The 57,671-nt window shown below is 47.5% G+C and carries 51 protein-coding genes; 28 read left to right on the top strand and 23 right to left on the bottom strand.

Translation table 11 applies throughout. The annotated features are described in order from the left end of the window. The first annotated feature begins 314 nt into the window (after positions 1-314). A complete protein-coding gene (locus tag SHD_RS04330) occupies positions 315-863 on the top strand; it encodes a gamma carbonic anhydrase family protein (RefSeq protein WP_023266016.1) in 549 nt (182 codons plus the stop codon). Positions 864-938: 75 nt separating this feature from the next. On the opposite strand, the gene SHD_RS04335 is transcribed toward SHD_RS04330, so the two are convergent. Next, positions 939-1,214, bottom strand: coding sequence for a DUF1488 family protein (locus SHD_RS04335; protein WP_011620874.1), 276 nt, complete (start codon positions 1,212-1,214; stop codon positions 939-941). A 20-nt stretch (positions 1,215-1,234) separates the two neighbouring features. Then, entirely contained in the window at positions 1,235-2,113 is an 879-nt protein-coding gene (gene aroE / locus SHD_RS04340; protein WP_023266017.1) for a shikimate dehydrogenase, read from the bottom strand. Between the two features lie 171 nt (positions 2,114-2,284). Here aroE and SHD_RS04345 point away from each other — a divergent pair, with 171 nt between their 5' ends. Beyond that, positions 2,285-2,722, top strand: a complete 438-nt coding sequence (locus SHD_RS04345; RefSeq protein WP_023266018.1) for a group II truncated hemoglobin — start codon at positions 2,285-2,287, stop codon at positions 2,720-2,722. A gap of 30 nt (positions 2,723-2,752) precedes the next feature. On the opposite strand, the gene hemF is transcribed toward SHD_RS04345, so the two are convergent. The 6 genes from hemF to SHD_RS04375 form a co-directional block, all read right to left on the bottom strand. Further along, on the bottom strand, positions 2,753-3,661 hold the full coding sequence (gene hemF, locus SHD_RS04350; protein WP_023266019.1) for an oxygen-dependent coproporphyrinogen oxidase: 909 nt from the start codon (positions 3,659-3,661) through the stop codon (positions 2,753-2,755). A 29-nt stretch (positions 3,662-3,690) separates the two neighbouring features. Further along, positions 3,691-4,257 (bottom strand): L-threonylcarbamoyladenylate synthase, encoded by a 567-nt coding sequence (locus tag SHD_RS04355; protein ID WP_023266020.1) that lies wholly within the window; start codon positions 4,255-4,257, stop codon positions 3,691-3,693. 138 nt (positions 4,258-4,395) lie between these two features. Continuing rightward, positions 4,396-4,959, bottom strand: coding sequence for a DNA topoisomerase family protein (locus SHD_RS04360; protein ID WP_039977552.1), 564 nt, complete (start codon positions 4,957-4,959; stop codon positions 4,396-4,398). Positions 4,960-5,081: 122 nt separating this feature from the next. Further along, the gene (locus SHD_RS04365) at positions 5,082-5,558 is read right to left on the bottom strand and encodes a DUF494 family protein (protein ID WP_011620868.1); all 477 of its coding nucleotides are present in this window, start codon (positions 5,556-5,558) and stop codon (positions 5,082-5,084) included. A gap of 2 nt (positions 5,559-5,560) precedes the next feature. Then, positions 5,561-6,649, bottom strand: coding sequence for a DNA-processing protein DprA (dprA, locus tag SHD_RS04370; RefSeq protein ID WP_084294834.1), 1,089 nt, complete (start codon positions 6,647-6,649; stop codon positions 5,561-5,563). Positions 6,650-6,660: 11 nt separating this feature from the next. Next, the gene (locus tag SHD_RS04375) at positions 6,661-7,785 is read right to left on the bottom strand and encodes a LysM peptidoglycan-binding domain-containing protein (RefSeq protein ID WP_023266023.1); all 1,125 of its coding nucleotides are present in this window, start codon (positions 7,783-7,785) and stop codon (positions 6,661-6,663) included. A 125-nt stretch (positions 7,786-7,910) separates the two neighbouring features. On the opposite strand from SHD_RS04375, the gene def reads away from it, so the two are divergent. The 5 genes from def to SHD_RS04400 are packed head-to-tail and all read left to right on the top strand — an operon-like array spanning position 7,911 to position 13,557. Further along, positions 7,911-8,417 (top strand): peptide deformylase, encoded by a 507-nt coding sequence (def, locus tag SHD_RS04380; RefSeq protein WP_023266024.1) that lies wholly within the window; start codon positions 7,911-7,913, stop codon positions 8,415-8,417. A 15-nt stretch (positions 8,418-8,432) separates the two neighbouring features. Beyond that, positions 8,433-9,389 carry a methionyl-tRNA formyltransferase gene (gene fmt / locus SHD_RS04385; RefSeq protein ID WP_023266025.1) on the top strand — a complete coding sequence of 319 codons (957 nt, stop codon included), beginning with the start codon at positions 8,433-8,435 and terminating at the stop codon, positions 9,387-9,389. Positions 9,390-9,391: 2 nt separating this feature from the next. Then, positions 9,392-10,678, top strand: coding sequence for a 16S rRNA (cytosine(967)-C(5))-methyltransferase RsmB (rsmB, locus tag SHD_RS04390; protein ID WP_039977554.1), 1,287 nt, complete (start codon positions 9,392-9,394; stop codon positions 10,676-10,678). 15 nt (positions 10,679-10,693) lie between these two features. After that, a complete protein-coding gene (gene trkA, locus SHD_RS04395; RefSeq protein ID WP_023266027.1) occupies positions 10,694-12,103 on the top strand; it encodes a Trk system potassium transporter TrkA in 1,410 nt (469 codons plus the stop codon). Positions 12,104-12,114: 11 nt separating this feature from the next. Further along, the gene (locus SHD_RS04400) at positions 12,115-13,557 is read left to right on the top strand and encodes a TrkH family potassium uptake protein (RefSeq protein ID WP_023266028.1); all 1,443 of its coding nucleotides are present in this window, start codon (positions 12,115-12,117) and stop codon (positions 13,555-13,557) included. 40 nt (positions 13,558-13,597) lie between these two features. Here the strand turns inward: SHD_RS04400 and hemG (SHD_RS04405) are convergent, their stop codons facing one another. Further along, entirely contained in the window at positions 13,598-14,152 is a 555-nt protein-coding gene (gene hemG / locus SHD_RS04405) for a menaquinone-dependent protoporphyrinogen IX dehydrogenase (RefSeq protein WP_023266029.1), read from the bottom strand. Between the two features lie 198 nt (positions 14,153-14,350). Here hemG (SHD_RS04405) and SHD_RS04410 point away from each other — a divergent pair, with 198 nt between their 5' ends. Next, positions 14,351-14,659, top strand: a complete 309-nt coding sequence (locus SHD_RS04410; protein ID WP_023266030.1) for an ArsR/SmtB family transcription factor — start codon at positions 14,351-14,353, stop codon at positions 14,657-14,659. Positions 14,660-14,713: 54 nt separating this feature from the next. Here the strand turns inward: SHD_RS04410 and hemG (SHD_RS04415) are convergent, their stop codons facing one another. The 4 genes from hemG (SHD_RS04415) to pepQ form a co-directional block, all read right to left on the bottom strand. Further along, positions 14,714-15,238 carry a menaquinone-dependent protoporphyrinogen IX dehydrogenase gene (hemG, locus tag SHD_RS04415; RefSeq protein ID WP_023266031.1) on the bottom strand — a complete coding sequence of 175 codons (525 nt, stop codon included), beginning with the start codon at positions 15,236-15,238 and terminating at the stop codon, positions 14,714-14,716. Position 15,239: 1 nt separating this feature from the next. Continuing rightward, a complete protein-coding gene (locus tag SHD_RS04420) occupies positions 15,240-16,697 on the bottom strand; it encodes a TrkH family potassium uptake protein (RefSeq protein WP_011624678.1) in 1,458 nt (485 codons plus the stop codon). Positions 16,698-16,774: 77 nt separating this feature from the next. Continuing rightward, positions 16,775-17,389 (bottom strand): YigZ family protein, encoded by a 615-nt coding sequence (locus SHD_RS04425; RefSeq protein ID WP_023266032.1) that lies wholly within the window; start codon positions 17,387-17,389, stop codon positions 16,775-16,777. 15 nt (positions 17,390-17,404) lie between these two features. After that, a complete protein-coding gene (pepQ, locus tag SHD_RS04430; RefSeq protein ID WP_023266033.1) occupies positions 17,405-18,724 on the bottom strand; it encodes a Xaa-Pro dipeptidase in 1,320 nt (439 codons plus the stop codon). A 443-nt stretch (positions 18,725-19,167) separates the two neighbouring features. Here pepQ and fadB point away from each other — a divergent pair, with 443 nt between their 5' ends. From fadB to SHD_RS04455, 5 genes are all read left to right on the top strand, one after another. Continuing rightward, on the top strand, positions 19,168-21,318 hold the full coding sequence (fadB, locus tag SHD_RS04435) for a fatty acid oxidation complex subunit alpha FadB (RefSeq protein ID WP_023266034.1): 2,151 nt from the start codon (positions 19,168-19,170) through the stop codon (positions 21,316-21,318). Between the two features lie 22 nt (positions 21,319-21,340). Next, positions 21,341-22,504, top strand: a complete 1,164-nt coding sequence (fadA, locus tag SHD_RS04440; protein WP_023266035.1) for an acetyl-CoA C-acyltransferase FadA — start codon at positions 21,341-21,343, stop codon at positions 22,502-22,504. Between the two features lie 254 nt (positions 22,505-22,758). Then, entirely contained in the window at positions 22,759-23,004 is a 246-nt protein-coding gene (tusA, locus tag SHD_RS04445) for a sulfurtransferase TusA (protein WP_023266036.1), read from the top strand. A 35-nt stretch (positions 23,005-23,039) separates the two neighbouring features. After that, on the top strand, positions 23,040-23,477 hold the full coding sequence (locus SHD_RS04450; protein WP_023266037.1) for an MOSC domain-containing protein: 438 nt from the start codon (positions 23,040-23,042) through the stop codon (positions 23,475-23,477). Between the two features lie 194 nt (positions 23,478-23,671). Continuing rightward, the gene (locus tag SHD_RS04455) at positions 23,672-26,860 is read left to right on the top strand and encodes an amidohydrolase family protein (protein ID WP_023266038.1); all 3,189 of its coding nucleotides are present in this window, start codon (positions 23,672-23,674) and stop codon (positions 26,858-26,860) included. Between the two features lie 84 nt (positions 26,861-26,944). Here the strand turns inward: SHD_RS04455 and SHD_RS04460 are convergent, their stop codons facing one another. Next, positions 26,945-27,520 (bottom strand): DNA-3-methyladenine glycosylase I, encoded by a 576-nt coding sequence (locus SHD_RS04460; protein ID WP_023266039.1) that lies wholly within the window; start codon positions 27,518-27,520, stop codon positions 26,945-26,947. Between the two features lie 118 nt (positions 27,521-27,638). Between SHD_RS04460 and glyQ the strand changes: the two genes are divergently transcribed. Both glyQ and glyS read left to right on the top strand, forming a co-directional pair. Further along, positions 27,639-28,544 (top strand): glycine--tRNA ligase subunit alpha, encoded by a 906-nt coding sequence (gene glyQ / locus SHD_RS04465; protein WP_011070431.1) that lies wholly within the window; start codon positions 27,639-27,641, stop codon positions 28,542-28,544. A 9-nt stretch (positions 28,545-28,553) separates the two neighbouring features. Next, on the top strand, positions 28,554-30,620 hold the full coding sequence (gene glyS / locus SHD_RS04470) for a glycine--tRNA ligase subunit beta (protein WP_023266040.1): 2,067 nt from the start codon (positions 28,554-28,556) through the stop codon (positions 30,618-30,620). Between the two features lie 75 nt (positions 30,621-30,695). Here glyS and SHD_RS04475 read toward each other — a convergent pair whose 3' ends face one another. Together SHD_RS04475 and SHD_RS04480 are read right to left on the bottom strand one after the other, a co-directional pair. Continuing rightward, positions 30,696-31,739, bottom strand: coding sequence for an HDOD domain-containing protein (locus SHD_RS04475; RefSeq protein ID WP_023266041.1), 1,044 nt, complete (start codon positions 31,737-31,739; stop codon positions 30,696-30,698). Between the two features lie 158 nt (positions 31,740-31,897). Then, on the bottom strand, positions 31,898-32,746 hold the full coding sequence (locus SHD_RS04480; RefSeq protein ID WP_023266042.1) for a LysR family transcriptional regulator: 849 nt from the start codon (positions 32,744-32,746) through the stop codon (positions 31,898-31,900). A gap of 125 nt (positions 32,747-32,871) precedes the next feature. Here SHD_RS04480 and SHD_RS04485 point away from each other — a divergent pair, with 125 nt between their 5' ends. Continuing rightward, entirely contained in the window at positions 32,872-33,528 is a 657-nt protein-coding gene (locus tag SHD_RS04485) for a glutathione S-transferase family protein (RefSeq protein ID WP_039977530.1), read from the top strand. 70 nt (positions 33,529-33,598) lie between these two features. On the opposite strand, the gene gyrB is transcribed toward SHD_RS04485, so the two are convergent. From gyrB to dnaA, 4 genes are all read right to left on the bottom strand, one after another. Continuing rightward, positions 33,599-36,016, bottom strand: coding sequence for a DNA topoisomerase (ATP-hydrolyzing) subunit B (gyrB, locus tag SHD_RS04490; RefSeq protein ID WP_039977532.1), 2,418 nt, complete (start codon positions 36,014-36,016; stop codon positions 33,599-33,601). Between the two features lie 16 nt (positions 36,017-36,032). Further along, positions 36,033-37,115 carry a DNA replication/repair protein RecF gene (gene recF, locus SHD_RS04495; RefSeq protein WP_023266045.1) on the bottom strand — a complete coding sequence of 361 codons (1,083 nt, stop codon included), beginning with the start codon at positions 37,113-37,115 and terminating at the stop codon, positions 36,033-36,035. Positions 37,116-37,276: 161 nt separating this feature from the next. Continuing rightward, positions 37,277-38,377 carry a DNA polymerase III subunit beta gene (dnaN, locus tag SHD_RS04500; protein WP_023266046.1) on the bottom strand — a complete coding sequence of 367 codons (1,101 nt, stop codon included), beginning with the start codon at positions 38,375-38,377 and terminating at the stop codon, positions 37,277-37,279. Between the two features lie 20 nt (positions 38,378-38,397). Further along, positions 38,398-39,780 carry a chromosomal replication initiator protein DnaA gene (dnaA, locus tag SHD_RS04505; RefSeq protein ID WP_011715304.1) on the bottom strand — a complete coding sequence of 461 codons (1,383 nt, stop codon included), beginning with the start codon at positions 39,778-39,780 and terminating at the stop codon, positions 38,398-38,400. A gap of 445 nt (positions 39,781-40,225) precedes the next feature. Here dnaA and rpmH point away from each other — a divergent pair, with 445 nt between their 5' ends. The 5 genes from rpmH (at position 40,226) to mnmE (ending at position 44,056) form a co-directional block, all read left to right on the top strand. After that, positions 40,226-40,363, top strand: a complete 138-nt coding sequence (gene rpmH, locus SHD_RS04510; protein ID WP_011070423.1) for a 50S ribosomal protein L34 — start codon at positions 40,226-40,228, stop codon at positions 40,361-40,363. A 20-nt stretch (positions 40,364-40,383) separates the two neighbouring features. Further along, positions 40,384-40,740 carry a ribonuclease P protein component gene (gene rnpA, locus SHD_RS04515; protein WP_007652336.1) on the top strand — a complete coding sequence of 119 codons (357 nt, stop codon included), beginning with the start codon at positions 40,384-40,386 and terminating at the stop codon, positions 40,738-40,740. After that, entirely contained in the window at positions 40,707-40,961 is a 255-nt protein-coding gene (yidD, locus tag SHD_RS04520; protein ID WP_011624661.1) for a membrane protein insertion efficiency factor YidD, read from the top strand. Before rnpA ends, yidD begins: the two co-directional genes overlap by 34 nt. Before the next feature lie 3 nt (positions 40,962-40,964). Further along, positions 40,965-42,590 (top strand): membrane protein insertase YidC, encoded by a 1,626-nt coding sequence (gene yidC, locus SHD_RS04525; RefSeq protein ID WP_023266048.1) that lies wholly within the window; start codon positions 40,965-40,967, stop codon positions 42,588-42,590. Between the two features lie 104 nt (positions 42,591-42,694). Continuing rightward, the gene (gene mnmE / locus SHD_RS04530; RefSeq protein WP_039977556.1) at positions 42,695-44,056 is read left to right on the top strand and encodes a tRNA uridine-5-carboxymethylaminomethyl(34) synthesis GTPase MnmE; all 1,362 of its coding nucleotides are present in this window, start codon (positions 42,695-42,697) and stop codon (positions 44,054-44,056) included. A 194-nt stretch (positions 44,057-44,250) separates the two neighbouring features. Here the strand turns inward: mnmE and SHD_RS04535 are convergent, their stop codons facing one another. Then, entirely contained in the window at positions 44,251-45,318 is a 1,068-nt protein-coding gene (locus SHD_RS04535; RefSeq protein WP_023266050.1) for an ATP-binding protein, read from the bottom strand. Then, positions 45,315-46,043, bottom strand: coding sequence for a response regulator (locus SHD_RS04540; protein ID WP_023266051.1), 729 nt, complete (start codon positions 46,041-46,043; stop codon positions 45,315-45,317). The genes SHD_RS04535 and SHD_RS04540 overlap by 4 nt, the downstream gene beginning before the upstream one ends. A 161-nt stretch (positions 46,044-46,204) precedes the next feature. Between SHD_RS04540 and SHD_RS04545 the strand changes: the two genes are divergently transcribed. Both SHD_RS04545 and SHD_RS04550 read left to right on the top strand, forming a co-directional pair. Next, positions 46,205-47,359: an efflux RND transporter periplasmic adaptor subunit gene (locus SHD_RS04545; protein ID WP_023266052.1), complete on the top strand. Its 1,155-nt coding sequence runs from the start codon at positions 46,205-46,207 to the stop codon at positions 47,357-47,359. A gap of 14 nt (positions 47,360-47,373) precedes the next feature. Beyond that, a complete protein-coding gene (locus tag SHD_RS04550) occupies positions 47,374-50,505 on the top strand; it encodes a multidrug efflux RND transporter permease subunit (RefSeq protein ID WP_023266053.1) in 3,132 nt (1,043 codons plus the stop codon). 177 nt (positions 50,506-50,682) lie between these two features. Here the strand turns inward: SHD_RS04550 and SHD_RS04555 are convergent, their stop codons facing one another. Beyond that, a complete protein-coding gene (locus tag SHD_RS04555; RefSeq protein ID WP_023266054.1) occupies positions 50,683-52,230 on the bottom strand; it encodes a POT family MFS transporter in 1,548 nt (515 codons plus the stop codon). Positions 52,231-52,407: 177 nt separating this feature from the next. On the opposite strand from SHD_RS04555, the gene mioC reads away from it, so the two are divergent. The 5 genes from mioC to SHD_RS04580 all read left to right on the top strand — a co-directional run bounded on the left by mioC (position 52,408) and on the right by SHD_RS04580 (position 57,667). Then, positions 52,408-52,848, top strand: a complete 441-nt coding sequence (gene mioC / locus SHD_RS04560; protein WP_011715300.1) for an FMN-binding protein MioC — start codon at positions 52,408-52,410, stop codon at positions 52,846-52,848. Positions 52,849-53,288: 440 nt separating this feature from the next. Beyond that, complete coding sequence (gene mnmG, locus SHD_RS04565) at positions 53,289-55,178, top strand: tRNA uridine-5-carboxymethylaminomethyl(34) synthesis enzyme MnmG (protein ID WP_023266055.1); 1,890 nt, start codon at positions 53,289-53,291, stop codon at positions 55,176-55,178. A gap of 117 nt (positions 55,179-55,295) precedes the next feature. Continuing rightward, positions 55,296-55,916 carry a 16S rRNA (guanine(527)-N(7))-methyltransferase RsmG gene (rsmG, locus tag SHD_RS04570; protein WP_023266056.1) on the top strand — a complete coding sequence of 207 codons (621 nt, stop codon included), beginning with the start codon at positions 55,296-55,298 and terminating at the stop codon, positions 55,914-55,916. Between the two features lie 74 nt (positions 55,917-55,990). Continuing rightward, positions 55,991-56,779 carry a ParA family protein gene (locus SHD_RS04575; protein ID WP_011718840.1) on the top strand — a complete coding sequence of 263 codons (789 nt, stop codon included), beginning with the start codon at positions 55,991-55,993 and terminating at the stop codon, positions 56,777-56,779. A gap of 9 nt (positions 56,780-56,788) precedes the next feature. After that, positions 56,789-57,667 (top strand): ParB/RepB/Spo0J family partition protein, encoded by an 879-nt coding sequence (locus SHD_RS04580; protein ID WP_011718839.1) that lies wholly within the window; start codon positions 56,789-56,791, stop codon positions 57,665-57,667. The last annotated feature ends 4 nt before the right edge of the window (positions 57,668-57,671 follow it).

The raw sequence follows: 57,671 nt of genomic DNA on the forward strand, positions 1-57,671 counted from the left end.
CACTCACTTCGCGTTACCGCTCAGCGGGTCAGGGCTGCGTATTCTACGCATTTCCCATTTGGCGTCAAGGCGTTTTTGCAAACTTCTTGAGGCTTTCGAATCAAGTGCACAATTTGCATTCGATTCGTACTGTAACCGCATTCGCTTTCGCTGTCTGCCGTGTCAGTGGATGCGCATTATAGGCAGCAGAACTTTTTGTGCAACCCCTAATTTAAAGATAATTAGCTTTTTTACGCTGTTCGTTGGATATTTGACCTGACCTGTCAGTTTTTAGCCTTTATAATGCGAAAAACCATTCAATTAGGGACTTTTTTATGTCAGGGCCACTCAGAACTTACCAAGGGATTCATCCACAACTCGGCGATAATGTGTATGTAGACTCTGCTTCGGTACTCGTTGGCGATATCGCTTTAGATACAGATGCCAGCATTTGGCCTATGGTGGCGGCGCGTGGTGACGTAAACTACATTCGTATTGGTAAGCGCTCCAATGTGCAGGATGGCAGTATATTGCACGTGACCCGTAAATCCGCCTCTCGTCCTGATGGTCATCCACTGATCATTGGTGATGATGTGACGATTGGGCATAAGGCGATGCTGCATGGCTGCAAGGTTGGCAATCGTGTATTAGTGGGAATGGGCGCAATTATCCTCGACGGTGCAATATTAGAAGATGATGTGATTTTAGGTGCGGGTTCGTTAGTACCGCCAGGCAAGGTGCTGCAGAGCGGCTACTTATATGTCGGCAGCCCAGCAAAACAGGCGCGACCTTTAACTGAAGCGGAATTGAAGTTTTTACCTGAATCTGCAGATAACTATGTGCGCTTGAAAAACGAATACTTGGCAGAACCTCAGCCAGAATAATGTTTCTATTAAATCGAGATGGCAGTATTTAAGCTGCCATCTCGCTTGGGTTGTGCTTAGCCTATTGCGTTGTACTTAGCCTAAGTGTACTGCGCCAAACTCATCAAACTCTTCTGCTTCAATTAAGGCTTCTGCCATTTCTTCCGCATCGAATCGCACCGCATCAAATAGTGCTAACATGGCAGCCGCTTCATCGCTATTGGGCTGAGGCGAAAAATCATTTAACTGCGCCAGCTTCTGCGCGCTGATATAACACTTAATGTTCATTCCCTGCTGCTGGGCAATAAAGCAAATGTGTTTTTGGGTTTCATCCCAATGTTGCAGATCGGGGAATAAAATACTCTGATTCATCTTCTCTTCCTCTTGAGCCTCTATTGCGCGTCGACCTGCAGTTTGTCCCTGAGCAATTTAAGCACTCCTGAGGTATCTGGCTCGACGCCACGCCAAAGTGCAAAACTCTTCGCCGCTTGACCGACAAGCATACCCAGTCCATCAATCACTTGCGCTGCACCCTGTTGCAAAGCCCATTGATTAAATGCTGTTGGTTTGGCGCCATACATCATATCGTAGCAAGCCGTTTTGTTGCCTATGATGGACTGTGACAGTGGCGGTAACTCTCCCGCTAGACTCGCTGAGGTCGAGTTAATCACTAAATCGAACACCCCCGACAACTCTGACATCGATACAGCCTGGAGTTTATCGCTGTAGCGCCCTTCTTGTACTTGGCTGAAAATATCCACTAAGGCCTGTGCCTTACTTTGGGTTCGGTTGGTGATAACCAATTGCCCGACTTCAGCCTTGAGCAATGGCAAGATACAGCCGCGCGCCGCACCGCCTGCACCAACCAAGAGTACCCGCTTATGCTGCAAACTGCCGAGATGGCGAACAAGATCGGCCACCAGCCCCAGACCATCGGTGTTATCACCATAAAGAGTGCCATCGGCCAACAAGCTTAGGGTATTGACCGCACCCGCCAGCGTCGCTTCGGCACTTAAGCTATCGCAGAGGGCAAAGGCTTGCTCTTTAAAGGGTACAGTCACATTCGCGCCCTTTCCTCCCGCCTGAAAAAATGCTCGTAAACTCGCTTCAAAACCATCAATAGGCGCCAGAATCGCTTCATAACTCAAAGACTGTTGCGTAAGGGACGCAAACTGTCCATGGATAAAGGGCGATTTACTGTGACCTATCGGATTGCCAAACACGGCATATCGATCAAGCGCTGGCGTAGTTACTGAGGGCATATCTGTCATCTGTGGGATTCTATTGGCTGTGATTGGCTTGCAGTCTAGCGTGCTTTTCGGCGGTAGCACAGCTTAATGGCGAGCCTAAGTTGTTGTACCTGACTTTGGCCTCCTGTTTCGCAGTGGCATTCAGGCTATAATGCGCGCATCAATATTGTAGATTGCAGTGCAGTTAGACCTATGAACTGGCTTAAAAAGATTTTTAGTAAACACACAAGCGTGCCGGATGACAGGGATCCGAATCAGTCTAATGCCTATGATTTAATTGGTGGCGACAAAGTGATCCGCGCGATTGCCAATAGTTTCTATCAGAAAATGGCAAGCTCAGAAGAAACACAAGCTTTATTCGCGATTCACCGAGCGCCGATTGCGGAGTCGGAACAAAAGCTCTATGAATTTTTAAGCGGCTGGCTCGGCGGTCCGCAGTTATATCAGCAAAAGTATGGTCATCCCGCATTACGCGCTCGGCATATGCCCTTCGCGGTAGATGAGACTATGCGAGATCAATGGCTATTTTGCATGAAGTTTGCCATTGAAAAACATATAAAAAAGCCAGAGCATCGCGCCGCTATCTATGAGGCGATTTCCACTCTGGCCGATCATATGCGTAATCAGTAAAGTACGATTACGCAATTCATATTAGCGTGCTTATACCCAATCTCGAGGCTTGAGGTAATTATCGTAGAGATCTGCCTCAGGGCTACCCGACTCTGGCGTATAAGCATATTGCCAGCGAACCAATGGCGGCATTGACATCAAAATAGACTCTGTGCGACCACCGGTTTGCAGGCCAAACAAGGTGCCTCTGTCGTATACCAGATTGAACTCAACATAACGACCGCGACGATACAATTGGAACTCACGCTCACGCTCGCCATAGGGCGTCTCTTTACGGCGCTCAACAATCGGCGCATAAGCGGTTAAGAAGCCATTCCCCACCGCTTGCATAAAATCGAAACTCTTATCGAAGCCAGCTTGATTCAAGTCATCGAAAAACAATCCGCCCACGCCGCGGGTTTCATTACGATGTGGCAGGAAGAAATACTCATCACACCACTTCTTATATTTAGGATATACGTCGTCGCCAAAGGGCAGACACAGATTTTTAGCGGTTTGATGCCATTCGCGTACGTCTTCCTCGAAAGGATAGTAAGGCGTTAAGTCGAAGCCACCACCAAACCACCAAACGGGATCCGCGCCGTCTTTATGGGCGATAAAGAAACGCACGTTAGCATGGGTAGTTGGAATATAAGGATTTTTAGGGTGAATCACTAAAGAAACGCCCATGGCCTCAAAACTACGACCCGCCAACTCTGGGCGATGAGCCGTTGCCGATGCGGGCATGGCCGCACCTGTTACATGGGAAAAGTTCACCCCAGCTTGCTCGAATACCGCACCTTGGGTTAATACACGACTGGTACCACCACCGCCTTCGGTGCGCGTCCATGAATCAGCCGCAAAGCTTGCTTGGCCATCCAATTGCTCAAGACCCGCACAAATTCGATTCTGTAGATCGAGTAAAAATGCTTTTACCACTGTCGCATCTGGCACGCTCATCTGCTTTTATCCTTTGCGTTATAAATCAGTTATTGTCCGTTACGTAATATCTTACCGCTGCGGGCATCAATAATGGTGGAGGGTTGACGCTGCTCGCCTAATCGCCCTAACACTAAGGCATCAATCTTACCCTCAAAGGCATTAAGAATTTCATCAGCGCAGAGTGCGGGATCTTCGCCTGCTAAATTGGCGCTAGTCGAGACCAGTGGTTTACCTAAGGCTTGGCATAAGGCGCGCACCCCTTCATGGGCGGAGACGCGCACGGCGATAGAATCAAACTCACCACATAGATAGCGCGAAACATGCGGCTTAATCGGCATTACAAAGGTAAAGGGACCAGGCCATTTAGAAAAGGCAAACTCGAGTTGCTCGGCGCTCAACTGTGACTCATCGACATAATCCACTAACTGGGAAAACTCGCTTGCCACTAAGATAAGCCCCTTCTGCCAAGGACGTTGCTTTACCGCGAGTAATTTTTGGATGGCGGTGTCGTTGTCGGGATCGCAGCCCAAACCGTAAACGGCTTCAGTGGGATAGGCGATAACACCACCGTTTAGCACTATGTCTTTAATTTCAGATGGGTGCAGCTGTAACATCTTAATATCACCTTATAAATTGAATCGATTTCTACAAACACGTTTTGGCATTTTTAGCCCTTGGCCACCCCATCCGTGGTCGATGGGGGATTATACCCAAGGATGTTTATACGACCAAATCTTTAGAGCTAGATCACACTAAAGCGCGCGTTTGTATTTACAGCTTTTTTGCGGACATTCTAAACGCATCCCCGCGGCCCCTTTGCGCTCGACTAAAATACCAAAGCCACAACTCGGGCAAGTTTCGGCAACGGGAGGATAATTCACGATGAATTTGCATTTGGGATATGCACTGCAAGCATAAAAACTCTTACCAAAACGGCTGGTACGATGCTCAAGCTTGCCAGTTTTGCATTCGGGACATGCCACCTCAGGTTTATCGTTCTCCTGATCAGGCCTTTCTATGTGGGTACAACTGGGATATTGGGTGCAACCGATAAAGATACCAAAACGCCCCGATTTGACCGCCAACTCATGGCCACACTCAGGACACTTGGAACCTTCAATCACTTGGGTTTCAATCGATTCATGCTGCACTAAAGGACGGGTATATTGGCAAGTGGGATAGTTGTTACAACCAATAAAACTCCCATGTTTGCTATGTTTTACCGACAACTCGCTGCCACACTCTGGGCATAGCTCGTATTCTTTTTCCAGTGCGTGCTCATGGGCACTAAATAGTTGTTCATCGATCTTAGACATAATCATTACCACCAGTCATTGCGTCTAATCCGCAGATAACTCATCACACAGGTATTAACAAGCTTATGGCATCAAAAAAGGAGGGCTAGCCTCCTTTCTCATTATTCATCACATCGCAACGCTTAAGAATGTAGCCGACCTTCTTCAGGCTGCTCAAAAATTAAATCTTCCATTTGCTCATAGGCGGACTCATGGCCGGGCGCATTAAAGAGCACCATCAGAATCACCCACTTAAGATCTTCGAGGATCAAGGCAGGCTCATCGAGTTCCATGACTCTGTCGATCACCATCTCACGGGTTTCGACATTCAGCACTTTCACTTGCTCTAAAAATAGCAAGAATCCACGGCATTCCACGTCCAGCTTTTCCATTTCTTCTTTGGTATAAATCCGAAATGAATGCTGATCATGATTACACAGGTAAGGCTTATCCCCTTCCTGCAACTCAGCCAGACGCTCCAACCAAGTTAAGGCTTTCAAAATCTCTGACTGGTGAAAACCAGCACGAGTGAGTTCCTTGGTTAACTCGTCTTCATCCACTAATAGTTCAACTTCACTGTGAACATAGTTTTCAAATAGATACATGAGGATATCAAACATGGCTAGCTCCTCTTTACTCTGACGTAACCACCGGGTACTGCAACAACCCAACCTTGCAACTCAAGTTCAAGCATTTGTTCTAACACCAGATCTATCGTTTTCCCACTATGTTCGACTACAGCATCAATTGTTGTAGTTTCATAACCTACACTAGCTAACAGCGATGAAAATGGCAAATCACAAATCTCACCTTGTTGTATATGGTGGCGAGTGTTGACTTCTTCAAGGTGAAAAGCCGTCAAACTTACCAGCTCTTCCACTATATCGGCCGCACTCTCCACAAGTTTTGCCCCATCCCGTAATAAATCATGGCAGCCTTGATGAAAGCCGCCGAGAATCGAGCCCGGAACCGCAAAGACCTCACGCCCCTGCTCCATCGCTAACCTTGCGGTGATGAGTGAACCACTCTTACGGCAAGCCTCAACTACCAGCGTACCTAAAGAAAGACCGCTAATAATGCGGTTTCGTTTCGGGAAATTGCCTGCAAAAGGCCCTATATCCGGCCAAAACTCGCTTATTATACAGCCTTGGTGCTGAATATCCTCATAAAGCTGCTTATGTCGACGCGGATAAATAATATCAATCCCCGTTCCGAGCACGGCAAGCGTTCTTCCACCATGGTCAACACAGGCTTTATGGGCGGCGCCATCAATCCCCATCGCCATGCCGCTACAAATACTAAATCCTAGCGCGCACATCTCTCGAGCTAACTGATAAGCAACCTGTAATCCACCGGGAGACGCATTACGACTCCCTACTATCGCGAGCGAGGGGAGCAACAGCGCCTCAACGCAGCCTTTGATAAACAAGACGCTTGGAGGATCGGGTAACTGTTTAAGTAATGGAGGATAAAGGGGATCGGTAAAACAAACGAGGTGATGCTGTTCGGACTGTTGCTGCCACTCAAGGGCGGCATCAACCCTTTGATAATCAATAACTAGGCTATGGAGTAGATTATCAGACAAAGGGAGCGAGTGTCTTTCATGCTCCAATCTTTGCCTGAGGTCGTCCACATCCATGTGCGTTAATAATTGTTGTGTCCGGGCGGGTCCTAGCCCAGATACCGCACTTACAATTAACCAGTCGACCAAATATTCAGTAATTATTGACCTCTAAAGGCTAAGGAGTCTGGCGCCATTAATTTATCGTCGACACGAACAGAACGTTCAGTCGAGACAATCAAACCTAAGCTCGCTTTATCAAACACTTTGAATACTAACAATTTACCATTATAAACATCGGGCATTTTGAGCGAGCGATCTGATGAAATCGACGCCACCACATTGTCATAGGCTGTACGTTCGATTGCAGGAACTGGTTGGCCATCGTTATTGATCACAATTTCTTCGCCATCGCGGTAAATAGAGAACACTTCACCAGGCTTAACACCATCCTGCGTGCCTTTATCAAGATAGACGACATTGAGTTTACCAGCTTCACGCATTTTTGACTCAATCGCCAGTACGGTCGCAGGTGTCTTAAGCTCTGCAGGTTTTGGCGTAAAATAAGCCGACATTAAGGCTTCATCTTCCATAGGCAACGCTCTAAAGCCCGCTTTAGTTTCACGGTAATTGCTGAGGATTTTTACCTTAGACACTTTACCAGATTCTATAACTTGGCCTGTCGATGCCAGAATCGCTTCTTGTCCTAAGGCCTCACCCGTTTCTTTATTAAAGAATTCACGGCCGCGCTCATACATACCCAGCTTTTGGTTTAAGGGCAGTTCGCTATCGATATAAATCACATCGCCAACTACATGGTGACGCGAAGGACTCTCACCTGCGAGCACCATAGGTTGTTGTGCAAACCAGTCGGTATCTACCACACGGTTTTGCACCAGATAATTTTGGATTAACGCTAAGTCAACCGCAGGAACCGCATTGCTCTTGGCTATCACGCGTCCTTCTGGAGTTTTGCGAATATGGGGTTTACCCTCGTTAGCACCATTACGCACTAATCTGGGTTGGCCATCGATAAAAACTAAAGTGAGCTGATCGCCGGGGTAAATTAAATGAGGGTTAGCAATCTGGGGGTTAACATCCCATAAACGTGGCCACTTCCAAGGATCATTTAAAAAGGTAGCCGAGATATCCCACAGGGTATCGCCCTTCTTTACCACATATGACTCGGGATGCCCTGCTTTCAGCGTGAGAGTATCAGCGGAAACCAACGTGCAATTAAATGTCATTAACGCAAGTAAAATTAGCCGTTTCATGGTGCGGTCCATGTTGTTTAGCTCTTAAATCGAGCTTTTACTGTTATTGATTGGCACTAAAGATTAAAATTAGCCCATTAGCCTCAGTCAGTATAACCAACTGATAGAGATTTGACAGACTTGTTAAGAGTTTAAGTATGGCACTATTAAAAGTTTTACGCTTTCCCGATGAAAGATTGCGAACTCAAGCGACCCCGGTCACAGAGTTTACTGCTGAGTTGCAAACACAAATCGATGATATGTTCGAGACCATGTACCAAGAAAAAGGCATTGGTCTGGCAGCAACCCAAGTCGACTATCATAAACAACTGATCGTGATGGATTTACAAGACGAGGTCGATCGTCCTAAAGTCTTTATCAATCCCGAAATTATTGCCAGTAGCGGTGATTTCTGTAACGAAGAAGGTTGTCTGTCAGTCCCAGGTATCTATGCCAAGGTCGACCGCGCCGAGTTTGTTACCGTCAAGGCACTGGATAGACACGGTAATGAATTCACCGTTGAAGCCGATGAGCTTTTTGCTATTTGTATTCAGCATGAAATGGATCACCTCAAAGGTAAGTTATTTGTCGATTACCTGTCGCCATTGAAGCGCCAACGGATCAAACAGAAACTTGAAAAAGCGGCCAGACAGGACGCCAGATAAGCATTAGGACCAGATTTGAAACCACTCAATATCATCTTCGCCGGAACACCGGATTTTGCCGCTCGCCATTTACAGGCGCTGATCAACTCACATCACAATGTGATTGCCGTCTACACTCAGCCGGACAGACCCGCAGGGCGCGGTAAAAAACTCACCGCCAGCCCAGTGAAAGAACTCGCAGTCAGCCACGACATTCCGGTTTATCAGCCAGGTTCACTGCGTAAAGAACCCGCGCAGCAAGAACTTGCCGCCCTCAATGCCGATATTATGGTGGTGGTCGCCTACGGCTTAATCCTGCCTAAAGTAGTGCTCGACACGCCGCGTTTAGGCTGTATCAATGTTCATGGTTCTATTTTGCCACGCTGGCGCGGTGCGGCGCCGATTCAACGCGCATTGTGGGCAGGCGATAAAGAAACCGGTGTGACTATCATGCAAATGGATGTCGGCCTAGATACGGGCGACATGCTACTGAAAACCTACTTGCCGATTGAAGATGATGATACTTCCGCCACCCTTTACGAGAAGTTAGCTCTGCAAGGGCCAGACGCACTGCTGCAAGCACTCGAAGGTTTAGCCAACGGCACTCTAGCGGCTGAAAAACAAGATGAAGCCTTAGCTAACTACGCCGAAAAGCTCAGTAAAGAAGAAGCGAGACTCGATTGGAGCAAATCCGCAACTCAATTGTGGCAAGAAGTCCGCGCCTTCAATCCTTGGCCAGTGAGCTATTTTGAGCACCAAGGCAATACCATCAAGGTGTGGCAGACCCAAGTCAGCACCACCAGCAGCAATGCCGCACCCGGCACTATTATTAGCGCAAGTAAAAAAGGCATTGAAGTCGCCACTGGCGATGGTGTGTTAACTCTGCTCAGCATGCAATTACCCGGTAAAAAACCACTCAGCGTGGCCGACATACTCAATGCCCGCGCCGATTGGTTTACCCCAAATACTCGTCTTAATAACGAGGCGCAATAATGATGAACTTGCGTGCACTGGCGGCCAAAGCCATCTTCGAAGTCTTAGAGAAAGGCGTGTCACTTTCAGTTGCACTGCCAGAACAGCAAAAGCATCTTGCCAGTGGTAAAGATAAAGCCCTGCTCGCAGAGCTATGCTACGGCGTGATGCGTACCTTGCCGCAGATCGAAAAACGCGTGGCGGAGTGTTTGGCTAAGCCGCTTAAAGGTAAACAAAGGATCATCCACCAGCTATTAATTGTTGGCTGTTATCAACTTTACTTTACTCGCATTCCAAGCCATGCCGCCATCTCCGAAACCGCCGAGGCCTGCCGTCAGTTAAAATTTGAGGGCATGGTTAAGGTCGTCAATGCCGTGCTGCGTAATATTCAGCGCCAATTAACACCGCTGAGCACAGAGTCAGAGACCTTAAGCTACAACACGCCGGGCTGGTTAATTAAGCGCTTAAAAGCCGCTTATCCCGATAATTGGCAAGAGATAATCCAGCAAAGCCATGAGCGTCCACCTATGTGGTTACGCAACAATCGCCTCTCCCAGAGCCGCGATGCATATCTTGCCGCCCTGAGTGAGCAAGAGATAGAAGCCAGTGTGGGCCTCAGTGACGATGCCATACTGCTGGCCCATCCTAAGGATGTGGCGACATTGCCGCGCTTCCATGAAGGTGCGGCCTCGGTGCAAGATGGTGCCGCCCAATGGGCCGCGACCTTGCTGGCTCCGCAAGCCAACGAACTGATCCTAGATGCCTGTGCGGCACCGGGCGGCAAAAGTTGCCATTTACTCGAACTTGAACCCAGCATCCAACTGGTCGCCGTCGATTTCGATGCTAAACGTCTCGAGCGCGTGCAACAGAACCTTGACCGTTTGTCATTAAAAGCGGAAGTTATTCATGGCGATGCGGCCAACATCGACTCATGGTGGCAGGGTGAACAGTTTGATCGTATCTTACTCGACGCACCTTGCTCGGCGACGGGCGTTATCCGCCGTCATCCCGATATCAAGTGGTTACGTAAAAACCATGACATCGAAGAACTGGCTGAGCTGCAAAGACAAATTCTCGATCACTGCTGGAAGTGGCTCAAGCCCGGTGGCACACTCCTGTATGCAACTTGCTCTATTTTGCCGCAGGAAAATCGAGACCAAATTAGTGCATTTTTAGCCAGAACCGCAGATGCTAAGCTAGACACTCTTGCCCAGCAGGCTTCAAGCCAAGATATTGGTTGGCAAATCACGCCGGGACAACACAACATGGACGGGTTTTATTACGCCCGTTTATTGAAAGCGACCCATTAGGAAGTAAGCAAGGCCATGAAAATTATCATATTAGGTGCGGGTCAAGTCGGGGGAACCTTGGCCGAAAATTTGGTGGGTGAAAACAACGATATCACCATAGTCGATAGCGACAAATCCAGATTACGCGCCCTGCAGGATAAATATGACCTTCGCGTCGTGGCGGGCCATGGTGCCCACCCCGATGTACTCAAAGAAGCAGGCGCCGAAGATGCCGACATGCTGATTGCTGTGACCAACAGCGATGAATGCAACATGGTTGCCTGCCAAATGGCCTACAGCCTATTTGGTACACCGACTAAAATCGCCCGTATTCGCTCCGAACCTTATTTGGCTATGCGCGATAAATTATTTATCGACAGTGAAACCAAAAATAGCGAGGGACGTCCCCGCGGCGGTTTTGTGATCGATGAACTTATCGCACCTGAACAGTTAGTGACCGCTTACATTCAACGTTTGGTTGAATATCCTGGGGCGCTGCAAGTACTCGAATTTGCCGAAGGCCGCTTGAGTTTAGTTGCGGTTCGCGCCTATTACGGCGGCCCTTTAGTCGGTAATGCCTTGGCCGCACTGCGCGAGCATATGCCAAATATTGATACCCGGGTGGCAGCGATTTTCCGCCAAGGTCGCCCTATCATGCCCCGTGGCACAACGATTATCGAAGCCGATGACGAAGTGTTTTTCGTCGCCGACAGTCGCCATATCCGCGCCGTAATGAGTGAGATGCAAAAGCTGGATAACTCCTACCGCAATATCATGATTGCCGGCGGTGGTAACATCGGCTTAGGCTTGGCTAAACGCCTCGAACGCACCCACTCAGTCAAGCTGATTGAGCATAAGTTTGAACGCGCCGAATCTTTATCCGAACAGCTTGAAAATACCACGGTATTTTGTGGTGATGCTTCAGATCAAGAGTTGCTGCTCGAAGAACATATCGACCAAACCGACGTGTTTATTGCCGTCACCAACGACGATGAAGCCAACATCATGTCCGCTCTGCTCGCTAAACGCATGGGGGCGAAAAAGGTGATGGTACTGATCCAGCGCGAAGCCTATGTGGATATTGTGCAAGAAGCCAATATCGATATCGCAATTTCACCCCAGCAGGCGACGATTTCAGCCTTACTGACCCACATCCGCCAAGGCGATATCTGTAACGTGTATTCGTTACGCCGTGGCGCCGCCGAAGCGATTGAAGCTATTGCCCATGGCGACTCCAGCACATCCAAGGTTGTTGGCAAGGCGATTGGCGATATCAAGCTGCCGCCGGGAACGACCATTGGCGCCATAGTACGGAATGAAGAAGTGCTGATGGCCCACGACAAGACAGTGATTGAGCAAGGGGATCACGTAATTCTGTTCCTCGTGAACAAAAAGTTTGTCGGCGAAGTCGAGAAACTGTTCCAACCTAGCGCTTTCTTCTTCTAAGTCATTATCTTATGCTGAACTATAGACCGCTATTGTTTATTTTGGGGCTGTTTCTGTCGATGTTAACAGCCTTTATGTTAGCGCCCCTGCTCCTTGCCGTGTTCAACGGAGAGGAAACCGTGGGATCTTTCATGCTGTCGGCTTTAGTCACAGGGATTTGCGCCAGCCTCTGTTTGCATAACGGCCAGAGCAAAACCATTAACCTCAATATTCGCGATATGTTTCTGCTCACCAGCCTCACCTGGCTGATCGTGAGCCTGTTTGCCGCCATGCCATTTACCTTGTACCACGGCATTGGCTATACGGACGCCTTCTTCGAGACCATGTCCGGTATTACCACCACAGGTTCAACCGTGCTCTCGGGCTTAGATACTATGGATCACAGTATCTTAATCTGGCGCTCGTTATTGCAATGGCTCGGCGGTATAGGCTTTATTGTGATGGCAGTAGCGATTCTGCCCTTCTTAAACGTTGGTGGTATGCGGCTGTTCCGCACCGAATCATCGGATTGGAGCGATAAAGCGGTACCACGCACCCAAAATATGGCTAAGCATCTCTTTTTTATCTATATCTTACTGACCGTGATGTGCTGTGTTGCCTATCATCTTGCTGGTATGACTTGGTTTCAAGCCATCAACCATGCGATGACCACACTGTCGACGGGAGGGTACTCTACTTCAGATAGCTCAATGGCGGCGTTTTCGAATTCTGCCCATTGGGTTGGCGTTGTGTTTATGGCGGCGGGTGGTTTACCCCTGCTGATGTTTGTACAAATGATACAACAGCGTGATGTAAAAGTGTGGAACGACGCTCAAGTCAAAGGCTTCTTATTTTTCCTCACTTTTGTGTCTTGTTTTATTGGCTTCTGGCTGTGGCAAACGAGGGATATAGCCCTTATCGATGCGCTGCGCTTATCCAGCTTTAACGTTGTATCTGTGGTCACGACAACTGGATATGGTTTAACAGACTATGGCGCTTGGGGTGCTTTTGCCAATATCGCTTTCCTGTTCTTAATGTTCGTCGGTAGCTGTTCTGGCTCGACTTCTGGCGGGATTAAAATCTTCCGCTTCCAAATTGCTGGCGCCATTATGCGCGAGCAGTTAAAGCAGCAATGTCACCCCAATGGCATCTTCCGAGAGCGCTATAACAACCGTTTGATCAGTGAAGATATTGTGCGTTCACTGATCACCTTTGTGCTGCTGTTTATGTTTGTGATTGTTGGATTATCTGTGATTCTGGTGCTGACGGGACTCGACCCCATGACCAGCTTTACCGGTGCCATTACCGCAGTCACCAACGTTGGCCCCGGGCTTGGCCCCATCATTGGCCCAGCGGGTAACTTCTCGACGCTGCCCGATTTGGCTAAATGGGCGCTTTCTTTGGGTATGTTGCTCGGCCGCTTAGAGATTTTAACCGTAGCAGTGCTGTTCCATCCCAGTTTTTGGAAGTACTAAATGTTATAAAGCAAAAATGCGCTCACAGAGCGCATTTTTATTAGGCGAGTTCAGCAACCTCGGCCAAGGTTAGCAGATGGTCGGCATAGACCTTCACATCTTCCCAGTCGGTATAATCGATCACCGCCTTAGGATCCGTTGGTCCTTTGGTGATTTTCATAATCAGCTGGATCATCAGCCTGTCGTACCAAGGCCATGAGGGGTAATCTACCTTACCGGCGATAATCTTCAAATCGGCGGGAGTCCAAGGTGATAAAGCAATGAATTTTTGCAGGTATTTGTTGTTCTCGGGGATGCGTTTCTCCGGATTACGCGCCACCACGTTGACGCAGAAGAAACTGTTTGGCAACGCACTCAAAGCTGGCGCATTCTGCTCAATAAATTGAAATACGCTCTTATCGTAGGTGCCATAGAGCACACAAGCCCCTAGTGCCACCAGTTGATAATCGGGCCAGTTAATTCTGGTGGCCGCCGCACTATTAATATCCACCAAGTCAACCTTGGCGCCACGCAGGGTTAATTGCTGCGCAATCGCATTCGCTATTTTGGCCGTATGGCCACCACGGGTAAAATAAAGCACCAGAATGCGTGTCATGGGGTATTCCCGTTCAGTAAAAGTATGTCACCATTGTGGCAATCATTGGTTAAATAAACTCCTAATAGGATCACAAATCAGCGTTGTCTCATATTCTGAAATGCAAAAATTGAGATCTGAATTGCCGAGCAGTATGATTGCGTATAGAAACATCTTCAATTAGAATTATCTAATCAAAAGCGATAAAGTGAGTACCTTATGCAAAATGATATTGATGTAAATGCAATGGTAACGAATGCGGAAAGTGCGGCTAAATGGCTCAAAGCCATAGCGAATCCTTATCGCTTAATGATTTTGTGCCTATTGCTGGATAAAGAGCTGAGCGTAACCGAGCTGAATGAGACTGTGCCCTTGAGCCAATCGGCACTATCACAGCATTTAGCAGTGTTGCGAGCCGAAGACTTAGTCGATACCCGTAAGAGCTCGCAGATTGTGTATTACAAGCTTAAGAATGAGCAAGTCACCCAAGTGATTTCGATTCTCCACAGCCGTTACTGCGCCGTATAAATCCAGTCATGCAGTAACAATAAAGCCCTAGCTGAGACTAGGGCTTTATCATTTTTACAGCTTGCTAAAGTGCGTCCCAAAGGCTTCAACTTTACCCCAGTCGGTAAACTCGAAGGTGCCCTTTAGGTCGGTCGGTCCCTTTGTCATCCACATGATGAAGCGGATCATAGTGCGGTCGAATAAGCCGTATTTAGGGTAATCAATCTTGCCCGCAAACACTGCCAATTGCTGTGGCTGCCACAGGGATAATTTGAGGAACTTTTGCATATAAGGATTGGTTTCTGGTGTGTTTTTTAATGGCTTGCGCGCCACCACATTCACAGTAAAAAAGCCGTTGATTTTACTGTCCAACACAGCATGATTGCGATTCACAAACTGGTAGAGATCGGGCCTATGTTTGCCATAACGAATACTCGCGCCAATCAACACCTTATCGAAATCGGCAAGGCTTAGGGCTTCGGCCTGTTCTAAACTCACTAAAGACACTTGCTCACCCGCTTGTTCGGCAAGCGATTTGATTTTGCGACAGATTTCCAGTGTTTGGCCATCGATTGTCGAATAGATGATTAGTGTCTGCATGTTAATCCCTCCAGAAAGTTGGCGTGAACAAAATCAGCAAGGTAAAGACTTCGAGGCGACCAAATAACATAGCCACCACCAGTACCCATTTGGCGCCATCACCAATACTAGCGTAGTTGCTTGCTACTTCCCCAAGCCCTGGGCCGAGGTTATTTAAGCAGGCCGCCGTGGCACTAAAGGCGGTAATATCGTCCAGTCCCATGGCCATCAATGCCAACATACAAAGCACGAAGACTAAGGCGTAGGCGGAGAAAAATCCCCACACGGCATCGACAACCCGATCAGGTAATGCTTTGGAGCCGATACGAATTGAGAACATCGCCTTAGGGTGAACAAGACGTTTAAGTTCGCGTGAACCTTGCAACAGCAACAGGATAACCCGGATCACCTTAATCCCGCCCGCAGTTGAGCCACCACAACCACCGATAAAGCTTGAGAAGATCAACAGAATCGGCAGGAACAGCGGCCACATATGGAAGCTTTCGGTACCAAAGCCTGCGGTCGTCGCCACCGAAACCGCTTGGAATAAAGCGTGATCTAAGGTTTCTTCTGGTGAGTCATAAATCCCTGAGTGATAAAGGGTTAAGAAGCAAATCGCCGTTAGCACCAGCTGAATCGCCACCAGCATCTTGAATTCTGTATCTCGGAAATAGACTCTAAAATTGATCCCGCGGCGCGAAAATGCCGCAAAGTGAACGCTAAAGTTCACCGCTGAGACAATCAAAAAGAACACGCAAATCAGGTTGATCACTGAGCTATCGAAGTATCCCATACTGGCATCGTGGGTCGAAAAGCCCCCGATGGCGATGGTCGAAAACGAGTGACACACTGCATCGAATACGCTCATCCCCGCCAGCCAATAAGCGCCCGCGCAGGCAATGGTTAGCAATAGATAGATGTACCATAACGCCTTGGCCGTTTCGGCAATCCTCGGCGTCATCTTACTGTCCTTCACGGGCCCTGGGATCTCGGCGCGATACAGCTGCATGCCCCCAACGCCCAACACTGGCAGAATCGCCACAGCTAGAACGATGATCCCCATACCGCCGAGCCATTGCAGCAAATGTCGATAAAACAGAATGGCCTTAGGTAAGGAGTCCAGTCCGACAATGACTGTGGCTCCCGTGGTGGTCAGTGCGGAGAAGGATTCGAAAAAACTGTCGGTCCAGCTGAGATCGGGTTGGCTTGAGAAGATAAAAGGCAAGGCACCGATGGAGCCAAGAACGGTCCAGAACAGGACCACAATCAGAAACCCCTCGCGGGTTCGCAATTCCTCTTTGCAGCGACGATTAGGATACCAGAGCCAAAAACCGATAAATAAGCTGACAAAAAATGCCTGAATAAACGCAGTACCACCGCCATCGTTATACCAAATGGCGATTAAGGCTGGCGGCAGCATAGTGATGGAGAACAGGCCGATAAGCAGACCTATGATTCTTATTATGGTTTTGTATTGCATTCCGCTTGTTCAATTATTCCATTGGCTGCAAAGGTATTTTCAGCATTTTGCATATTTTGGCATAATTTACGCAGGCATCACAGCTCAAACTCTGCGCGCAGGCTGCCCTGACTCAAAGTAGCCAACGATTCATTCAATATGCCCTGCTGTTGTTTGCCTATTTCAAAATGGATATCAATGGCTTCGGCAAATTGCTTATCGATGATCACCGCGTCTAACTGCTGCAGTAGATGCTCAACATCCCTTAATTGGGTGTAATCACAATGCAGTTTTACTGGATAACGTAATTGCTTCACTCGCGTCGGCAATTGCCCTAAACCTTGGCGTAATCCCGAGGTATAGGCACGCACTAAACCGCCCACGCCTAACTTAGTACCACCATAGAAACGCACAACCACGGCACCGACTTCACCAATATTCGCACCTTGCAATACTGCGAGCATTGGACGACCTGCACTGCCCGCAGGCTCTCCATCGTCACTCGAACCGATGGCAATGCTGTCGTTGGGTGCTCCTGCAATAAAGGCATAGCAATAATGACTGGCGCCAGGATAATCTCGCTTTATGTCAGTAAGTACTAACTTCAATTGTTCTAAACTCGTGCAATGAAATAGAAAAGAGATAAAGCGGCTATGCTTTATCTCTTCTTCTATCTGCACATTTTCACTCGGTATCAGATAACTTTCGAGCACTCGCTCTCCCTAAACTCACGCTAAGCCCAGTTCGCGGGTCATATTTTCGTTTCGATCTTGATGCACAATCACATTATCCTCGATACGAATACCACCGAAAGGTCGCAGCTCATCAACGGTGCGCCAATTGATCTGCTGGCCACGGCTATCTTGTTTTAGCTCATTGAGTAACGTGTCGATAATGTACAAACCTGGCTCCATGGTAAGCACTTGGTTTGGAGCCAAAATGCGGGTGCAACGCAGGAACGGATGTGCCTCAGGGGCCGGAATATGGGTACCACGCTCATCGAAGGCAAAACCTCCCACATCATGCACTTGCAAACCTAACATATGACCGAGTCCGTGGGGGAAGAAGGCGCTGGTAATACCTTGGTCGACTAAACCTTGGGCATCGCCCGTGGCTAACTCAAAATCCAACAGCATTTGCGCGACTTTGCCATGGGTCGCCAAATGTAAATCGGGATAACGCACACCCGGACGCATCATATCAATCAGTTCGAGCTGCGCCTTATTCATGGCAGTGATTAATTCGTCGAAACGATTCTTCTCAAACGCATAGGTACGAGTGATATCCGACGCATAGCCAAAGTAACTGGCACCCGCATCGATTAAAAAAGATAAGCGGCGCGCCGGATTTTGATGTTCAAGCGCGGTGTAATGCAAAATCGCCGCATTTTGGTTTAAGGCAATGATATTACCGTAGGGCACTTCGTTCTCGCCCTGTCCCACGGCAGATAAATACTGCTGCTGAATTTCAAACTCGCTCGCACCGTTATAGAAAGCATTTTTAGCAGCTAAATGCCCTTGCACCGCAATCTGGTTGGCACGGCGCATACATTCGAGCTCATATTCGGTTTTAGTAGTGCGGTGGAAATGCAGATAGCTCATCACAGAGTCAGGATTGCGACTGGTGAAACCCAGCACCTCAGCCACATCTAAATGCTCACCCAAATACGCCCAGTTGGCGATATCGCTAGGCAATAGCTCGGCAACCTTATCGGCCTTAGTGAGTAACTTGATCTCAAAATGCTCGGTCCAGAACATCTCCGGCACGTCAGATACCTTATGCCAAAAGTCCACAGGGCGATAAAAAATCAGTTGCGGCTTATCGCGCCCATTCACCACTAACCAGCAGTTAGGGTTATCCAGCACAGGTAGCCAGGCCTTGAAATGGGGATTGGCTTTAAAAGGATAATTAATGTCGTCCAAAAACATTCGATGTGGCTGACCCGAGTGGATCACTAAACCTGATAATGCTTCACGCGATACAATTTCAGCGACTCGACGATTAAGCTCGGCGATGTGGGCATGATAGTGATGAGCCAAGTGATCCATGTGTCATATCCTGTAATGAACGATAGTTAATAAAAAAACCGCAAATCTGACTAAGCCATACAGGCTCAGTGTTTTCCTTCGCTTATGCCCTATTACTTCGCAGGTTAGCAAATTCTCGATTTAAGCCTATGCTTTTAATTCTAAAAATAAAATTATCCATTTAGCCAGCGAGTAATACCGCTAAAGTACAAATTCCCACCACGTACTCTTTAGCGTAATCTGGCACTTCTACACTTTGTGCAGTGTATCACAAAGCTTAAAATTCACTCTAGCCGACAAGAAATTAAACAGTCGTTTAAATTGGGTGTTGTAATTTATCGAATTTCGAAGCACACTGGCACACAACTGGTCAAATGATGGCCGAAGCTGCTGTGAGATAGAGAGTCGTACTAACACCAACAAATAATGGTGGGTATCACTTTTAAGCCAAAAGGAAGCAAGCAATGATCTACCAAAGTCCTACAATTCAGGTTGAGTTACTCGAGGATAATATTGCCAAGCTGTGCTTTAACGCACCCGGTTCGGTGAACAAATTCGACAGAGAAACACTCGCCTCACTCGATGCCGCATTAGACAGCATTAAACAACAATCAAACATTCAGGCCTTAGTGCTGACCTCAGGTAAAGATACCTTTATCGTGGGTGCCGACATTACTGAATTTTTAGGCTTATTCGCACAGGATGATGCGGTACTGCTCTCTTGGGTTGAACAGGCCAACGCCGTATTCAACAAACTCGAAGATTTACCTTTCCCAACCGCTTCTGCAATTAAAGGTTTTGCCTTAGGCGGCGGTTGTGAAACTATTCTGGCAACGGATTTCCGTATCGCCGACACCACAGCCAAAATCGGTCTACCCGAAACCAAACTAGGTATTATCCCAGGCTTTGGTGGCACAGTGCGTTTACCACGTGTGATTGGTGCAGATAACGCTCTTGAGTGGATCACCACGGGTAAAGATCAACGTCCAGAAGATGCCTTAAAAGTAGGCGCGGTTGACGCCGTTGTTGCGCCAGAGGCTTTAGAAGCTGCCGCCATTCAAATGCTTAAAGACGCGGTTGCAGAAAAGCTTGATTGGCAAGCCCGTCGCCAACGTAAGATGTCACCACTGACCTTACCAAAACTCGAAGCCATGATGTCTTTCACAACCGCTAAAGGTATGGTTTTCTCTGTCGCTGGCAAACATTATCCTGCACCAATGGCGGCGGTAAATGTAGTTGAGCAAGCGGCGACCAAAGGCCGAGCCGAAGCGCTGCAAATTGAGCATCAAGCATTTATCAAGTTAGCGAAAACCGATGTAGCCAAAGCGTTGATCGGTATATTCTTGAATGACCAATTAGTAAAAGGCAAGGCTAAGAAAGCGGGCAAGCTCGCTAAAGATGTGAAAAGCGCCGCCGTATTAGGTGCTGGTATCATGGGTGGCGGTATCGCTTACCAAAGCGCCAGCAAAGGCACGCCAATTGTGATGAAGGATATCGCTCAACCTGCATTAGATCTAGGTTTAGGCGAAGCCGCAAAACTGTTATCTGCGCAAGTTGCTCGCGGCCGCTCTACCCCAGAAAAAATGGCTAAAGTGCTGAACAACATCACTCCAGCCTTAGACTATGCTCCAGTGAAACATGCTGACGTGGTTGTTGAAGCCGTTGTTGAGCATCCCAAAGTGAAGGCACAAGTACTGGCGGAAGTTGAACAATACGTGAGTGAAGATGCGATTATCGCCTCTAACACGTCAACCATTTCAATCAACCTGCTCGCCAAGAGCATGAAAAAACCTGAGCGTTTCTGCGGTATGCACTTCTTCAATCCAGTGCACAAAATGCCATTGGTTGAAGTTATTCGTGGCGAGCACAGCTCAGAAGAAACCATCGCATCTGTTGTCGCCTACGCCAGCAAAATGGGTAAAACCCCAATCGTTGTAAATGATTGCCCAGGTTTCTTCGTTAACCGTGTACTCTTCCCTTATTTTGCTGGCTTTAACGGCCTGCTCGCCGAGGGTGGCGACTTTGCCGCTATCGATAAAGTGATGGAAAAACAATTCGGCTGGCCAATGGGCCCGGCTTACCTGCTAGACGTTGTCGGCCTAGACACAGGTCACCACGCGCAAGCGGTAATGGCCGAAGGCTTCCCCGATCGTATGGGCAAAACTGGCAATGACGCGATTGACGTGATGTTCGAGAACAAACGTCTCGGTCAGAAGAATGGTAAAGGCTTCTACGCTTACTCTGTAGATAGCCGCGGTAAGCCAAAGAAAGATGTCGACCCAACCAGCTACGAGCTGCTGAAGGCCGCCTTTGGTGAGCAAAAAGCATTCGATGCGGATGAAATCATCGCCCGCACTATGATCCCAATGATTATCGAAACCGTTCGCTGTTTAGAAGAAGGCATTGTGGCATCACCTGCCGAAGCGGATATGGGCTTGGTCTATGGTTTAGGTTTCCCTCCATTCCGTGGTGGTGTATTCCGTTACTTAGATACTATGGGCGTAGCGAACTTTGTCGCCTTAGCAGACAAATACGCTCACTTAGGTGGTTTGTATCAAGTCACCGACGCCATGCGTGCCCTTGCAGCCAACAACGGTAGCTACTACCAAGCCTAATTAGCGGGAAAGGAATTTAATTATGAAACAAGCTGTTATCGTAGATTGCATTCGTACTCCTATGGGCCGTTCTAAGGCAGGGGTGTTCCGTAATGTACGTGCAGAAACACTCTCTGCCGAATTAATGAAAGGTCTATTACTGCGTAACCCGCAATTAGATCCCAATACCATTGAAGACGTCATTTGGGGCTGCGTGCAACAAACCCTAGAACAAGGCTTCAACATTGCCCGTAACGCATCATTGCTGGCCGGTATCCCGAAAACGGCTGGCGCTGTGACAGTGAACCGCCTATGTGGTTCTTCAATGGAAGCCATCCACCAAGCCGCTCGCGCAATTATGACCGGTATGGGCGACACCTTCATCATCGGTGGTGTTGAACATATGGGCCACGTGCCAATGAACCACGGTGTGGACTTCCACCCAGGTTTAGCCAATAACGTCGCCAAAGCGTCTGGCATGATGGGTTTAACCGCAGAGATGTTAGGTAAGCTTCACGGCATCACCCGTGAGCAGCAAGATGCTTTTGCTGTGCGTTCACACCAACGCGCTTACGCTGCCACAGTTGAAGGCCGCTTTGCCAAGGAAATCTATGGCATCGAAGGCCATGATGCTAACGGCGCACTGATTAAAGTGCTTCACGATGAAGTGATTCGCCCAGAAACCTCAATGGAGTCATTAGCGGCGCTGCGCCCAGTATTCGACCCTGCAAACGGTACTGTTACTGCGGGTACCTCTTCAGCATTATCTGACGGAGCTTCGGCAATGTTGGTGATGGAAGAATCTAAAGCACGTGCTTTGGGTCTACCAATCCGTGCCCGTATCCGCTCAATGGCTGTGGCAGGTTGCGACGCGGCAATTATGGGTTACGGTCCAGTACCTGCAACTCAAAAAGCTCTTGCTCGCGCTGGCATCACAATCAATGATTTAGATGTTATCGAACTGAACGAAGCGTTTGCTGCTCAGTCTCTACCCTGCGTTAAAGACCTTGGTCTGATGGACGTTGTAGATGACAAGATCAACCTGAACGGTGGCGCAATTGCGCTTGGCCATCCACTGGGCTGTTCTGGTGCACGTATTTCGACAACGCTGATCAACCTGATGGAACACAAAGATGCGACCTTAGGTTTAGCCACTATGTGTATCGGTTTAGGCCAAGGTATTGCGACCGTTTTCGAACGAGTCTAATCACATCTAAATATCACTCTAAAAAGCCGGACACACTCTCCTGTTCCGGCTTTTTTATTTTATGCAGCTTTAAAAATTATCATCGTGAAATAATTTGTTCCACGTGAAACATCTTGCCAATCCTTATTATTGGATAAATAAAACAGAATAAACCCAATTAACCGCTCCATCACAAAATCAGACCACCAACTTGGTTTATCCAAACCACTGGAGTAACATTAGCCAATTCTGTTTAACCGTTCAGTCGAGGTCATATGAACGACGTATTCTCAACCGCACAACACAAACTGGATGCTCTTGGTTTACGCTGCCCAGAACCGGTAATGATGGTGCGTAAAACGGTAAGACAAATGGCACAAGGTGAAACACTGCTAATTATCGCTGATGATCCTGCGACCACACGTGATATTCCTAGTTTTTGTGAGTTTATGGATCACACCTTAATCGCTAGTGAAACCAACCAAACACCCTATCAATATTTGATTAAAAAGGGACTCTAAGTCCCAACATCGACATTAGGATAAGGACATCAGAAATGCCGAAACTAGTTTCTATCGCCTACAAAACAGTTAAACGTGGACCAATGAACGAAGTGCTGTGTGCAAATGTTACTCAGCACCGCGGTGTCGAAAAAGATGTATTTGGTCACCCAGGTAAACGGCAAGTCACAGTACTGTCGCTGCAACAGTGGCAAATTGCGTGTCAAAGTATAGGTGCAAATTTACCTTGGACGACCCGCCGAGCAAACCTATTAATAGATGGATTAACTTTTAGCTCGGTAGACGTTGGTAAGCTGCTACGGATTGGTGATCTCTGCCTCGAAGTGACTGGTGAAACCGATCCCTGCAAGAAAATGGAACAGGCTCATGCTGGCTTGGAATCAGCGCTTACTCCTGATTGGCGAGGCGGAGTCACCTGCCGCGTGGTCAATGACGCTATGATCCACATCGGCGATCCCGTGACATTAGACTAGTCATCAACTAACGGAGAGTAAGGCGCATTACTCTCCTACAGCTTTATCCCCTCAGTATCCTCTCCGGTCATTAATTGAAACAGTATTTCCATTTTCCTTACTGGGTATTTATGCGATAACTTAGCTCAGCATTAACAAAAATTTATCTTTTCCGACAACAATAAAAACCTAGAATAACGATAACAGGACATAACATGTTGAAACCTAAGCTGACACCGCTTTATATCGCCCTGATGCTTGGCCTTAGTTCCCATACCGTACAGGCAACAGATGCCCAAAAACCCAGTTGGGACGTCAATGCGCCAGCCAATGCCCCTCTAGAGAAAGTGACCATAGACGTAACCGAAGGCACTTGGATGAACATCAGTGTCAGCCCAGATGGTAAACATTTAGTGTTTGATTTACTGGGTGATATTTATCAAATCCCCGTCACTGGTGGCGAAGCCAAACCATTAGCCCAAGGCATCGCCTGGCAAATGCAACCGGTCTATAGCCCGGATGGTAAACATATTGCCTTCACCTCAGATGCGGATGGCGGCGACAACATTTGGATTATGGATGCCGACGGCAGCAATCCACGCACAGTTACGACGGAAACCTTTCGTTTACTCAACAGTCCTGCGTGGAGCCCTGATTCGCAATATTTAGTCGGTCGCAAGCATTTTACTGCCAGTCGTAGTTTAGGTGCCGGCGAAGTCTGGCTCTACCATGTCGCAGGTGGCGAAGGTGTTAAACTCACAGAACGTCCTAACGATGAAAAGGATTTAGGTGAGCCAGCCTATTCACCCGATGGTCGTTACATTTACTTTAGCCAAGATGACACCCCAGGCAAAACCTTCCATTATTCCAAAGACTCAGTAAACGGCATCTATAAAATCAAGCGTTACGATACCAAAACGGGTGATATTGAAATCTTGATCGAAGGAACTGGTGGCGCCATTCGTCCAACACCGAGCCCTGACGGCACCAAACTGGCGTACATCAAGCGAGATGATTTCCAATCCTCCTTGTATTTGCTCGATTTGAAATCCGGCGAAACGACTAAGCTGTATGGCGATTTAGACCGCGATATGCAAGAGACTTGGGCTATCCACGGTGTCTATCCCACCATGGCGTGGACTCAAGATAACAAAGATATTTTTTTCTGGGCTAAGGGCAAAATCAATCGCCTAAATGTTGCCAATAAAACGGTCACCAACATTCCCTTCAGCGTAAAAACCCAGTTAGAGGTTCAGCCTTCAGTACGCTTTAAACAAGATATTGATAAGGATGTATTCGACGTAAAAATGCTGCGAATGGCACAAGTTTCACCGGATGGCAGCAAAGTCGCCTTCGAAGCATTGGGTAAAATCTGGTTGAAGACACTTCCCGATGGCAAGATGTCACGCTTAACCGAGTTAGGTAACGACATTGAAGAACTCTATCCTCAGTGGTCGCGTGATGGCAAAAATATTGTCTTCACAACTTGGAATGACCAAGACCAGGGTACAGTACAAGTGATCAGTGCAAAAGGTGGTAAAGCGAAACAACTTACCACAGAACCAGGCAAATACGTTGAGCCCACCTTTTCTCCTGATGGCGAACTTGTGGTGTATCGTAAAACCCAAGGTGGACATCTAACACCTCGTACTTGGTCGCAGGAACCCGGCCTGTACAAGGTTGATTTAAAAACCAAACAAAATAAGAAAATTAGCGCAGAGGGTTATCAAGCACAATTCGGCGCTTCAGCCGACCGCATTTTCTTTATGAACACTGGTGATAACGACACGCCACAGCTTGCCTCAATTAATCTAGATGGGTTTGATAAACGCGTTCACTACAGCAGTAAGCATGCGACCGAATTTAGAGTTTCACCCGATGGCGAACAACTCGCCTTTGCCGAACGTTTTAAAGTTTGGGTCACCCCCTTCGCAAAACATGGTGAAACCGTTGAAATCGGCCCTAACGCCAGCAATCTTCCAGTCACACAGTTAAGTGTGCGGGCTGGCGAAAGCATCAGTTGGAATAGCAAGAGTAACCAACTCTATTGGACTCTTGGCCCAGAACTGTACCAAGCCAATGTGGATTCCCAGTATCTTAAAAAGGACGAGCAAGCTAAGCCAAGCATTATCAACTTGGGCTTTACCGAAAAGGCAGATGTTCCACGTGGAACAGTCGCCTTTGTCGGCGGCAAAGTGATCACCATGGAAAATGACCAAGTCATAGATAAGGGTGTAGTGATCGTCAAAGACAATCATATTGTTGCCGTTGGCGATGCGAATACAGTGATTCCAAAGGATGCGCAAGTTATCGATATTAGTGGCAAATCCATTATGCCTGGCTTGTTTGATGCCCATGCCCACGGCGCACAGGCCGATGATGAAATCGTGCCACAACAAAACTGGGCACTCTACTCTAGCTTATCCCTAGGTGTGACAACCATCCATGATCCGTCGAACGATACCACGGAGATATTTGCTGCCTCTGAACAGCAAAAGGCGGGGAACATCGTTGGCCCGCGGATTTTTTCCACTGGAACGATTCTTTATGGCGCCAATGCTCCCGGCTACACATCGCATATCGACTCACTCGATGATGCAAAATTTCATTTAGAGCGACTCAAAAAAGTTGGCGCCTTTAGCGTTAAGAGCTACAACCAACCGCGTCGTAATCAAAGACAACAGGTTATCGCCGCTGCTCGCGAACTCGAAATGATGGTAGTACCTGAGGGTGGCAGCTTGCTACAACATAACCTGACCATGGTTGCCGATGGCCATACAACCGTGGAGCACTCGTTACCCGTAGCGAGTATTTATAACGATATTAAACAGTTCTGGAGCCAAACTAAGGTCGGTTACACTCCCACCTTAGTCGTCGCCTACGGCGGTATCTCAGGTGAAAACTATTGGTATGATAAGACCGATGTTTGGGCACATCCACGTTTGTCTATGTATGTGCCAAGCGATATTTTGCAAGCTCGATCAATGCGTCGCCCCCACGCCCCAGACAGTCACTACAACCACTTCAATGTTGCTAAAGTAGCTAATGAGTTTAATAAATTAGGCATTCATCCAAATATTGGCGCCCACGGTCAACGTGAGGGTTTAGCCGCACATTGGGAAATGTGGATGTTCGCCCAAGGCGGCATGAGCAATATGGATGTGCTGAAAACAGCAACCATCAACCCTGCCACCACCTTCGGTCTAGAGCATCAACTTGGTTCAATTAAAACCGGTAAGCTTGCGGACTTAATCGTTATCGATGGCGACCCATTAGTGGATATTCGAGTAACAGATAAAGTCACTTATACTATGGTCAATGGTAAGTTGTTTGATGCTGAGTCGATGAATCAACTCAATGGTAATAAGCAACAGCGTAAGCCTTTCTTCTTCGAGAAAATTTAATCTCAACAAGGTGAAATAACAAAAGGCATGTTCCACGTGGAACATGCCTTTTATTTTGGATTTTAACTCAATTAGATTAGTGACTTATTTGCCACCACAGCAAGCATCATAGGCAATGCAATCAACTAGATGATCGTTCACCATTCCCACCGCCTGCATAAAGGCGTAACAAATCGTTGGGCCAACAAAGTTAAAGCCAAGCTTTTTTAATGCCTTCGACATGGCCTCTGATTCAGGTGTTTGCGCAGGCACCTGCGACATGGAGGTAAATTGATTCACCAATGGCTTGCCACCAACGAAGCTCCATAGAAATTCAGAAAAATCTTTGCCATCCGCAGTGTATGCTAAGTATCCTTTTGCATTACGAATAATCGAATGGATCTTAAGGCGATTACGCACAATGCCTGGGTTAGCCATCAATTCCTCGACTTTAGCGTCGTCAAAAGTTGCAATCACAGCAGGCTCAAAATCCGCAAAGGCTTGTTCGTAGTTTTGCTGCTTCTTTAAGATAGTAATCCAAGACAACCCCGCTTGTTGCCCATCTAAACAGAGCTTGGCAAACAACTCCTTCGAATCATAAACTGGACGCCCCCACACCTTATCGTGGTACTCGCGATACAAGGGATCATCACTGACCCAATTACAGCGGATTTCTTCCATGGCCTATCTACCTTAACGTTTTAACGAAGAAGGTAAAAAATAACCTACATAAGCAGAGATCTACAAGGTATAATCGAAACCATTTTCTATTAAAGCTGACGGCAGTAGACAAGTAGACATGACGACGAAACACGACGTAAAAACATTTCAGGGTTTCATTCTAACCCTACAGGAATATTGGGCGCAGCAAGGCTGTGCAATCGTTCAACCTCTAGATATGGAAGTCGGTGCGGGTACATTCCACCCACAAACTTTCCTACGCTCTTTAGGGCCCGAGCCAATGAGCAGTGCCTATGTGCAGCCATCGCGCCGCCCTACCGACGGCCGTTACGGTGAAAACCCGAACCGTCTGCAGCACTACTACCAATTCCAAGTCGTGTTAAAACCGTCACCGGATAATATCCAAGAACTCTATTTAGGTTCTCTGCAAGCCCTTGGTATTGATACTCAAATCCACGACATTCGCTTTGTGGAAGACAACTGGGAATCACCAACATTAGGCGCATGGGGCCTAGGCTGGGAAGTCTGGTTAAACGGCATGGAAGTGACTCAGTTTACTTACTTCCAACAGGTCGGCGGCTTAGAGTGTAGCCCAGTCACCGGTGAAATCACCTACGGTTTAGAACGTCTCGCCATGTATATTCAAGGTGTAGATAGCGTGTATGACCTAGTATGGACCGACGGCCCTATGGGTCGCATCACCTACGGCGATGTGTTCCACCAAAACGAAGTTGAGCAATCGACCTATAACTTTGAACACGCAGACGTCGACTTTATGTTTGCCCTGTTCGATCAATGCGAAAAGATGTGTCAGCATTTATTGTCGCTTGAAAAACCATTACCTCTACCCGCCTATGAGCAAGTGATGAAAGCCTCACACGCCTTCAACCTGCTCGATGCACGCCACGCCATTTCAGTGACTGAACGTCAGCGTTATATCCTGCGCGTTCGTACCATGGCTAAAGCCGTTGCTGAATCCTATTATCAGGCACGCGAAGCGCTTGGCTTCCCAATGTGTAAGTAGAGGTAACACATGAATTTTGAAAACTTACTCATCGAGTTAGGCACAGAAGAACTGCCGCCAAAGGCGCTGCGTAAACTAGCAGAGTCTTTCCTCGCGAACTTTACCGAAGAACTAACCAAAGCAGATTTAGCTTTTAAATCAGCTGTTTGGTATGCAGCACCCCGTCGTCTCGCGATTAATGTGACAGAACTAGCGCTTGCTCAAGCGGACAAAATCGTTGAAAAACGCGGCCCCGCTGTCAGCTCAGCATTCGATGCCGAAGGTAAACCAACGAAAGCCGCAGAAGGTTGGGCACGTGGTAACGGTATTACCGTTGACCAAGCCGAGCGTTTAGTGACCGATAAAGGTGAATGGCTGGTTTATAACGCCAAAGTCGAAGGCGTTGAAACTAAGAGCTTAATCGCTGCGATGGCGCAACGTGCGCTGGATAAGTTACCCATTCCTAAGCCAATGCGCTGGGGAAGCAGCAAGACACAATTTATTCGCCCTGTTCACACAGCCACTATGCTGTTAGGCAGTGAATTAATCGAAGGTGAATTACTCGGCATTAAATCGGCACGTAATGTTCGTGGTCACCGCTTTATGGGTACAGGCTTCGAGCTTGACCATGCAGACAACTACCTGACGCTACTGAAAGAAAAAGGTAAAGTCATCGCCGATTACGAAAGCCGTAAAGCCTTAATCAAAGCCGATGCAGAAAAAGCGGCCGCTAAGATTGGTGGCACCGCCGATATCGAAGATGACCTGCTCGAAGAAGTCACCTCTTTGGTTGAATGGCCAGTCGTATTAACCGCAAGCTTTGAAGAGAAGTTCTTAAACGTACCTTCAGAAGCCTTGGTTTATACGATGAAGGGCGATCAGAAATACTTCCCAGTATTCGATGATGCCGGTAAGTTACTGCCAAACTTCATCTTTGTCGCGAACATCGAATCAAAAGATCCGGCGCAAATCATTGCGGGTAACGAGAAAGTGGTTCGTCCACGCTTGGCCGATGCTGAGTTCTTCTTCAATACCGACAAAAAGCACACGCTAGAATCACGTTTATCGAGTCTTGAGACCGTCTTGTTCCAACAACAACTCGGTACCTTAAAAGACAAAGTCACTCGTATCTCCGCCCTAGCCGCCTTTATTGCCGAGCAAACTGGTGCTAACGCCGTTGATGCAGCGCGTGCTGGTTTATTGTCTAAAACTGACTTAATGACCAATATGGTGATGGAGTTTACCGATACTCAAGGCACCATGGGCATGCATTACGCCCGCCTAGACGGTGAAACTGAAGCCGTCGCCTTAGCTATGGAAGAGCAATACAAGCCCAAATTCTCTGGCGATACGGTTCCGACTGCAGCGGTATCTTGCGCAGTAGCCTTAGCGGATAAACTCGATACCTTAGTCGGTATCTTCGGTATTGGTCAGGCACCTAAGGGCGCTGCCGACCCATTCGCACTGCGCCGTGCCGCTATCGGTGTGCTACGCATTATCGTTGAGAACAAGTTGCCACTGGACTTAGTGACCCTGATTGCTAAGGCTCAAGAACTCCATGGCACCAACTTAAGCAACGCGAATGCAAGCGATGAAGTGCTTGAGTTCCTAATGGCGCGTTTCCGTGCTTGGTACCAAGATAAAGGTATCGAGGTTGACGTGATCCTCGCAGTATTGGCACGCCGCCCAACTCGCCCTGCTGATTTTGATAGCCGTATCAATGCGGTATCACACTTCAGAAGCTTAGAAGCCTCTAGCGCTCTGGCTGCGGCGAACAAGCGTGTGTCTAACATTCTGGCGAAAGTGGAAGGCGAATTACCCACCGCGATTAACTCAGCTCTGTTAGCCGAAGCCGCAGAACAAGCATTAGCTGCTAAGCTTGCCGAACTGCAACCTCAACTCGCTCCGCTGTTCGCTAATGCTGATTACCAACAGGCATTAACACTGCTGGCGAGCTTACGTGAGAGTGTTGACCAGTTCTTCGAGGACGTGATGGTTATGGCGGATGACGAAGCATTGAAAAACAACCGTTTAGCACTGCTAAATAACCTACGTGAACAGTTCTTACATGTAGCGGATATTTCTCTGCTTCAGTAAATCGCACGTTAGACGTTAGGTTAGAGTGCCAATAAAAAACGCGCTTATAGCGCGTTTTTTATTGGCTGCAATATATTAAAACTGCTGAAGTTTCTCGTGCAACACTTCGAATTGAGCGGGCTCGAGTCCAACCAAGGCTAACAAGTTGCTCAGCATCTCAGCAGGCAATTTACCCGCTTGCTGCAACATCGAAATCTCACTGATGATATTGGCGCGCCAAACCACAGCGGCAATTCCCTCATTCGGCCGAGTATGGACATGGGCTAATTTATCCAGCTCGGTTTCAAAGGTACTTGGCAATTGCCAATGCTTTGCCAACAAAGCACTTAAGGTGAGTGATTTTGCCGTCATCACTTGTCGGAATAACCAAGAGTTTGGCTGCTCCCCAGGCTCTGCTTGCACAAAGGCATCGAGCAACATTTTAAAGATGGCGAGCTTACCCACATCATGCAGTAATCCTAATAGGAATGCCGTGTCTCTATCTTCTTCACTCAGTTCGCTGGTTAAAAAGGCCACCTGCATTGAATGACGCCAAATTTCGGCACCAAAGCGACGAAAATAAATGGGTTTAATATCGAGCATTTCACGCACTAGGCAGCTAGTAACAAAGCGGCGTAACTGCTCACGGCCGAGCTGCACTAAAGCCTGCTGCAGGCTGGTGACCTCTCTATCGCCACGCTTAAAGGCTGGTGAATTACACAGCTTAAGCACTTCGACGCTCAGTAAAGGATCTTTCTCGATTAACGCCAACAAGTCCTTAGTATCAAACTGTGGCTCAGCTAATTTACGGTCTAATTCCAAAACCTTAGAGGGAAGCTTAAGCACCTTTTCTGCTATCACTTGTGGCGATGCTAAGGCCAGCTCTATTTCAGCCATAACACGCCGTTCAAGGTTATTGGCAACGCCACCAGCATCTTTGGTTCTGGCGGGAAACAACAGGCTGTAAAACAGCGCCGCAAGGTCGATACTCACCACGGTATCAACGGGTTCTTCTTGGCGTTTAGGGGCTGAAACTTTGTCCAACGATTTACTGAGATCGGTTTGACTAAAGCTTTTAGGCCGCTCCAGTGTTGTCTCTTCGCGGATATTAAAAATTTTATTAAATATGGACTTAATCAAGACGTTCCAACCTATAAGAGCTGAGTTAACTGACCCTGCATAATTATCAGTCCATTGTAGTTCATATACTAGTGGTCACATCATGTATTACGCGCAGCTTTACTATATGTCCCTAGACTTAAGGCTGCATTATCAAATCGAATGTTTCACGTGAAACCTTATTCCAAGTAGCCTTGATAGGCCCGCGCAATTTGCTTGGCCAATTCCGCATTGATTGGTGAATAAGCTTTAGCGGAAATCACCAGTGCGACGGCGACCACAGGCAAAGGTGGAAGAGTTTCAGAATCAACAATATTCAGTGGTGCCGATACACTGCATTCGGCCATGGCACTAATAGCCAAATCCTTAGCCACTATAGCTTTAAGAGCCGCAGCACTGCTGCTACAGGCTAACAACTGATAATGTCTATCTTGTTTCATTAATCCATCTAACGCCGCGATATGGAATTTACAATCCTTTTGGAAAAGCGCTATGGGTAAGGGATCGGCATCACTCAAGTTCGAACCACTCGCGCTCACCCAAACGCCTTTTGAGGTTTGTAATAAGTAGCCTTCATCGGACTCAGGCAAACGAGTCACTATCGCTGCATCGAGCTGCCCAGAATCCAGCATGATCCGCAGCTTTTGGCTCGAGGCGCAGGTAATTTGAAGATCGAGTTGCTTAATTTGACCATGTAACAACGCCACTATCCGCGGCAACACGGATTCGGCATAGTCATCGGGACAGCCCAAATGCAATTGTGTGCCGACTTGGGTCTGCTTAATGGTAGTGACAGTCTCATCGTGCAATTGCAGTAATTGCTTAGCGTACAAACCAAAACGTTGGCCTTCGGTAGATAGAACTAAGTTTCGCCCCTCTTTTACAAAGAGCGTTTTTCCCAACTCTTGCTCTAAGCGCTTCATTTGCATACTGACGGCAGATTGAGTCTTATAGGTTTGCATTGCCGCACGGGTAAAACTCCCGGTATCGACAAATGCCACAAAGCTGCGCAGCGCTTCTATTTCCATAATATTTCCTATCTGAGGTCAGTCTATCTATTCATTTTGCTGATAGATAACATCAAATCTATTCGTTAGTCATGCAAAGTACAAGCGCCTATATTGATAAGCACAACCCCAACAGGAAGGTGAAAATGGAACTCTACATTGGCAATAAAAACTACTCTAGTTGGTCGCTCCGCGCTTGGTTAATGGCTGCAAAATCAGGTGTTCAGTTCGATGAAGTGCTATTGCAACTCGATACCGAGAGCTTTTATCAGCGGCTAAAATCTATTTCGCCTACCCTAAAAGTTCCAACACTCATCGATGGAAATATCACGGTTTGGGATTCGTTGTCGATTTGCGAATATATCAACGATACTTATCTTTCAGGCTCTGCCTTGCCGCAAGACCCGAAACAAAAAGCTAAGGCTCGTTCCTACGCCTGTGAAATGCATTCAGGCTTTCATGCCCTGCGAAATGCCCTGCCGATGAATATCCGTGCCCATCGTTATGTCGAATTAAGCCCAGCCGTGTTGCAGGATATTGCCCGCATCGACAGTATCTGGTCACAGCAAATGGCAGAGTTTGCCAGCGCCCAAGGCACTTGGTTATTTGGCAAGTGGTCGATAGCCGATATGATGTTTGCGCCGGTTGTGATGCGCTTCTTCACCTATGAGATTGAAGTCTCCCAAGCGAGTCGAGCCTATATGGAATTTATCGTCAGCCAGCCAGAAATGCAGGCCTGGATACAAGCCGCCAAAGCCGAGACTGAAATAGTGGACGCCGACGAGGCTGGTGTTGATAGATAATTTTCTACCAAACAAAAAGGGAAAGCTAAGCTTTCCCTTTTTTATCCATCGCTAACGATACATCTAGATGTTAAACGTCTAAGTTAGCCACGTTCAGCGCATTGGCTTCGATAAAGTCACGACGTGGTTCAACTTGGTCGCCCATCAAACAAGTAAACAGCTGATCCGCACCAACGGCATCATCAATCGTCACTTGCAGCATGCGGCGAGATTCAGGATCCATCGTGGTTTCCCACAATTGCTCAGGGTTCATCTCACCCAACCCTTTATAGCGTTGGATATATAGGCCACGCTTGGCTTCGCTGATGGTCCAATCTAACGCTTCAATGAAGCTACCCACTTCCTTCACACGGTCGCCACGTTGTACATAACCACCGACTTCAATCAGGCCTTCAAGTGCCGCACCTAACTTACCAATGCGTTGGTAGTCAGTTGATTGGAAGAAGTCGTAGCTGAACAGGTAGTGTGTATCGATACCGTGTTTACGGATAGTGATCTTCGGCAGATACACTTTGCGCTCAGGATCGAGCACAGGCTCACCAGAATACAACACACCGCTGTTTTCTAATTCCACCAGCTCATGGATAAAGGCGTCGATCCATTCCTTCATCTTGCCTTCATCCGCCAACATTTCGTTGTTGATCATTGGATGATAAAGCATGCGGTTGGTGATCTGCGTTGGGTAACGTTGCTCTAAACGGGCCACAATCGCTTCCACTTCACGGTATTGAGTCACTAAACGCTCTAATGGCTCACCCGACATACCAGGCGCACCTTGAGATGGATAAATGCTGGTTCCATCTAACGCCTGAGTGGTCAGATACTGCGTCAGTGCCGCTTCGTCTTTCAGATATTGTTCTTGCTTACCTTTCTTCACTTTGAATAAAGGCGGCTGAGCAATATACACATAACCACGCTCTATCAGTTCAGGCATTTGACGGAAGAAGAAGGTCAACAGCAAGGTACGAATGTGCGAGCCGTCGACGTCAGCATCCGTCATGATGATGATGTTGTGGTAACGCGTCTTATCTGGGTTGTATTCGTCACGACCAATACCACAGCCAAGCGCGGTGATTAGCGTAGCAACCTCTTGAGAGGAAAGCATTTTATCAAAACGCGCCTTCTCAACGTTTAAGATTTTACCTTTCAGTGGCAGAATCGCTTGGTTCTTACGGTTACGTCCCTGCTTAGCGCTACCGCCAGCAGAGTCCCCTTCCACTATGTAGATTTCTGAAAGACCAGGGTCTTTCTCTTGGCAATCGGCCAGCTTACCTGGCAAACCACCTAAATCGAGTGCGCCTTTACGACGGGTCATTTCACGGGCTTTACGCGCCGCTTCACGGGCACGAGCCGCATCGACAATCTTACCGACGATTAACTTAGCATCGGCTGGATTCTCCAGCAGATAGTCGTTTAGCTTCTCACCCATGGTTTGTTCAACCGCGGCTTTCACTTCGCTAGACACTAACTTGTCTTTGGTTTGCGAGCTGAACTTAGGATCAGGCACTTTAACTGAAATCACGGCCGTTAAACCTTCGCGGGCGTCATCGCCTGTCGCGTTAGTTTTGCCTTTCTTGTTATAGCCTTCGTTTTCCATGTAGTTGTTGAGGTTACGTGTCAACGCACTACGGAAACCCGCTAAGTGAGTACCACCATCACGCTGCGGAATGTTGTTGGTAAAACAGAAAATGCTTTCTTGATAACCATCGTTCCACTGCATCGCCACTTCAACGGTAATACCGTCGTCACGCTCTTGCATAAAGTGGAATACGTCTTTGTTTACTGGCGTTTTATTACGGTTCAGGTAATCAACGAATGCGCTGATACCACCTTCGTATTTAAAGAATTCATTCTTATTGTCACGCTCGTCGACTAAGCGGATACCCACGCCTGAGTTGAGGAACGACAGTTCGCGCACGCGCTTTGCCAGAATCTCGAAGTGGAACTCAACATCGCTGAAGGTTTCTTCACTTGGCCAGAAACGGATTTCGGTACCAGTTTTCGTCGCATCGCCAATCACTTTGATTGGCTCGTCAGGAACACCGTGGGTATAAAACTGCTCGTGGACTTTACCTTCGCGGCGAATGGTTAACTGCAGCTTTTTAGACAGCGCGTTAACTACCGACACACCCACGCCGTGCAGACCACCGGACACTTTATAAGAGTTATCGTCGAACTTACCGCCCGCGTGCAGTACCGTCATGATCACCTCGGCGGCAGACACGCCTTCTTCCGGGTGAATCGCCACAGGAATACCACGGCCGTCGTCGCGAACGGAGACAGAACCATCCACATGGATAGTAATAGTGATATCAGTACAATGGCCGGCTAAGGCTTCATCGATAGAGTTATCGACTACTTCGAACACCATATGATGTAGACCCGTACCGTCGTCGGTGTCACCAATATACATCCCAGGTCTCTTACGTACTGCATCAAGGCCCTTAAGGACCTTAATACTCGAAGAATCGTAACTATTCTCTGACATATTATTCTCTCAATGGTTATTCAATTACCGTTACACGTCCCTGTTCCACATGGAACATCCTACTGGGAGGCGTGTGTAACGAATCGACTATTGCTGCAGGTTCAATGGCAGTGACAAACACTTGTGCACCAGTGTCCACTAGCTGCTTAAGCAATAGCTGCCTATGCTGTGCATCCAACTCGGATGGAAGATCATCCACAAGATAAATACTGTGTTTATCTATTTGTTGTTTGAGCAACTTTCCCTGTGCAATACGCAGTGCACAGACTAATAATTTCAATTGACCACGGGACAGGGCATCCTGCGCCGGTAAACTACCTACACGAAGTCTGAGGTCAGCTTTATGGGGACCGCTGACGGTATGACCCGTAGCCAAATCTCTGGGATATTGGGATTCGAGAAGTTGTGCAAAATCCGTTTTGCTATCCCAGCCGCGAGTAAATGAAACCTTAACATCTACCTGCGGTAAAAACTCCCCGATTATACCCTTAAGTAGCTCATTTAACGAGTCTACATAACGGTTTCGTATTTCTGTGACCTGCTCGGTATAACGGACAAACTCCCTATCCCAATATTGGATTTGATCATAGGGAGAATTATTTCTAAGCAGTTGATTACGTTGCTTAAGAACCCGTCTTACGTTCACCCATGCCGCATAAAACTGCGGGTCAGAATGAAAGGCGCCCCAATCGATAAACTGCCGACGGGATTTAGGACCTTCAAATAGGAGCGAAAAGCTTTCTGGCGTGATCACTTGGATGGGTAGGGTTTCGGCTAAGGTCGATAGCCGTTTCACCTTTTCCCCGTCGATTTTGACTTCAGTTTCGCCACTACGGAAACGTCGCAAGCCGATTTTACTGTCGCCACGGGGCAAATTTAAGGTCGCAAACAGGGTTAACTTATCCTGTTCGTTATTGATCACTCGTTGAGATAAATGACTGCGAAACGAACGCCCCATACCGAGAAAGTAAATAGCCTCAAGTATGCTGGTTTTGCCACTGCCATTTTGACCGTAAATCAGATTGATCCCTTCAGTTGGGCTCAGCTGCGCCAATTGAATATTGCGAAAAGAATCAATATTAAGACGGATAAGACTCATGCGTTACTCATCAAACCGCATCGACGGCTTAGGCCAAGACTCAGAACAGTCATCATACCGCAATTCACATCCATTCGAGTAAATAAGGCAACAAGGGATAAGGCTTGAAGACATATACGCCGCTAAAAAGCGGCGTATGGCACAAAGTAGGCAATGGAATACTATAAGCGCATCGGCATAACCACATACATGGAATCTTCTTCCAAGTGGTTTTCCAATAAAGCACTCGAGTTACCATCAATTAGGGTGATACGCACATCATCGGACTTAAGGTTGTTTAGCACATCCAGTAAGTAACTGACGTTGAAACCAATTTCGAGTGGCTGATTGTTGTAATCCACATCGATGATTTCTTCCGCTTCTTCCTGCTCTGGGTTATTGGCGGTGATTTTCAGTAATCCCGCTTCTAACTGAATGCGTACACCGCGGAACTTCTCGTTCGATAGAATAGAAGCACGGTTTAAAGCTTGCTTGAAATGGTTACGGCTGGCGATAACGATTTTATCACCGCCTTTCGGTAACACACGGCGATAATCAGGGAAACGACCATCGACTAATTTACTGGTAAAAACTGTGGTGCTGGTGGTCGCACGAATCGCATTATCGCCAATGGCAATCGCGATATCTAAATCATCAGCTTCCAATAAACGCGCCATTTCCATCACGCCTTTGCGGGGCACGATCACTTGTTTTTCAGGCAATTGCGCATCTATGGTTCTGTGGCTTAAGGCTAAGCGGTGACCGTCGGTGGCAATGGCACGCAGCACATTACCTTCAGTCTCGAGCAATAAACCATTCAGATAGTAACGAACGTCTTGGTTCGCCATCGAAAACTGAGTAGCATCAATCAGTGACTTCAGCACGCCCTGCTTAAGAGAGAACTCGATTTCCGCCTGAAAGGCTTCCACATTGGGGTATTCTTCTGCGGGCAGGGTTGCCAGCGAGAAACGGCTACGGCCTGAGCGCAATAACCATTTGTTATCTTGCTGCTCGACCTTAAGCTCGCTTTGCTCGGGTAAGGATTTAACTATATCTAACAGCTTCTTAGCAGGAACTGTAGTACGACCTTCTTCGATATCACCATGAACGACCGCCTGGCCTACTAACTCAACTTCGAGGTCGGTACCTGTCATTTTGAGTGAGTGCCCACTAACTTCTACAAGGAGATTTGCCAAAATAGGCAAGTTATGGCGTCTTTCTACCGCACCACAAACCAATTGAAGCGGCTTTAATAGGGCGTCCCTATCAATTGAAAATTTCATAGTGTCCAAATTCCTTGATTTTAAGAAGATAAGGTTCTAATCAAGTTAGCATAATCTTCTTTAATGTCGTGACTCTCTTCCCGTAGCTGAGCAATCTTACGACAGGCATGTAACACTGTGGTGTGATCTCGACCACCAAAGGCATCACCAATTTCCGGCAAGCTCTGGTTAGTTAATTCTTTGGATAACGCCATGGCCACTTGTCTTGGGCGCGCAACACTGCGCGAACGACGTTTAGACAACATATCAGCCATCTTGATTTTGTAGTATTCAGCTACGGTTTTCTGAATGTTGTCTATAGTGACTAATTTTTCCTGCAGTGCCAAGAGGTCACGCAGGGCTTCACGCACAAAATCAATCGTAATTGGACGGCCAGTAAAGTTAGCGTTGGCGATAACGCGGTTTAACGCCCCTTCTAACTCGCGAACGTTCGAACGTAAGCGCTTAGCAATAAAGAAGGCAACTTCGTCGGGAAGATTAATGCCGCTCTCCTGAGCTTTACGCATCAAAATCGCCACACGGGTTTCAAGCTCTGGCGGTTCAATCGCAACCGTTAAGCCCCAACCAAAGCGAGATTTTAATCTGTCCTCGACCCCGTCGATCTCTTTTGGATAACGATCCGATGTCAGGATGATCTGATGATTACCTTCAAGCAGCGCGTTAAAGGTATGGAAAAATTCTTCCTGGGATCGGTCTTTATTGGCGAAGAATTGAATGTCGTCGATAAACAGGGCATCGACACTACGGTAGTAACGTTTGAATTCTTCGATCGCATTGTTTTGCAGCGCTTTCACCATGTCTTGCACAAAACGCTCTGAGTGCATGTACACGACTTTCGCATCGGGATTATTTTTGATGATGCCATTACCCACCGCATGTAATAAGTGGGTCTTACCTAAACCCGTACCACCATAAAGGAACAGCGGGTTATAGGCACCACCCGGATTTTCAGCAACCTGGAGTGCGGCCGCTTTACCGAGTTGGTTAGACTTACCCTCAACGAAGTTGTCGAATTGGTAAGTGGGATTGATATTGCTGCGATGATTAGCGTTAGCAACAGGCTCAGTGGTATTAAATGAAGTCCCTACCGAGGCTTTAGTTTGGGGATTGGGCACACGCACAGCCGCAACTGGGGCTGGCTCAGGCTTTTTCGCTGACGGACGGCTACCGATATCGAAACGTAACTTAGGTGCATCATTACCCATTTGCTCAGTAAAAAACTGATTAATGATATTGATGTACTTATCCCTAACCCAATCGAGCACGAAGCGGTTAGGCGCATAAAGCACCAAAGTATCTCCATCCATTTCGGCTTGTAACGGTCTGATCCACATACTGAACTGCTGAGCAGAAAGCTCGTCTTGCAGTCTTCCGATACATTGTTGCCAAAGTGAAACCGCCACTAAGTTATCCCCAAAAGATCATCAAAAAGAGGTGTATTCTATAGCGAGATCTCAATGATCGCTATCCTTAAAAAATAATTATCCCCAACAAGATCATTCTATGGAGATATCCCCGATCATCAAAGATCAAATTCGATCCTTTTATTCAACAAATAGGGCAAATCCCGCTTTATTAAGCGATCCACATTGATCTATAATGGCGCCCCTTTGATCGCTTGATAGATCCCCTTCACTACTACATGTAGTGCCAATACACAGAGTTATCCACATCTTCTGGTGTATGTGGGAAATTGATCAAAGGATACACGGGCAGAAATAAGCCACTTGCTGACTTTCGTTGTTGACGGGAACAGGTAAAGTGATTACAATTCGGCCTCTTTTTTACCCTTACCTCTGTCACCAGAGATAAGGATATGTTCACTTATAACAAAGACGGATTGCCATCATGAGTAAACGTACTTTTCAACCTAGCAACCTGAAGCGCAAGCGTTCTCACGGCTTCCGCGCTCGTATGGCTACTGCAGGCGGCCGTAAGGTGCTTGCACGTCGTCGTGCGAAAGGTCGCGCTCGTTTATCTGCTTAATAAGTTAAGTAGGTAACTAGTTGACTAGCTATACCTTTACGCGGGAGTTACGCTTGCTAACTCCCGCGCAATTTAAATCTGTATTCTCCAATCCCATCAAAGCTTCTTCTGCTGAAATCACTCTGCTTGCCATTCCTAATTCGGAACAACATCCGCGTTTGGGTCTTACTGTAGCTAAACGCTATGTAAAACGCGCCAATCAGCGTAATCGCATTAAGCGAGTTATCAGAGATAGTTTTCGCCTCAATCAACACGACATCCCTCACCTTGATATTGTTGTGCTGGTCAGAAACGGGGTGATGGAAATGGAAAATGCAGAGATCAACAAGTTGATAGAAAAGCTATGGCGCAAACTCAGTCGCCGCTACAATGGCTAGCAACCACGTTCATTCGTGGCTATCAAATCTTCATCAGCCCCCTCTTAGGGCCTCGATGTCGTTTCAATCCCACATGCTCGCATTACGCCATTGAGGCAATAAAAGTGCACGGAACCGCGAAAGGTTGTTGGTTTGCATTGAAACGCATATTAAAATGTCACCCTTTGCATCCCGGCGGTAGTGATCCCGTCCCCCCTAAAAATGACAGGTGTAATAAATAGGCTATGGAATCTCAACGCAATATATTGCTAATAGGACTACTGTTTGTCAGCTTTTTGCTGTGGCAACAGTGGCAAGCAGACAAAGCTCCAAAACCCGTTGCAACCGAATCGTCTGTAGTGGCGAATGCAACCACAAATCACAGTGCTGATGTTCCAGAAGCAGACACAGGTGTCCCAGCAGCCTTAACGGCAACGCAAAATCTGATCACCGTTAAAACCGATCAGCTCGATGTACAAATCAACCCAGTGGGTGGTGACATCGTTTTTGCGGCTCTGGTTTCACACAAACTGGAACAGGGTAAAGACCAGCCATTTGTTTTGCTTGAGCAAACCAAAGATTTCACCTATATCGCTCAGAGTGGCCTGATTGGCCGTGATGGTATCGATAGCAGTGCTAAAGGTCGCGCCGCATTTGCTGCCAGCAAAACTGAATTTACCTTAGCCGATGGCCAAGACACCTTAGAAGTACCACTGACCTATGTGGCTGATAACGGTGTGACTTACACCAAAGTGTTTGTCTTCCATCGTGGCAAGTTTAACGTTGATATCGATTACAAAATCAACAACACCTCAGCTGCTCCATTACAAGTTCAGATGTACGGTCAGATTAAACAGACCATCAAGCCATCTGAAAGCAGCATGATGATGCCAACTTACCGTGGCGCCGCGTTCTCGACTCAAGATGTACGTTACGAAAAGTACAAATTTGAAGATATGAGCAAGAGCAACCTCAATCAACCGACTCTCGGTGGTTGGGCGGCGATGCTGCAACATTACTTCGTATCAGCTTGGATCCCACCAGCAACCGATAGCAACACCATTTTCTCGAGTGTCAGTGCTGGCGGTTTAGCTAACATTGGTTTCCGTGGCGCGGTATACGATATTGCTCCAGGTGCGACTCAAGAAATTAGCTCACAGTTTTATGTTGGTCCTAAGGATCAAAAAGCGCTATCTGCGTTATCTGATACCTTAAACCTGGTTGTTGATTACGGTTTCCTTTGGTGGTTAGCCGTGCCAATCCACTGGTTATTGATGTTCTATCAATCCTTTGTGGGTAACTGGGGTGTGGCAATTATCCTGATCACCTTAACCGTTCGTGGTTTACTGTTCCCGCTGACTAAAGCGCAGTACACCTCAATGGCGAAGATGCGTAACCTACAGCCAAAACTGCAGGATCTAAAAGAACGCTTCGGCGATGACCGTCAAAAAATGGGTCAAGCCATGATGGAACTGTACAAGAAGGAAAAAGTGAACCCTATGGGTGGCTGTTTACCTATCTTGTTACAGATGCCAATCTTCATTGCCTTGTACTGGGTATTGTTAGAAAGCTTCGAGCTGCGTCACGCGCCATTTATGTTATGGATCCACGACTTATCTGTACAAGATCCATACTACATTCTGCCGTTGCTGATGGGTGCGTCTATGTTTGTGATGCAAAAAATGCAACCTATCGCACCGACCATGGACCCAATGCAAGTGAAGATGATGCAATGGATGCCAATGATCTTTACCGTATTCTTCCTGTGGTTCCCATCAGGTCTAGTACTGTACTGGTTAGTGGGTAACATTGTTGCCATCATCCAGCAGAAGATTATTTATGCAGGTCTAGAGAAAAAAGGCTTAAAATAAGCCCAAGCGCTAGATAAGAGCTAACGGCTCAGCATATGCAAAAAGGCGGCTTAATGAGCCGCCTTTTCCTTTAGATGATTTGATCGATATTAATGGGTATTTCCGTGACAACTGACACTATCGTGGCACAGGCCACCGCGCCCGGACGGGGCGGCGTGGGTATCATTCGTATCTCTGGTGATAAGGCAACCAATGTGGCCATGGCCGTATTGGGTCATGTACCTAAACCCCGTTACGCCGATTACTGCGACTTTAAAAATGCTTCAGGCCAAGTGATCGACCAAGGTATCGCACTGTTTTTTAAAGGACCTAATTCATTTACCGGTGAAGATGTATTAGAGCTGCAGGGCCACGGTGGTCAAATAGTCCTCGATATGCTGATCAAGCGCGTATTAGAAGTCGAAGGCATTCGCATCGCCAAACCAGGCGAGTTTAGCGAACAAGCCTTTATGAACGACAAGCTGGACTTAACCCAGGCCGAAGCCATTGCCGACCTTATCGATGCCACCAGTGAGCAAGCCGCCAAAAGCGCGCTGCAATCACTACAGGGTGAGTTTTCGAAGGAGGTCCATGAGCTGGTGGATCAAGTCACCCATCTGCGTTTATACGTCGAAGCCGCGATTGATTTCCCCGATGAAGAAGTCGACTTTTTAAGTGACGGCAAAATTGCCAACGCGCTCTACAAAATCATCGACAAACTCAGCGCCGTCCAAGCCAGTGCCAAGCAAGGCTCTATTATCCGCGAAGGCATGAAAGTGGTGATTGCTGGTCGCCCCAATGCCGGAAAATCTAGCCTGCTTAATGCGCTCGCCGGTAAAGAGTCAGCGATAGTGACCGAAATTGCCGGCACCACCCGTGACGTATTACGCGAGCATATCCATTTAGATGGCATGCCACTGCATATTATCGATACCGCAGGCCTGCGCGACACCACAGATACGGTTGAACAAATCGGTATCGAGCGCGCGTGGAACGAAATAAACAGCGCCGATCGGGTGTTATTTATGGTCGATGGCACCACCACGGATGCGGTCGATCCCCATGATATTTGGCCCGATTTTATCAATCGCCTGCCCGCCAATTTAGGCGTGACCGTTGTCCGCAATAAGGCCGATCTCACCGGTGAGAACCTCGCCATGACCGAAGAAAAAGGTTACAGCGTGTATCGGATCTCGGCTAAAACCGGCCTTGGCGTTGAGGAATTAAAGCAACACCTTAAATCCTTGATGGGTTATCAGAGTAATCTCGAAGGTGGCTTTATCGCCCGTCGCCGTCACCTCGAAGCATTAGATATTGCCGCAAGCCATCTGCAACTCGGTAAAGAACAATTAGAGATTTACCTCGCAGGAGAACTGTTAGCGGAAGAACTGAGAATGGCACAATTAGCCCTGTCTGAAATCACCGGCCGCTTCACCTCAGACGATCTACTGGGCAAAATTTTCAGCTCATTCTGTATCGGGAAGTAAAATAGTAAAACGTATCAAACCAAATCAAAACAACATTATGATTTTAAAATAATTTTGTTTTATTGGGTGGGAAGCAATTTGAAGGGTTTTGTCGATTCTTGCTCCGTATGTGCTCCGAAGATAAATTTTGGAGCACATTTGTAATATAAGAAAAAAACCTATTAAATAAATATATTAGTAGACAAGAATAAAGCCTAAACTTGTCTAATTGGCCAAAATAGAACGAATACTGTTCCTCCACGACCCGATGGCTGGCAGACCACATGGCCGCCGTGAGCTTCAATAATAGTCTTAACCACGGCAAGACCAAGCCCGCTACCACCACTTTTTCGTGAACGAGAAGGCTCTACTCTACGAAATGCTTCGAATACGTAACTGGCGGCAGCATCAGGGATACCTGGCCCCTCATCTTCCACACTTAGATAGCAATTATCATCCGAATGATAGAGCCGCACTGTTAACTCGCCGGGATCTGCATGCTGGCGAGCATTTTCTAGTAGTGCGATTAGCACCTGACGGATACGGATGGCATCACAGTAAACTTGAAGGCTAGAATCGAGTTCCAACTTAAGTTTGAGTCCTCTGGCATCTAAAGCCGCTGCAAAGGTCTCAATAACAGCACTAAGTTCATCCGCTAAACAAACCTCTACACGATGTAACTCTAAGTGGCCACTGTCGTTGAGGCTAAGCACTCGTAAATCTTCTATCAGGTGATTTAGGCCTTCGACCTGCCGTAACAATCCCTCGAACAACTCACTATTAGGACTAAAAACACCTTCAGCTAAGCCCTGCAATCGACCACGCAAAATAGTGACCGGAGTGCGAAGCTCATGGGCAATGGCCGCATTCCAAAACTCCCGCTCTCGGGTCATACACTCTAATCGCTCAGCCATCGCATTAAAGTCACTGACCAGTTGCGCGGTTTCTCCCATAGTATCTTGATCCATTTTTGCGCGTGCGTTGAGTTTACCTAGAGCGACTTCGCGTAGACTATATGCCACAGAATTCAACGGATTGAGGATTCGCCGAGACAGACGAACAGCAACAAAAAGCGACATCCCCAATGCGGCGGCAATAGTGCAAACAATCCAGATCATCTCCATCCGAGAAGGCATCCAAGTTTCAGATATGCTGCCAGGCAAGTAGGTCACCGCAATGGCATAGAAAACATAGGAACCAAATACCGACAGGAAAATAATCCCTAGCGTCATCACTGCTAAGGATTGAATGATTTGCCTGCGTAAACCCGGTGATTGCCTCATACTTCACCACCAAAGCGATAGCCAACTCCCCAGACGCTGAGAGGTACTCCTTGAATATTAAGTGCTTCAAGTTTTTTACGCAGCTTACTGATATGACTATCTACAGTGCGTTCCTGAGTATCCCCCTCGGGCAAGCAATTAATCAGCAGCTCCTCACGGCTAAAAACGCGTTTTGGCGCACGCATCAGACAGGCTAACAGTTTAAATTCAGTGAGAGTCAGATCGAGTATTTGCTGCTGATCGTTCAAATTCACGCTGGCCTCGTGACTGTCTAAGTCGATTTGGAACTGACCGACGCGCAATATTTGGCTATTGGTAGACGGGTTAATTCGGACACGTCGCAACACAGCCTGAACCCTCGCGACCACCTCAGCAGGATTGAAAGGTTTAACCACATAGTCATCGGCACCGAGGCGTAACCCCATTAACTTATCGATATCTTGGTCAAGCGCGGTGAGCATGATCACTGGAGTATCGCCACGGGAGCGAATTTCATTCAATACCTTCCAGCCATCGAGATTAGGCATCTGTACATCAAGCAACAACAGATCGGGCTTAAATGTATCGTGCATGGCTAATGCTTGAATACCATCCGTAGCGTGTTGAGTTCGCAGCCCACTACGCTGTAAATAGGCAATCAGGATCTCGGCAATCTCGGCTTCATCTTCGGCAATCAGTACAAGTGCCGAAGTCATCTGACTTTTTGTGGCATTGAGATTGGACATGAATAGCTCCAAGGCTGAAATTGAAGAACTTTATCACTCCCTCCACACATTCTCCACAAAGCCTCGAATAATTCGCAATAGCGACCCGTCATAATTCAGTGAGTTCTCAGGCATTGGTAGATGTCATCAGTGAGAACGTAGCACATTGAGGAGAGTTGGTTATGTTCAGCAAAAAACGGCATTTAAACTTGGTATTCCTAGTCGGAATTGCCGTAATGGGATTGATGGGTTGCGACTCAGCGGAGCAGGAGGAAAATTCCCCCTCTCTAATTCAGGTTTCTGTCATCACACTGGATAACGAATCACTATTGGTCACTGAAGATCTACCTGGTCGCGTTGTTGCTGTTCGCAGTGCTGAGATCCGCGCGCAAGTTAGCGGCATAGTTCAACATCGTCTGTTCGAACAAGGCAGCGAGGTAACATCTGGCACAGTGCTATTCCAAATTGATCCTGCACAATTTAAAGCCGATGTTGCTATTGCGGCGGCTGCCTTGCAGCGAGCCGAAGCCGTATTGGTTCGTTCTCGCCAGGAAACGGCACGCTTGGCTTCCCTGTTAAAAACCGAAGCGGTTAGCCAACAAATGTTTGATGATGCAATTTCCCTGCGCGATCAAGCCGCAGCAGATGTCGCCCAATCCCAAGCGACACTTACGCGGCGCCAGTTAGATTTAGAATTTGCCAGCGTTAAAGCCCCTATATCAGGGAAAATTGATCAAGCCTTAGTGAGTGAAGGAGCCTTAGTTTCACCGACTGATACCACCCCAATGGCGAGGATCCAACAAATTGACCAAGTGTATGTAGATGTTCGTCTGCCTGCATCAATGTTAGACAGCATGCGTCAGCAAGCAAACGAAGCTACCCCTGAGTTAAGAGTAGAGATCCTAAGCAGCAGCGGTGAGCCTCTTGGTATGAAAGGTCATATCTTATTTTCGGGCTCCGAGGTGGATATAGGTACTGGCGATGTACTGCTGCGTGTACTCGTTGATAATCCACAACATCGGCTATTGCCCGGTCTTTTTGTAAAAGCTCGGATCCCAAAGGCTTACTATCCTTCCACTCTGAGAGTGCCACAACAGACGGTCACTCGTAAGGCGGGTCAACCCCAAGTGTGGGTACTTAATGCGGAGGGCAAGGTACAGCCTATGGCAATTAATGTCGATGAGCTAGTGGCTGGCCGCTACCGCGTGATATCAGGACTATCTGCTGGCCAGCAGATAGTCGTTGAAGGCATCGAACGCCTAAGTCCTGATGCGCAGGTTCATGCTCGGCCTTGGCAACCCACCGTAGAGCAGCAACTAAGTGCCGATGTGCGCTGATTTGGAGACACACCATGCCACAGTTTTTTATTAACCGCCCAGTATTTGCATGGGTGATAGCCCTCTTTATCGTACTGATTGGTGTCATCTCGATTCCGCAATTACCTATCTCTCGCTACCCTTCGGTTGCCCCCGTGTCCGTGAGCATTTATGCCGCTTATCCAGGCGCCACGCCACAGACACTTAATGACTCTGTGATAAGCCTTGTCGAGCGTGAACTATCGGGGGTAAAAAACCTACTGTACTTTGAATCATCAGTTGACAGCTCAGGAAGTGCACAAATTACCGCCACCTTCAAACCGGGCACAGATGCGGAACTTGCCCAAGTTGATGTGCAAAATCGCATTAAGACAGTCGAACCACGCTTACCTCAAGTAGTACGGCAGAGCGGTCTGCAGGTTGAGTCGGCGGCATCGAGCTTTCTGATGATGATTGGCATGACGTCACCTAATGGTCAATTTGACGAAGTCGCGCTAAACGACTATTTGGCGCGAAATGTTGTTGAGGAACTACGTCGAATCAACGGTGTAGGACGAGTGCAATTATTTGGTGCAGAGCAAGCCATGCGTGTCTGGGTTGACCCCAATAAACTCACCGCCTATGGCCTGACAATGAACGATCTCGCTCTGGCGATTGAACAGCAGAACGCACAAATCGCCCCTGGCCGACTCGGTGATGAACCAGCCTTGTCAGGACAACGCCTAACAGTCCCATTGACCGTACAAGGACAACTGACCACACCCGAGGAGTTCGCCGCAATTGTCCTACGTTCCAGTGTCGATGGCGCCAAATTGGTGTTGGCTGATGTGGCTAGAGTTGAGCTGGGCGCTCAGTCCTATGGTTTTTCGAACCGTGAGAATGGCGTAACGGCAACCAGTGCCGCAATTCAACTATCCCCAGGCGCCAACGCCGTTCGCACCGCTTCAGCAGTGCGAGAAAGCTTAGCCGAACTAGCAACCAGCATGCCCTCAGGCATGAGCTATTCGGTGCCCTTCGACACCGCGCCCTTCGTCAAAGTGTCTATCGAAAAAGTAATCTATACCCTGTTTGAAGCTATGGTCTTAGTGTTTCTGGTCATGTTCCTGTTCTTGCAGAAGCTGCGCTACACGCTAATTCCAGCCATCGTTGCTCCCATCGCATTGCTCGGAACCTTTGCCGTAATGTTGCTGGCGGGTTTTTCAATAAATTCGCTGACTATGTTTGGCATGGTATTGGCCATTGGCATTATTGTTGACGACGCTATTGTAGTGGTTGAAAACGTGGAACGGCTGATGGCGACCCAAGGATTATCCCCCAAAGAAGCAACCTCACGGGCGATGAAGGAAATTACCGGTGCGGTAATTGGTATAACCTTAGTACTAACGGCGGTGTTTATTCCCATGGCCTTTGGTAGCGGATCGGTGGGTGTTATCTACCAACAATTTAGTTTGTCTATGGCGGTGTCAATCCTAATTTCGGCCTTCCTCGCCCTGTCTTTAACTCCAGCCCTATGTTCAACACTACTGCGTCCGGTCAGTGCAGATCACCAACACAAAAGCGGATTTTTTGGTGCTTTTAACCGCGCCTTCGAACGCTTGACGGATCGTTACAGTGCACGGTTAGTATACTTGGTAGGGCGTAGTGGGCGGATGATGGCGGCATTTGCAGTGATCTGCGCTGTACTCGTATTAGCGGTTAAGGAATTACCTTCGTCCTTCCTACCCGACGAAGATCAAGGCTACTTCATGACCTCCATCCAATTACCCACAGGCGCAACGAGCGAACGTACACTGGAAGTGGTTAAAAAATATGAAGCGCACGTTGCTACTCGCCCAGCATTGGATGCCAACATGGTAGTACAGGGCTTTAGCTTTGCAGGCTCAGGCCCAAACGCCGCCATGGCTTTCACTATGCTCAAAGATTGGGATAAACGTAATGGTGCCACTGCGGCAGAGGAAGCAGAACTTGCACAACAAGCTATGGCAGATAACGTCGAAGGCACTGTCATGAGCCTGATGCCACCTGCCATCGACGAGCTGGGGACTTCATCAGGCTTCACTCTATACCTGCAAGATAGAGCCAACCGTGGTGAAACGGCGTTACTTGCTGCACAGGCGCAACTGCTCGAGTTAGCGGCTCAAAGCAAGGTGGTTAGCAATGTCTACCCAGATGGTTTACCGCCCGGTGAAAGCATTAACCTAGATATCAATCGACTAAAAGCCGAGGCTATGGGTCTGTCTTTCGCAGCGGTAAGCAGCACGCTTTCGGCGGCAATGGGATCTATGTATGTCAATGATTTTCCAAATAATGGACGTATGCAGCAGGTCATTCTGCAAGCGGAAGCATCTGCACGTATGCAGCTAGATGACGTACTAAGCCTGCGGGTACGTAATTCTAGCGGTGGCATGGTACCACTGCGAGAAGTCGTGACACCCAAATGGAGTGAATCGCCACAACAAATGATGCGCTTTCAAGGCTTTCCGGCAGTGCGAATTTCGGGAGGTGCTGCGCCAGGCATTTCCAGCGGAGCCTCCATGGCAGAAATGGAACGCCTAGTGGCACAGTTACCACCAGGCTATGCGATAGCGTGGACAGGGGCATCATTACAGGAGCGCCAATCGGCTGCACAGGCGCCGCTGCTGATGCTGTTATCTGCGCTTGTTGTATTTTTGGTTCTTGCTGCACTGTACGAGAGCTGGTCGATTCCGCTATCGGTAATGCTGGTAGTACCGCTGGGACTCATAGGAGCCGTGGCAGCGGTTATGCTACGAGGCATGCCTAATGACGTGTTTTTCAAGGTGGGGATGATTACCATCATTGGCTTATCGGCGAAAAACGCCATACTTATCGTCGAATTTGCCCGCCAATTACACGCCGAGGGACACAGTTTGGTCGATGCAGCAGTAACCGCTGCACAGCTGCGTCTGCGTCCAATCTTGATGACTTCGCTAGCTTTCACCCTTGGCGTCGTCCCATTGATGCTTGCAAGCGGCGCGAGTGCAGAAACTCAACACGCTATCGGCACCGGCGTTTTCGGCGGTATGCTTAGCGGAACCATACTAGCAATATTCTTTGTTCCAATCTTTTTTGTCTTTGTCATCGGCGGCCAAGAACGTTTTTATATCTGGCTAAGTCGACGTAAGACGACCAAAACAGCCAAAGGGTAAACGCAATGACATTTATAAAAGTACAACTATCTAACGTCTCTTTGGTTCAGTAACAGCCTTCGCAAATAGGCTCAACTCCTGCTTCTTGAAAATTCAATAAGTATTAAAATAATCAGCCCCTTGTTTTTAAATCAAGGGGCTGATTTTTATCGCTAATTATTCAAAAGGCTTAGAGCATCATACCTGACGGTAGTGATCCTGCATTTGATAGGACCTAGCATAGAGCGCGAAGATGACCGCCGCCAAGATCGCAAATCCCGCGAAGAAGAACATTTGGAATGCCGTCACACTCATCCCGGTTTGGACGATTTGTTCCGTCACCGCAGGGCTTTTTACGCTCACATTGGCGAGTAATACCCAAAGGTTACCGACGGTAACCGATAAGGTCCAAAAACTCATAATCGTACCCTTCATCGCCTTAGGTGCTTGGCTGTAGGCAAATTCTAAACCCGTCGCCGAAACTAATACTTCACCAAAAGTCAGTAAGGCATAAGGTAAGATCTGCCAGAAGATAGACAACGCCGAGCCACCGTCCATCATCAACTGAATCGTCCCAACCACAATCCAGCTTAAGCCAGTTATCGCGATCCCCGCCCCCATTTTACGCAGCGCAGTTAATTTAACGCCCATACGCTCAATAGCAGGATATAACACGAAGTTATTGAATGGGATCAACAGCATCACTAGCAGCGGGTTTAATGCCTGCATCATCGCAGGTTCAAACCATGAAGGTTTGACCATATCGTTAGCCTGCAAAATCCAAGTCGACGCCTTTTGATCGAATAAGGACCAAAATGGCGTCACTAAGGCGAACAACACTAAAATACGCAGCACAGAACGTACGCCATCCACGGCCGCATCAGGGTGAACTCCCCTAGCGCGCTCAAGCTGCAATGAAGCCCCAATGCCAACAAATCCCATCAGCAGCACCATAGCGCTACATAAACCAGCCACAATCCCCAAGGTCGGAATATTCACCAGCGCATAAGCCGCTGAAACACCACCAATTAAGGCTAACACTAAACCGATATTAGCTTTGCCTTCGAGCTTAGTAAGCAAAGCGCTGCGGATCACAGGTAAAAATCCATGGGGATCCTTAGGCTCTGGCGGCATATGCACATAACGTTTGCGGCCTAACCAGAAAAATACCGTGGCGATAAACATCAACACACCGGGGATCCCGAAAGCCACTGCCGCGCCAAAATTTTTGAGTAACAATGGCATAGATAAGGATGCGAAGAAGGAACCGAAGTTGATCGTAAAATAGAACATATCGAAGGCTTTTTGCGCCAAAGACTTGTTGCTCTGATCAAACTGATCGCCCATAAACGAAGAAACTAAAGGCTTAATCCCGCCCGAACCTAAGGCAATTAAAAATAAGCCGGTGTAAAAGCCTTGCACACTGTGTTCAAAAATAGCCAAGAACGCATGGCCCACACAGTAAAGTAAGCTTAACCACAGAATAGTGTTGTACTTACCAAAGAATCTATCTGCAATCCAACCACCGAGTAAGGGGAAAAAATACACCCCAATCACGAACGAGTGGAACACATCCTTGGCCACAGCTCCACGAAGATCTTCGGGAATAGAGAGCAAAAGTGCCGTCATCAAGAATGGTGTTAGAATGTTGCGCATGCCATAAAAACTGAAACGCTCACACGCTTCACTGGCAATAATATAGGGTATTTGGCGTGGCCACTTTGGCGCATCAGCAGGAGTAGTCATCAGTTATCCTATTATAATTGTTATAAAAACCTTACGGCCTATGTATAAAACAAGGATTGCAGCCAAGGATACTAGCAGACTGCAAATCAATAGTGAGTAAATTTATATAGCAAAACACTGTAAGTAGATGTAAGCCCCAAAAATGATAGAAATTAACGACCACAGAGAGCAGTAACAATGACCAAGATCGCGATATTAGTCGGCACCACCCTCGGCAGCAGTGAATATATAGCAGATGAAATGCAGGCCCAGCTCACTCCATTAGGCCATGAAGTCGATACCTTTTTGAGCCCTACATTGGATGAATTGCAATCATATCCCCTTTGGATCATCGTTTCGTCAACCCATGGCGCAGGCGATCTGCCCGACAATTTGCAGCCATTTAATAAAGAACTACTGCTAAACACACCGGATCTGACCCAAGTTCAGTTCGCCTTATGCGCGATTGGCGATTCGAGTTATGACACCTTTTGCCAAGGCCCAGAAAAGTTAGTTGAAGCGCTGGAATATAGCGGTGCAAAAGTCATTGTGGATAAGATCCAGATCGATGTACAACAGGATCCAGTGCCAGAAGACCCAGCTTTAGCGTGGTTGGCACAATGGCAAGATCAAATTTAAGATCCTCTCTTGGAAAACATACCAAACCACCCACAGTTTAGATCTTATTTATCCACAAAAAACTACTTTAATGTATATTTTTGTGGATAAACTATTATTTAGATCTGATCAACCTCTGTGCTATTCACAACCTGATCTGCTTAAAGATCCCCCTTGTGGATAAATAGCCGATCTATCCCCACCTTTTCTGGCAGTAGATCTCGGATAGATCACAAGAATAAAAGCTCATTACTATTTGATATAAATAAGAAAATAAGCTTACCCACAGGAAAGAGCGATCCTAATAGTAAACATAGTAAGAAGATCTATATAAAGATCTTAAGATCTATTAGTCCCGATCCTATGGATCCACTTTCTAAAAATGATCATTCACCTCATTCAAAGCAAATGCTAAAATGATCGGCTCACGTTGGGTCTCTTAAGTTACTAAAGGTAGGGTCATGCATTTTCATGAACGGTTTGATGTTATTGTTGTAGGTGGTGGTCATGCCGGAACTGAAGCCGCATTGGCTGCAGCAAGAATGGGCTCTAAGACATTATTGCTGACGCATAATCTTGATACTTTAGGCCAAATGTCATGCAACCCTGCGATCGGCGGTATTGGCAAAGGTCATCTGGTAAAAGAAATCGATGCATTAGGCGGTGCAATGGCGATCGCAACCGACTATGCAGGGATCCAATTTAGAACCCTAAACTCGAGCAAAGGCCCAGCAGTAAGAGCGACTCGTGCTCAGGCTGATCGCGCTTTGTATCGTCAGAAGATCCAAAATATTCTGCAAAACCAAGCCAACTTACGTATTTTCCAACAAGCCGTTGATGATCTGGTTGTTGAGAATGATCGCGTAGTCGGCGTAGTGACCCAAATGGGCTTAGCCTTCGAAGCACCGGCAGTGGTCTTAACCGCGGGTACTTTCCTCAGTGGTAAGATTCACATTGGTTTAGAAAACTACAGTGGCGGTCGTGCTGGCGATCCACCATCAATCGCACTCGCCCACCGTTTACGCGAGTTGCCAATCCGTGTTGGCCGTTTAAAAACCGGTACGCCACCGCGTATCGATGCCAATACCATCGATTTTACTCAGATGACAGAGCAGAAAGGCGACACGCCATTACCTGTAATGTCGTTTATGGGCGATGTGAGCCATCATCCGAAACAAATTTCTTGTTGGATCACCCATACCAATGAAAAAACACACGATATTATTCGTGGTGGCTTAGATCGCAGCCCAATGTATTCAGGTGTGATCGAGGGGATTGGTCCACGTTACTGCCCCTCTATCGAAGACAAGATCCATCGTTTTTCAGATAAATCATCACACCAGATCTTTATCGAACCCGAAGGCTTAAACACCAACGAGATCTACCCTAACGGTATTTCCACCAGCTTGCCTTTCGATGTGCAGTTAAATCTGGTTCGTTCGATCCAAGGTATGGAAAATGCTGAGATTGTTCGCCCTGGTTATGCGATTGAGTACGATTATTTCGATCCAAGGGATCTTAAAAACTCGTTAGAAACCAAAACCATCAATGGATTGTTCTTCGCGGGCCAAATTAACGGTACCACGGGTTACGAAGAAGCCGGCGCTCAAGGTTTACTCGCGGGGATGAACGCTGCACTGCAGGTTCAGGGCAAAGAAGCTTGGTGTCCTCGCCGTGATGAAGCCTACATAGGTGTATTGGTTGACGATTTATCAACCTTAGGGACTAAAGAACCCTACCGCATGTTTACCAGCCGCGCCGAATACCGCCTATTGCTGCGTGAAGACAATGCCGATCTGCGTTTAACCGCAAAAGGTCGTGAACTGGGTCTGGTGGATGATGCGCGTTGGGCCTCTTTCAGTGAAAAAATGGAATCGATCGAGTTAGAGCTGCAACGTCTACGTAGCCAATGGATCCATCCAAATTCACCATTGGTGCCAGTGTTAAATCCGCATTTAAACACGCCGATCTCCCGTGAAGCGTCGTTTGAAGAGTTGCTGCGTCGTCCAGAAATGGATTACAACAAGTTGATGCAGATTGAAGGCTTTGGTCCAGGACTTGCCGATCCGCTCGCTGCTGAGCAGGTACAGATCCAAGTGAAATACTCTGGCTATATCCAACGTCAGCAGGAAGAGATCAACAAAGCGGTACGCAATGAGAACACTGGTCTGCCATTGAACCTTGATTACAAAGAGGTTCCAGGGCTTTCAAATGAGGTGATTGCTAAGTTAAATAGCCATAAGCCTGAAACCATTGGCCAAGCATCGCGTATCTCTGGTATCACGCCTGCAGCGATTTCAATTCTGCTGGTGCATCTGAAAAAACGCGGTTTATTACGCAAGAGCGCGTAAAAGCTAGCTTAATCGCCAGTTTGGTCGCAGAAGGGAAGCATTCAGGCTTCCCTTCGACGTTTCAGGGCTTCATAATAGCCAGCGAGTTTATCATCATATCTTTATTGAGGTTGTTCAGTGTTATCTGCCCAGTTAGAGGCCTATTTAGCCGAAATTAATCTGCCCGCCACGGCTGAGCAGAAAAAACAACTGCTTGATTTTGTTGGCATGCTCAACAAATGGAATAAAGCCTATAACTTAACCTCGGTAAGAGATCCTGAGGCGATGCTTGTCCGTCATATTATGGACAGCTTAGTGGTGTCGCCCCATTTGCAGGGCGAGCGCTTTATCGATGTAGGTACTGGCCCTGGGTTGCCTGGCATTCCCTTAGCGATTATGAATCCAGATAAAACCTTTGTGCTGCTCGATAGCTTAGGCAAGCGCATCCGTTTTCAAAAGCAAGTGGCCTTTGAGCTCGGGATCCACAATATTAGTTCGATAGAAAGCCGAGTCGAGGCCTATCAACCCGAGCAAAAGTTCGATGGAGTGCTCAGCCGCGCCTTTGCCTCAATCCATGATATGTTGACATGGTGTCATCATTTGCCTGCCGAGCATGGACAATTTTATGCGCTCAAGGGACAACTGAGTGATGAAGAGATGCAACAAATCCCCGCAGGATTTGTGGTGACCGAAACCATCGAACTCCAAGTGCCTAGACTCGATGAGCAAAGACATTTACTCAAAATAATCAAAGAATAACAGGCTTAAAGCTCCTCATTTCGCATGGATTTTTAAGTAGGCAATAAACCAGAATTTACATACAGGGTGACATTGTGGGTAAAGTAATTGCCGTGGCCAACCAGAAAGGTGGCGTAGGGAAAACAACAACTTGTGTCAACTTAGCCGCCTCTTTAGCCGCGACTAAGCGTAAAGTGCTGCTGATCGATCTCGATCCTCAGGGCAATGCCACCATGGGCAGCGGTGTCGATAAATACGAAGTCGAAAACACGGCTTACGAATTGCTGGTTGAAGAAAAGCCCTTCGATGAGATCGTGGTCAAAGACACCACGGGGAAATACGATCTGATTGCCAGTAATGGCGATGTGACCGCGGCAGAAATTAAACTCATGGAGTTTTTTGCCCGTGAAGTGAGGTTACGTAATGCGCTCGCACCAATAAAAGATCAATACGATTATATTTTTATCGATTGCCCGCCTTCGCTCAACATGTTGACGGTGAATGCCATGTCGGCAGCGGATTCCGTGTTGGTGCCAATGCAGTGTGAGTATTTTGCTCTGGAAGGCTTAACCGCCTTGATTGATACCATCACCAAATTAGCGGCGGTGGTGAATCCTGGTTTGGGGATTGAAGGGATTTTGCGGACCATGTACGACCCGCGTAATCGCCTGTCGAATGATGTGTCCGATCAGCTAAAACAGCATTTTGGTGATAAGGTTTACCGCACTGTGATCCCACGTAATGTGCGTTTGGCCGAGGCGCCGAGCTTTGGTGCTCCTGCCATGTACTACGATAAATCGAGTGCGGGGGCTAAGGCATATTTAGCGTTAGCGGGCGAGATGATCCGCCGTTCCGAACAGAAAACTCAGGCTAAGCGAGCGTAAAGGATAACCATGACGTTAAAGAAAAGAGGGTTAGGCAAAGGCTTAGATGCTTTACTGAGTAACAGCCACGCCGCGAGTAAAAAACACACGGAAGAAGTGGTTGTTGTCGATAAAAAAGAAGAACTTATTCATCTGGATCTGGACCTGCTACAACCGGGTAAATACCAACCTCGTAAGGACATGTCTCCCGAGGCGTTAGAAGAACTCGCCCATTCCATCCGCAATCAAGGCATTATTCAGCCGATTGTGGTGCGTCCTGTCAGCGATAGCCAGTATGAAATCATCGCCGGTGAGCGCCGTTGGCGCGCTTCCCAATTGGCGGGTGTCGAAAAAATCCCTTGTATCGTTAAACCAGTTCCCGATGAAGCGGCGGTCGCCATTGCGTTGATTGAAAACATTCAACGTGAAGACTTAAATGCCATGGAAGAAGCCATTGCATTACAACGTTTGATGCAAGAATTTGAGCTGACTCACCAACAGGTTGCCGATGTTGTGGGAAAATCTCGCGCGAGTGTATCTAATTTGTTACGGCTAAACGGTTTAAATGAACCGGTTAAGCGTTTACTCGAGTATGGCGACATTGATATGGGCCATGCACGCGCTTTGCTCGCAATTGAGGGTGAAGAACAAACAAATCTGGCGAGATTAGTGGCTGCCAAGGAATTAACCGTTCGGGAAACTGAACGATTGATTAATCAAACCTTAAATCCGCCCAAACCCGTCGAAACTACGACTAAAGATCAAGATGTTTGTCGTTTAGAGCAGCAGTTAATTGAAAGATTAGGTGCCAAGGTTTCGATCGCTCATAGCAGTAAGGGTAAGGGTAAAATTGTAATTAACTATCAGAATCTGGCTGAATTAGACGGAATTCTTAGCAAAATTCGTTAATGTC

This window comes from Shewanella decolorationis S12 (assembly GCF_000485795.1).
Lineage (GTDB): Bacteria > Pseudomonadota > Gammaproteobacteria > Enterobacterales > Shewanellaceae > Shewanella > Shewanella decolorationis.

Coding starts and splice junctions, on each gene's coding strand:
- SHD_RS04330 (WP_023266016.1), top strand. CDS start 315: ATGTCAGGGCCACTCAGAACTTACCAAGGGATTCATCCACAACTCGGC.
- SHD_RS04335 (WP_011620874.1), bottom strand. CDS start 1,214: ATGAATCAGAGTATTTTATTCCCCGATCTGCAACATTGGGATGAAACC.
- aroE (WP_023266017.1), bottom strand. CDS start 2,113: ATGACAGATATGCCCTCAGTAACTACGCCAGCGCTTGATCGATATGCC.
- SHD_RS04345 (WP_023266018.1), top strand. CDS start 2,285: ATGAACTGGCTTAAAAAGATTTTTAGTAAACACACAAGCGTGCCGGAT.
- hemF (WP_023266019.1), bottom strand. CDS start 3,661: ATGAGCGTGCCAGATGCGACAGTGGTAAAAGCATTTTTACTCGATCTA.
- SHD_RS04355 (WP_023266020.1), bottom strand. CDS start 4,257: ATGTTACAGCTGCACCCATCTGAAATTAAAGACATAGTGCTAAACGGT.
- SHD_RS04360 (WP_039977552.1), bottom strand. CDS start 4,959: ATGTCTAAGATCGATGAACAACTATTTAGTGCCCATGAGCACGCACTG.
- SHD_RS04365 (WP_011620868.1), bottom strand. CDS start 5,558: ATGTTTGATATCCTCATGTATCTATTTGAAAACTATGTTCACAGTGAA.
- SHD_RS04375 (WP_023266023.1), bottom strand. CDS start 7,785: ATGGACCGCACCATGAAACGGCTAATTTTACTTGCGTTAATGACATTT.
- def (WP_023266024.1), top strand. CDS start 7,911: ATGGCACTATTAAAAGTTTTACGCTTTCCCGATGAAAGATTGCGAACT.
- rsmB (WP_039977554.1), top strand. CDS start 9,392: ATGAACTTGCGTGCACTGGCGGCCAAAGCCATCTTCGAAGTCTTAGAG.
- trkA (WP_023266027.1), top strand. CDS start 10,694: ATGAAAATTATCATATTAGGTGCGGGTCAAGTCGGGGGAACCTTGGCC.
- SHD_RS04400 (WP_023266028.1), top strand. CDS start 12,115: ATGCTGAACTATAGACCGCTATTGTTTATTTTGGGGCTGTTTCTGTCG.
- hemG (WP_023266029.1), bottom strand. CDS start 14,152: ATGACACGCATTCTGGTGCTTTATTTTACCCGTGGTGGCCATACGGCC.
- SHD_RS04410 (WP_023266030.1), top strand. CDS start 14,351: ATGCAAAATGATATTGATGTAAATGCAATGGTAACGAATGCGGAAAGT.
- hemG (WP_023266031.1), bottom strand. CDS start 15,238: ATGCAGACACTAATCATCTATTCGACAATCGATGGCCAAACACTGGAA.
- SHD_RS04420 (WP_011624678.1), bottom strand. CDS start 16,697: ATGCAATACAAAACCATAATAAGAATCATAGGTCTGCTTATCGGCCTG.
- pepQ (WP_023266033.1), bottom strand. CDS start 18,724: ATGGATCACTTGGCTCATCACTATCATGCCCACATCGCCGAGCTTAAT.
- fadB (WP_023266034.1), top strand. CDS start 19,168: ATGATCTACCAAAGTCCTACAATTCAGGTTGAGTTACTCGAGGATAAT.
- fadA (WP_023266035.1), top strand. CDS start 21,341: ATGAAACAAGCTGTTATCGTAGATTGCATTCGTACTCCTATGGGCCGT.
- tusA (WP_023266036.1), top strand. CDS start 22,759: ATGAACGACGTATTCTCAACCGCACAACACAAACTGGATGCTCTTGGT.
- SHD_RS04450 (WP_023266037.1), top strand. CDS start 23,040: ATGCCGAAACTAGTTTCTATCGCCTACAAAACAGTTAAACGTGGACCA.
- SHD_RS04455 (WP_023266038.1), top strand. CDS start 23,672: ATGTTGAAACCTAAGCTGACACCGCTTTATATCGCCCTGATGCTTGGC.
- SHD_RS04460 (WP_023266039.1), bottom strand. CDS start 27,520: ATGGAAGAAATCCGCTGTAATTGGGTCAGTGATGATCCCTTGTATCGC.
- glyQ (WP_011070431.1), top strand. CDS start 27,639: ATGACGACGAAACACGACGTAAAAACATTTCAGGGTTTCATTCTAACC.
- glyS (WP_023266040.1), top strand. CDS start 28,554: ATGAATTTTGAAAACTTACTCATCGAGTTAGGCACAGAAGAACTGCCG.
- SHD_RS04480 (WP_023266042.1), bottom strand. CDS start 32,746: ATGGAAATAGAAGCGCTGCGCAGCTTTGTGGCATTTGTCGATACCGGG.
- SHD_RS04485 (WP_039977530.1), top strand. CDS start 32,872: ATGGAACTCTACATTGGCAATAAAAACTACTCTAGTTGGTCGCTCCGC.
- gyrB (WP_039977532.1), bottom strand. CDS start 36,016: ATGTCAGAGAATAGTTACGATTCTTCGAGTATTAAGGTCCTTAAGGGC.
- recF (WP_023266045.1), bottom strand. CDS start 37,115: ATGAGTCTTATCCGTCTTAATATTGATTCTTTTCGCAATATTCAATTG.
- dnaN (WP_023266046.1), bottom strand. CDS start 38,377: ATGAAATTTTCAATTGATAGGGACGCCCTATTAAAGCCGCTTCAATTG.
- rpmH (WP_011070423.1), top strand. CDS start 40,226: ATGAGTAAACGTACTTTTCAACCTAGCAACCTGAAGCGCAAGCGTTCT.
- yidD (WP_011624661.1), top strand. CDS start 40,707: ATGGCGCAAACTCAGTCGCCGCTACAATGGCTAGCAACCACGTTCATT.
- yidC (WP_023266048.1), top strand. CDS start 40,965: ATGGAATCTCAACGCAATATATTGCTAATAGGACTACTGTTTGTCAGC.
- SHD_RS04535 (WP_023266050.1), bottom strand. CDS start 45,318: ATGAGGCAATCACCGGGTTTACGCAGGCAAATCATTCAATCCTTAGCA.
- SHD_RS04540 (WP_023266051.1), bottom strand. CDS start 46,043: ATGTCCAATCTCAATGCCACAAAAAGTCAGATGACTTCGGCACTTGTA.
- SHD_RS04545 (WP_023266052.1), top strand. CDS start 46,205: ATGTTCAGCAAAAAACGGCATTTAAACTTGGTATTCCTAGTCGGAATT.
- SHD_RS04550 (WP_023266053.1), top strand. CDS start 47,374: ATGCCACAGTTTTTTATTAACCGCCCAGTATTTGCATGGGTGATAGCC.
- SHD_RS04555 (WP_023266054.1), bottom strand. CDS start 52,230: ATGACTACTCCTGCTGATGCGCCAAAGTGGCCACGCCAAATACCCTAT.
- mioC (WP_011715300.1), top strand. CDS start 52,408: ATGACCAAGATCGCGATATTAGTCGGCACCACCCTCGGCAGCAGTGAA.
- mnmG (WP_023266055.1), top strand. CDS start 53,289: ATGCATTTTCATGAACGGTTTGATGTTATTGTTGTAGGTGGTGGTCAT.
- SHD_RS04580 (WP_011718839.1), top strand. CDS start 56,789: ATGACGTTAAAGAAAAGAGGGTTAGGCAAAGGCTTAGATGCTTTACTG.